At 68.9% G+C, this 57,671-nt stretch carries 48 protein-coding genes (2 of these 48 running past the window's edge); 22 read left to right on the forward strand and 26 right to left on the reverse strand.

Annotated elements, in window-relative coordinates; all coding sequences use genetic code 11:
- Together otsB and K1T34_RS49460 are read right to left on the reverse strand one after the other, a co-directional pair.
- A protein-coding gene (gene otsB / locus K1T34_RS49455) for a trehalose-phosphatase (protein WP_220241675.1) crosses the window boundary here: on the reverse strand, positions 1–2,390 show its 5' portion. 934 nt of this gene lie to the left of the window's left edge; the window shows 2,390 of its 3,324 coding nt (coding positions 1–2,390); it begins with the start codon at positions 2,388–2,390; its stop codon lies off the left edge, out of view.
- A gap of 2 nt (positions 2,391–2,392) precedes the next feature.
- On the reverse strand, positions 2,393–3,850 hold the full coding sequence (locus K1T34_RS49460) for a sugar porter family MFS transporter (RefSeq protein WP_255638148.1): 1,458 nt from the start codon (positions 3,848–3,850) through the stop codon (positions 2,393–2,395).
- Positions 3,851–4,312: 462 nt separating this feature from the next.
- Between K1T34_RS49460 and K1T34_RS49465 the strand changes: the two genes are divergently transcribed.
- Positions 4,313–4,765: an archease gene (locus tag K1T34_RS49465; RefSeq protein WP_220241676.1), complete on the forward strand. Its 453-nt coding sequence runs from the start codon at positions 4,313–4,315 to the stop codon at positions 4,763–4,765.
- A 131-nt stretch (positions 4,766–4,896) separates the two neighbouring features.
- Here the strand turns inward: K1T34_RS49465 and K1T34_RS49470 are convergent, their stop codons facing one another.
- From K1T34_RS49470 to fmdA, 3 genes are all read right to left on the reverse strand, one after another.
- Entirely contained in the window at positions 4,897–5,619 is a 723-nt protein-coding gene (locus K1T34_RS49470; protein WP_220241677.1) for a type 1 glutamine amidotransferase, read from the reverse strand.
- Positions 5,612–6,895: a MurT ligase domain-containing protein gene (locus K1T34_RS49475; protein WP_255638149.1), complete on the reverse strand. Its 1,284-nt coding sequence runs from the start codon at positions 6,893–6,895 to the stop codon at positions 5,612–5,614. Before K1T34_RS49475 ends, K1T34_RS49470 begins: the two co-directional genes overlap by 8 nt.
- A 596-nt stretch (positions 6,896–7,491) precedes the next feature.
- Complete coding sequence (fmdA, locus tag K1T34_RS49480) at positions 7,492–8,739, reverse strand: formamidase (protein WP_220241678.1); 1,248 nt, start codon at positions 8,737–8,739, stop codon at positions 7,492–7,494.
- A 532-nt stretch (positions 8,740–9,271) separates the two neighbouring features.
- Between fmdA and K1T34_RS49485 the strand changes: the two genes are divergently transcribed.
- The 3 genes from K1T34_RS49485 (at position 9,272) to K1T34_RS49495 (ending at position 12,379) form a co-directional block, all read left to right on the forward strand.
- Positions 9,272–9,448 (forward strand): hypothetical protein, encoded by a 177-nt coding sequence (locus tag K1T34_RS49485; RefSeq protein WP_220241679.1) that lies wholly within the window; start codon positions 9,272–9,274, stop codon positions 9,446–9,448.
- 172 nt (positions 9,449–9,620) lie between these two features.
- Complete coding sequence (locus K1T34_RS49490) at positions 9,621–11,108, forward strand: FAD-linked oxidase C-terminal domain-containing protein (RefSeq protein ID WP_220241680.1); 1,488 nt, start codon at positions 9,621–9,623, stop codon at positions 11,106–11,108.
- Positions 11,108–12,379, forward strand: a complete 1,272-nt coding sequence (locus K1T34_RS49495; protein WP_220241681.1) for an FAD-binding oxidoreductase — start codon at positions 11,108–11,110, stop codon at positions 12,377–12,379. Before K1T34_RS49490 ends, K1T34_RS49495 begins: the two co-directional genes overlap by 1 nt.
- On the opposite strand, the gene K1T34_RS54360 is transcribed toward K1T34_RS49495, so the two are convergent.
- Both K1T34_RS54360 and K1T34_RS54365 read right to left on the reverse strand, forming a co-directional pair.
- Positions 12,376–12,930, reverse strand: coding sequence for an IS5 family transposase (locus K1T34_RS54360; RefSeq protein ID WP_255637898.1), 555 nt, complete (start codon positions 12,928–12,930; stop codon positions 12,376–12,378). The genes K1T34_RS49495 and K1T34_RS54360 overlap by 4 nt on opposite strands.
- A complete protein-coding gene (locus K1T34_RS54365) occupies positions 12,878–13,285 on the reverse strand; it encodes a transposase (protein ID WP_255637899.1) in 408 nt (135 codons plus the stop codon). Before K1T34_RS54365 ends, K1T34_RS54360 begins: the two co-directional genes overlap by 53 nt.
- A 39-nt stretch (positions 13,286–13,324) precedes the next feature.
- On the opposite strand from K1T34_RS54365, the gene K1T34_RS49505 reads away from it, so the two are divergent.
- The 5 genes from K1T34_RS49505 (at position 13,325) to K1T34_RS49525 (ending at position 22,150) form a co-directional block, all read left to right on the forward strand.
- Positions 13,325–14,641, forward strand: a complete 1,317-nt coding sequence (locus K1T34_RS49505) for a (Fe-S)-binding protein (RefSeq protein WP_220241682.1) — start codon at positions 13,325–13,327, stop codon at positions 14,639–14,641.
- A 43-nt stretch (positions 14,642–14,684) separates the two neighbouring features.
- On the forward strand, positions 14,685–16,415 hold the full coding sequence (locus K1T34_RS49510) for an L-lactate permease (RefSeq protein ID WP_220241683.1): 1,731 nt from the start codon (positions 14,685–14,687) through the stop codon (positions 16,413–16,415).
- A 238-nt stretch (positions 16,416–16,653) separates the two neighbouring features.
- Positions 16,654–17,091 (forward strand): SRPBCC family protein, encoded by a 438-nt coding sequence (locus K1T34_RS49515; RefSeq protein WP_220241684.1) that lies wholly within the window; start codon positions 16,654–16,656, stop codon positions 17,089–17,091.
- A gap of 123 nt (positions 17,092–17,214) precedes the next feature.
- The gene (locus K1T34_RS49520) at positions 17,215–17,616 is read left to right on the forward strand and encodes a VOC family protein (protein WP_220241685.1); all 402 of its coding nucleotides are present in this window, start codon (positions 17,215–17,217) and stop codon (positions 17,614–17,616) included.
- A 1,138-nt stretch (positions 17,617–18,754) separates the two neighbouring features.
- Entirely contained in the window at positions 18,755–22,150 is a 3,396-nt protein-coding gene (locus K1T34_RS49525) for a glycosyl hydrolase (protein WP_220241686.1), read from the forward strand.
- Between the two features lie 189 nt (positions 22,151–22,339).
- On the opposite strand, the gene K1T34_RS49530 is transcribed toward K1T34_RS49525, so the two are convergent.
- Positions 22,340–23,179 carry an oxidoreductase gene (locus K1T34_RS49530; protein WP_220241687.1) on the reverse strand — a complete coding sequence of 280 codons (840 nt, stop codon included), beginning with the start codon at positions 23,177–23,179 and terminating at the stop codon, positions 22,340–22,342.
- A 100-nt stretch (positions 23,180–23,279) separates the two neighbouring features.
- Between K1T34_RS49530 and K1T34_RS49535 the strand changes: the two genes are divergently transcribed.
- The gene (locus K1T34_RS49535) at positions 23,280–24,182 is read left to right on the forward strand and encodes a LysR family transcriptional regulator (RefSeq protein WP_220241688.1); all 903 of its coding nucleotides are present in this window, start codon (positions 23,280–23,282) and stop codon (positions 24,180–24,182) included.
- 17 nt (positions 24,183–24,199) lie between these two features.
- Here the strand turns inward: K1T34_RS49535 and K1T34_RS49540 are convergent, their stop codons facing one another.
- Positions 24,200–25,099, reverse strand: a complete 900-nt coding sequence (locus K1T34_RS49540; protein WP_220241689.1) for a TIGR03619 family F420-dependent LLM class oxidoreductase — start codon at positions 25,097–25,099, stop codon at positions 24,200–24,202.
- Between the two features lie 148 nt (positions 25,100–25,247).
- Between K1T34_RS49540 and K1T34_RS49545 the strand changes: the two genes are divergently transcribed.
- Positions 25,248–25,640 (forward strand): MerR family transcriptional regulator, encoded by a 393-nt coding sequence (locus K1T34_RS49545; RefSeq protein ID WP_220241690.1) that lies wholly within the window; start codon positions 25,248–25,250, stop codon positions 25,638–25,640.
- A gap of 60 nt (positions 25,641–25,700) precedes the next feature.
- Here K1T34_RS49545 and K1T34_RS49550 read toward each other — a convergent pair whose 3' ends face one another.
- Entirely contained in the window at positions 25,701–26,123 is a 423-nt protein-coding gene (locus K1T34_RS49550; protein ID WP_220241691.1) for a PPOX class F420-dependent oxidoreductase, read from the reverse strand.
- Between the two features lie 335 nt (positions 26,124–26,458).
- Between K1T34_RS49550 and K1T34_RS49555 the strand changes: the two genes are divergently transcribed.
- Genes K1T34_RS49555 through K1T34_RS49570 form a run of 4 tightly spaced genes read left to right on the forward strand, consistent with a single transcriptional unit; the run spans position 26,459 to position 32,992 of the window.
- Positions 26,459–29,236 (forward strand): AAA family ATPase, encoded by a 2,778-nt coding sequence (locus K1T34_RS49555; protein WP_255638150.1) that lies wholly within the window; start codon positions 26,459–26,461, stop codon positions 29,234–29,236.
- Between the two features lie 42 nt (positions 29,237–29,278).
- On the forward strand, positions 29,279–29,815 hold the full coding sequence (locus K1T34_RS49560; RefSeq protein WP_220241693.1) for a (2Fe-2S)-binding protein: 537 nt from the start codon (positions 29,279–29,281) through the stop codon (positions 29,813–29,815).
- Positions 29,802–30,788 carry a xanthine dehydrogenase family protein subunit M gene (locus K1T34_RS49565; RefSeq protein WP_220241694.1) on the forward strand — a complete coding sequence of 329 codons (987 nt, stop codon included), beginning with the start codon at positions 29,802–29,804 and terminating at the stop codon, positions 30,786–30,788. The genes K1T34_RS49560 and K1T34_RS49565 overlap by 14 nt, the downstream gene beginning before the upstream one ends.
- The gene (locus K1T34_RS49570; RefSeq protein ID WP_220241695.1) at positions 30,785–32,992 is read left to right on the forward strand and encodes a xanthine dehydrogenase family protein molybdopterin-binding subunit; all 2,208 of its coding nucleotides are present in this window, start codon (positions 30,785–30,787) and stop codon (positions 32,990–32,992) included. Before K1T34_RS49565 ends, K1T34_RS49570 begins: the two co-directional genes overlap by 4 nt.
- A 283-nt stretch (positions 32,993–33,275) precedes the next feature.
- On the opposite strand, the gene K1T34_RS49575 is transcribed toward K1T34_RS49570, so the two are convergent.
- The gene (locus K1T34_RS49575; protein WP_220241696.1) at positions 33,276–34,469 is read right to left on the reverse strand and encodes a hypothetical protein; all 1,194 of its coding nucleotides are present in this window, start codon (positions 34,467–34,469) and stop codon (positions 33,276–33,278) included.
- Positions 34,470–34,891: 422 nt separating this feature from the next.
- Between K1T34_RS49575 and K1T34_RS49580 the strand changes: the two genes are divergently transcribed.
- On the forward strand, positions 34,892–35,833 hold the full coding sequence (locus tag K1T34_RS49580) for a GlxA family transcriptional regulator (protein WP_360586829.1): 942 nt from the start codon (positions 34,892–34,894) through the stop codon (positions 35,831–35,833).
- A 12-nt stretch (positions 35,834–35,845) separates the two neighbouring features.
- Here the strand turns inward: K1T34_RS49580 and K1T34_RS49585 are convergent, their stop codons facing one another.
- Positions 35,846–36,580, reverse strand: a complete 735-nt coding sequence (locus K1T34_RS49585) for a hypothetical protein (protein WP_220241698.1) — start codon at positions 36,578–36,580, stop codon at positions 35,846–35,848.
- Positions 36,581–36,708: 128 nt separating this feature from the next.
- Between K1T34_RS49585 and K1T34_RS49590 the strand changes: the two genes are divergently transcribed.
- The 6 genes from K1T34_RS49590 to K1T34_RS49615 all read left to right on the forward strand — a co-directional run bounded on the left by K1T34_RS49590 (position 36,709) and on the right by K1T34_RS49615 (position 41,440).
- Positions 36,709–36,879 (forward strand): hypothetical protein, encoded by a 171-nt coding sequence (locus tag K1T34_RS49590; RefSeq protein WP_220241699.1) that lies wholly within the window; start codon positions 36,709–36,711, stop codon positions 36,877–36,879.
- Positions 36,876–37,772: a M24 family metallopeptidase gene (locus K1T34_RS49595; protein ID WP_220241700.1), complete on the forward strand. Its 897-nt coding sequence runs from the start codon at positions 36,876–36,878 to the stop codon at positions 37,770–37,772. The genes K1T34_RS49590 and K1T34_RS49595 overlap by 4 nt, the downstream gene beginning before the upstream one ends.
- A 115-nt stretch (positions 37,773–37,887) precedes the next feature.
- Positions 37,888–39,003 carry an FAD-binding oxidoreductase gene (locus K1T34_RS49600; RefSeq protein ID WP_220247824.1) on the forward strand — a complete coding sequence of 372 codons (1,116 nt, stop codon included), beginning with the start codon at positions 37,888–37,890 and terminating at the stop codon, positions 39,001–39,003.
- A 175-nt stretch (positions 39,004–39,178) separates the two neighbouring features.
- Entirely contained in the window at positions 39,179–40,543 is a 1,365-nt protein-coding gene (locus K1T34_RS49605; RefSeq protein WP_220241701.1) for an FAD-dependent oxidoreductase, read from the forward strand.
- Positions 40,544–40,661: 118 nt separating this feature from the next.
- Positions 40,662–41,069, forward strand: coding sequence for a DUF190 domain-containing protein (locus K1T34_RS49610; protein ID WP_370643574.1), 408 nt, complete (start codon positions 40,662–40,664; stop codon positions 41,067–41,069).
- On the forward strand, positions 41,066–41,440 hold the full coding sequence (locus tag K1T34_RS49615; RefSeq protein WP_354868271.1) for a DUF190 domain-containing protein: 375 nt from the start codon (positions 41,066–41,068) through the stop codon (positions 41,438–41,440). Before K1T34_RS49610 ends, K1T34_RS49615 begins: the two co-directional genes overlap by 4 nt.
- A 41-nt stretch (positions 41,441–41,481) precedes the next feature.
- On the opposite strand, the gene K1T34_RS49620 is transcribed toward K1T34_RS49615, so the two are convergent.
- From K1T34_RS49620 to K1T34_RS49685, 14 genes are all read right to left on the reverse strand, one after another.
- A complete protein-coding gene (locus K1T34_RS49620; protein WP_220241702.1) occupies positions 41,482–42,243 on the reverse strand; it encodes an ABC transporter permease in 762 nt (253 codons plus the stop codon).
- Complete coding sequence (locus K1T34_RS49625; RefSeq protein WP_220241703.1) at positions 42,240–43,055, reverse strand: ABC transporter ATP-binding protein; 816 nt, start codon at positions 43,053–43,055, stop codon at positions 42,240–42,242. Before K1T34_RS49625 ends, K1T34_RS49620 begins: the two co-directional genes overlap by 4 nt.
- A gap of 147 nt (positions 43,056–43,202) precedes the next feature.
- On the reverse strand, positions 43,203–43,904 hold the full coding sequence (locus tag K1T34_RS49630) for a cation transporter (protein ID WP_370643575.1): 702 nt from the start codon (positions 43,902–43,904) through the stop codon (positions 43,203–43,205).
- On the reverse strand, positions 43,901–44,260 hold the full coding sequence (locus tag K1T34_RS49635; RefSeq protein ID WP_220241704.1) for a helix-turn-helix transcriptional regulator: 360 nt from the start codon (positions 44,258–44,260) through the stop codon (positions 43,901–43,903). The genes K1T34_RS49630 and K1T34_RS49635 overlap by 4 nt, the downstream gene beginning before the upstream one ends.
- A 66-nt stretch (positions 44,261–44,326) precedes the next feature.
- Positions 44,327–46,135, reverse strand: a complete 1,809-nt coding sequence (locus K1T34_RS49640; protein ID WP_220241705.1) for an APC family permease — start codon at positions 46,133–46,135, stop codon at positions 44,327–44,329.
- 149 nt (positions 46,136–46,284) lie between these two features.
- On the reverse strand, positions 46,285–47,700 hold the full coding sequence (locus K1T34_RS49645) for a PLP-dependent aminotransferase family protein (protein ID WP_220241706.1): 1,416 nt from the start codon (positions 47,698–47,700) through the stop codon (positions 46,285–46,287).
- Between the two features lie 27 nt (positions 47,701–47,727).
- Positions 47,728–48,888, reverse strand: a complete 1,161-nt coding sequence (locus tag K1T34_RS49650) for a mandelate racemase/muconate lactonizing enzyme family protein (protein WP_220241707.1) — start codon at positions 48,886–48,888, stop codon at positions 47,728–47,730.
- Positions 48,888–50,249, reverse strand: coding sequence for an MFS transporter (locus tag K1T34_RS49655; protein ID WP_220241708.1), 1,362 nt, complete (start codon positions 50,247–50,249; stop codon positions 48,888–48,890). Before K1T34_RS49655 ends, K1T34_RS49650 begins: the two co-directional genes overlap by 1 nt.
- 266 nt (positions 50,250–50,515) lie before the next feature.
- Positions 50,516–51,820, reverse strand: a complete 1,305-nt coding sequence (locus K1T34_RS49660) for an MFS transporter (RefSeq protein ID WP_220241709.1) — start codon at positions 51,818–51,820, stop codon at positions 50,516–50,518.
- Positions 51,821–51,880: 60 nt separating this feature from the next.
- Positions 51,881–52,858: a D-erythronate dehydrogenase gene (gene denD / locus K1T34_RS49665; protein WP_220241710.1), complete on the reverse strand. Its 978-nt coding sequence runs from the start codon at positions 52,856–52,858 to the stop codon at positions 51,881–51,883.
- Entirely contained in the window at positions 52,855–54,255 is a 1,401-nt protein-coding gene (locus tag K1T34_RS49670; RefSeq protein WP_220241711.1) for a four-carbon acid sugar kinase family protein, read from the reverse strand. The genes denD and K1T34_RS49670 overlap by 4 nt, the downstream gene beginning before the upstream one ends.
- Positions 54,252–55,427, reverse strand: a complete 1,176-nt coding sequence (locus tag K1T34_RS49675) for a DUF993 family protein (protein WP_255638152.1) — start codon at positions 55,425–55,427, stop codon at positions 54,252–54,254. The genes K1T34_RS49670 and K1T34_RS49675 overlap by 4 nt, the downstream gene beginning before the upstream one ends.
- A gap of 24 nt (positions 55,428–55,451) precedes the next feature.
- Complete coding sequence (locus K1T34_RS49680; protein ID WP_220241712.1) at positions 55,452–56,708, reverse strand: CaiB/BaiF CoA-transferase family protein; 1,257 nt, start codon at positions 56,706–56,708, stop codon at positions 55,452–55,454.
- A 5-nt stretch (positions 56,709–56,713) separates the two neighbouring features.
- Positions 56,714–57,671 carry the 3' portion of an acyl CoA:acetate/3-ketoacid CoA transferase gene (locus K1T34_RS49685; RefSeq protein ID WP_220241713.1) on the reverse strand. 659 nt of this gene lie beyond the right edge of the window, so 958 of the gene's 1,617 nt are visible here — the last part of the coding sequence; the start codon falls outside the window, past its right edge — the gene reads right to left on this strand; the stop codon is at positions 56,714–56,716.

A 57,671-nucleotide genomic window follows, 5' to 3' on the forward strand; every position in this document is an offset into this window, starting at 1 on the left:
GTGTAGGCGTTGTTGCGCAAACCGCCTTCTTCGCTGCCGGGATAGCGCTCGTGGAACTCGTCGGGTCCCATCACGCCGTGGATCTCGTAGCGGTCGCGCTCCGGGTCGTACCGGGCGATCGAGGCCCAGAACCGTGCGATCTCGAGCATCAGCTCGGCGCCGTAGTCGCGCAGGAACTCCCGGTCGTCGGTGGCCTGGTAGTACTGCCAGACGTTGTAGAAGATGGCCGCGTTGACGTGGCGCTGGTTGTGGCTCAGGTCGGGGTCCCACTGGCCGGAGAGCGGGTTGAGGTGGACGACCTGGGTCTCTTCGGTGCCGTCACTGCCGCTCTGCCACGGGAACATCGCGCCCTGGAAGCCCGCTTCCCGGGCAGCCGCGCGGGCCTCGGTGAGCCTGCGATAGCGGTAGAGGAGCAAGCCGCGGGTGATGCCGGGCAGCCGGAAGTTGAGGAACGGGTAGATGAAGAGCTCGTCCCAGAACACGTGCCCGCGGTAGGCCTCGCCGTTGAGCCCCCGGGCCGGGACACCCGCGTCGTGCCGTGCGGTGTGCCGGGAGCAGACCTGCAACACGTGCGCCACGTGGAACCGCAGCAGCAGTTCGACCCGTGGTTCCCGTGGGAGCTCGAGGTCGCACACCTCCCACAGCTCCTTCCACGCCGAAGCGTGCTCCACCAGTGCCCCGGCGAAGTCCGGGTAGCGCAGGACGCCCCGGCCCGCGGCCGCCAGCGTCTCGGTGATCGCGTTGTCGTGCGAGGTGAACAGCGACACCATCTTCTCCACCCGAACCGGCCGGCCTCGCGTCACGTCGAAGGTGATGACCTGCTGGATGTAGTCATCCATCTGATCCAGGGTGCGCTCCACCGGAAGCTGCTCACCGTCGAGGAAGACGCGGGTGCGGGCGGCCTCGGTGACATAGATGTCCGACTGTCGGGTCTGCACCTTCAGCGCGATGGTCTCGGGACCGAAAGTGCGCGGGGACACCGGGTCGAGGTGACGTCCCTCCAGCTCGCGGTAGCGGGCGACCATCTGATTGGTCACCCGGCCGTCCAGCCCGGAGATCACCTCGACGCGACCCGACCAGTTCTCGGGCGTCAGCGTCCACTCGATGCCGGCCTGGTGGCTGTGGGCCATGCTCACGAAGCGGCGGCTGCGCAGTGTCGTCTCCCGGCCGGCGCGGTCGCGGAAGCGCAGGACGCGCTGAACGGTCGCGAGCCGGATGTCGTAGGAGTGCTCGTAGGAGATCAGTTCGACGTTGCCGAGCCTGATCGCCTCCTCGCCCTCGATGCGCAGCTTGAGCACCAGCCAGTTCGGCAGGTTGACCAGGTCCTCGTTCTGCACCGGGCGTCCCCCGAGGATGGTGGTTTCCCGATTGAAGCCACCGTGCGCGTAGGTGCCCGGGTAGTGGACTTTGTCGGCGTCCTCCCACTCGGCCGCACCGCGGGTGCAGAAGTATCCGTTGCCCGTCGACGTCAGCGACTCCCGCAGACCCTCGACGCCGGGGTCGAAGTGGTCGTAGACGAGCACGCAATCGGACCCGGACTCCCCCTCGTCCGGGGCCTGGCCCTCGCCGACGGCCAGAGTGGACAGCAGCTGGGCCACTTCTTCCGGGGAGGAGAGGATGAAGTCGGCCGACGTGTTCCGATCGCCCACTTCGGGATCATCGGCCGTGCCGACGAAGATGCCGGCTCCCCCGCGACCGGCCAGTGCCCGGAACGCATCCTCGTCGGTGATGTCGTCGCCGAGGTAGATCGGGACCACGTCCGGCGAGTCCAGGTGCAGGTCGCGGAGCAGGTGGAGCACGGCCTTGCCCTTGTGCCAGTCGATCTTCGGCTGAAGCTCGTAGACCATCTTGCCGGGCGTCATCTTCAGCCGGTCCGGATGCTCGGCGAGGAGGGTCTCGACCACGGTGGCGATCCGTTGGCGCCGGTCCGGATCGACGCGTCGGTAGTGCACCGCGACCGAGGCCTTCTTCGGTTCGATCACCACGCCCGGGATCGAGCCGGTTTCGGTGCGCAGGCGATCGGTGACCTCACCGATGACGTCCTCGAACCCGCTCGCGGCATCGTGCTGGATCTCGCCCGCGGCCGGGCTCCAGATGTCGAAGCCGTGGCTGCCGGCGACCACCAGGTCGTCGATCCCCATCAACCGCTGCACGTCGAGCCGGTCACGCCCGCTGACCACACAAACCGGGCAGCGCATCGCCAGCGCCCGCACCGTGTCCCGCATGCGGTCGGAGATCAGGGCGTCCTCGGGGTGGTCCACGATCGGGGCCAGCACACCGTCGTAGTCGAGGAACACCGCCGGGCGCCGTCCGGCCAGCCGCTGCGCGAACCGATCACCGTCACGCAACGCGTGGGGAAGTTCTCGGACCGTCGACGTCGGCTCGGTCATCGTCAGGCCATCTCCTCCAGCTCACGCCCCTTCGTTTCCTTGACGTACTTGATCACGAAGAAGATCGACACGAAGGCGAAGAACGTGTAGACGCCGTAGGCAAGTCCCAGCCCGACATCCGACAGCGCGGGGAAGGTCGTGGAAATGGCGAAGTTGGCCAGCCACTGCGCCGCCGCGGCGACGGACAAGGCCATGGCGCGGATCTTGTTGCTGAACATCTCACCGAGCAGCACCCACACCACCGGGCCCCACGTCGCTCCGAAGAACACGACGTAGACGTTGGCGGCGATGAGCGCGATCGGCGCGGCCGAACCCAGGTCCGGCGTGCCGTTCACGATCGGCGCGGTGCCGAAGAGCAGGGCGAGGACGCCCAGACAGACGAACTGGCCGATCGAGCCGATCAGCAGCAGTGGCTTGCGGCCGATCCGGTCGACCAGTGCGATGGCGATGACCGTGGTGAGGATGTTGGTCACCGACGTGATCACGGTGATCGCCAGTGCGTTCTGCTCGCTGAACCCCACGGCCTGCCACAGCACCGAGGAGTAGTAGAAGATCACGTTGATGCCGGTGAACTGCTGGAAAACCGACAGTCCGATGCCGATCCAGACGATCGGCAGCAACCCCAGCCTCGGGCCACGGACGGTCACGAAGCCGGTGCGTTCGTTCTTTCCTTTGACCGTCCGGATGATCTCCGTGATCTTCGCGTCGACGTCTCCGCCGACGAACCGCCGCAGCACCTCTGCCGCTCTGGCCAGCTGCTCCTTCTGGACCAGGTGCCGCGGCGACTCCGGGATCGTCAAGGCCAGGAGGCCGTAGGCGAGGGCGGGAATCAGCAGCGACAGGAACATCCACCGCCAAGTCGCGAGGCCGAACCACAGAGGATCCGACGCCCCGCCCGATCCGGCGACCAGTGCGAAGTCCACGAGTAACGCCACGAAGATGCCGGACACGATGGCCAGCTGCTGCAGCGAGCCCAGCCTGCCGCGCAGGTGCGCCGGCGAGATCTCCGCGATGTAGGCGGGCGCGATCACGGATGCCGCGCCGACCCCGAGACCTCCGACGAGCCGCCAGAACGCGAGCTCCCAGATCGAGAACGAGAAGCCGCTGCCCAGCGCGCTGATGGCGAACGCGATCGCGGCGAGCCACATGACGCGGATCCGGCCGTAGCGGTCCGCGATCCCGCCCGCGAACCAGGCGCCGATCGCGCAGCCGATCAGCGCCGCGGCGACGGCGAACCCGAGGACGAAGGGCGACGCGTTGAAGGTTTCCCCGACAGCCTTGACGGCGCCGTTGATCACCGCGGTGTCGTAGCCGAAGAGGAAACCGCCGAGCGCCGCCGTCGCGGCGACGAGCACGGTGCGCCCGGTACTCGGGGTGGGATAGCTGATCCGATGGGCAGGATTGCCCTGCTGCCAAGAGGGTTCGCTCGACGGTGGCTGTTCGCCCGGTGTGGTCCCCACATGGACCTCCCCTGCGTGAGGGTCTCCGAGGCGGTCTGCGCTCGACGGCTCCCTCACACCTCCCTACAGGGTGTGTCCTAATTCACATTCCGTCAAGAGGGCGGTCGCCTGCGCAAATTTGCACACGAGCGCCGCATTATCCGGCTGCACCGTTTCCCGGCACACGGTCACGAACACGACCGGCCGACCGCAACTTTCCTACCGAGGAGAGGCCGGTGCTGTTGTTCGGCTGGAATACCCTGATTGGCGCCGGTATGGGAATTGACCTTGTCGGATTAGCCGCCGGAAAAGTCAAAGGAGCGGCCTTCCCGTCGCAAAGGGGTGCCCCTCTTCGGTCTGTGCCAGAGTCAGCCCCACCCATCGTCGTACTGCGGCGACCAGCCGGGGCCAGGGTTGGCCGGGGCCACGGTTCGCCTGGTCCGGGTGAAGCCGGACACGGGCACTCGCCCGGATGCTGCACTGGTGGGGAGGTTCGAGCGGAAACCGTTGCCGAAGCAGGACGCCCGCGGCACGTCACGCGTCGTGCACGCCGCTGACCTGCGTATCGAAGCGTGGGGACCGACGCGGGAAGCGTGTCTGACGGAAGCCGTCCGAGCGCTGGTGGAGAGTTTCGCCCGGACACGTCTGCACCGCGGGTCCGCGGCCTGGTCGTTCGAGGTCTGCGGCCCGACGGACGGTTCGGTGCTGGTCGCGTTGCTCGACAAGGTCATCCTCATGATGCGGACTCGGAGCCTGATCCCGGTCACCGCGGAAGGGATCGTCGTGGACGGCTCGACGGTGCGGCTGCGCTGCCAGATGACCGACCTCGGCGCCGTCATCCCGACCGGGGCGATTCCGAAGGCCGTGTCCCGGCGGGAGGTCCGGTGCGAGCGCACCGAACGCGGCTGGTGGTGCGCGGCCCGGATCGATGTCTGAGTCGCGGTGAAGTCAGGCGACTCCGTGCCTGCGCCCTGGAGATTTCACCCCGGTGCAACGCCGACGGTTCCGGCTACCGGCCGTGCTTCGTGCTGCGGTGGTCCGACGCGAGCGCCGGGTGTCCTGGGGTATCACCACCGTGGGCCGTGCATCGCTGCGCGCAATCGTTCTTCCCGCAAGGCCTCGACCTCCGGCAGGGCCAGCGGCGATGGCGGGGTGCCGAGCACCCATTCCAGTAGCCGGTCGGCCAGCGCGGGGTTGCGCGCCAGCACCGGGCCGTGGAGGTAGGTCGCCAGTACCCGGCCGGTTCCCGCGCCCTCTGTGCCATCCCCGTTGCCGACGCCGGCGCGTACCGAGCCGAGCGGACAGCTGCCGGGGCCGACGAGCGTGCGGCCGAGGTGGTTCTCGAAGCCGGTGAGGGGCTGTGCCGTCAGCTCGGGTCTGACGTCGACGACGATTTCCCCCACCGCGCGCCCCCGCCCGGGAGACGTCACTACGTCGAGCAGACCAAGCCCACGATGGGAGACGTTGTCGGGCGTCGTGAAGTTCATGCCGAGGACCTGAAGTCCGGCGCAGACGCCGAACACCACGGCACCTCGCGTGACCGCCCGCTGCAGTCCGGGATGCTCGTGCAGGTGCGCCGTCGCAAGAGCTTGAGCATCGTCTTCGCCGCCGCCCAGCAAGTACAGGTCGAGCGAGCACGGCACCGCCTCGCCGTGGCGGGTCTCCGTCACGCTCGCGGCGATGCCCCGCCACTGCAATCGCCGCCGCAGCACTTGGGCGTTGCCGCCGTCGCTGTAGGTGCCGAGGATGTCGGGCAGCAGCACCCCGATACGGACGGCTGACTCAGTCATCGCCGAGCTGCTGCCGGAGATCACGGAAAGCCGTGTAGTTCGCGACGAGCTCGACCGGGCCGGGCGGCAGCAGTGAGGCGACCGCCGCGAGCGGACGGGGGCAGAGCGTGTGCCGCACCTCGGCGTAAGTGAGGCGCACGGCCAGATCGGTCGCCCGTTCACCGGCGGCCACGACCTGCCGTCCACGCAGCTGCTCGAACCGCACGTCCCACAACCACGACATGTCCCGCCCGTCGGCCTCACCGCTGTTCACCGCGATCACGACCGGCGACCGGGAGTCGAGCAGCGGCAGTGTTTCCTCCCAGCAGGCCGGGTTCTTCGCCAGCATCACCCGCACACTGCGCCCGGACACCCAAGCCTGGCGGTAGCGGCCGGCGACGTCGGCGATCGGACGCAGTCGCGCGACGGCGACCTCCGGCGAGACACCGAGCCGAGCGGCGGTGGCCACCGCGATCGCGGCGTTCGCGGCGTTGGCGCGGCCCGGCAGGCGGAGGCCGAGCGTGATCTTCGAGCCCCCGATGGTTTCCACGGCATCACCGGTCAGAGTCCACAGCGGATCCGGCCGGGTAAGACCACACGCACAGTGCCAGCAGGTGTTGTGCCTGACCACGGCTCGGCCGCATCGGGCGCAGGCCACGGCGTCGGCGTGCCACCGCTGTCCCGCGCCGACCCACACGGGGTGAGCGGAGCCAAGGGCGGCCGAGGTGACCAGTGGGTCGTCGCAGTTGGCGACCACGGTCGTGTCCGGCAATGCCGCGGCGACCGCCCGCAACGCCCGTTCGGTCGTCCGAACCTCGCCGACCCGGTCCAGCTGGTCTCGGCTGAGGTTGAGCAGCACGAGGCAGGCCGGGTGCACCTGCGCGGCGACGGCGGGCACGTAGGTCTCGTCGACTTCGAGGACCGCCAGGGGGGCGCGATGTTTGTCCACCAGGGCGGCGACTACCCCGTCGGTCATGTTCGCGCCGTCGCTGTTCGTGGCGACCTGGCCCAGCGTCTCCAGGATCCGGCTGAGCATGAGCGCGGTGGTGGTCTTGCCGTTGGTGCCGGTCACCAGCACCACTGTCCGACCGCCGCCGATCCGGCTCAGCACGCGAGGATCCAGTGTGAGTGCGATCCGCCCGCCGATGACGCCGCCGTTGCCGAGACCCATTCCCCGCGAGATCGCCGCGCCGAGCCGCCCGGCCGCGACCGCCAGCCGCGTTCGCGCCGGGAGCCGGCGCGGCACGGGCGGCAGGACGGCTTGCTTGCCGACGACGCACGGTGAATCGGGGCTCACGCACAGCCTCCTTCGCGCTTGGTCGGGCAAATAACCGTCACCCCTCGTCGCCTGGCCGTGCGAGGGCGCTGAGAGCGCGGTGACGACGGCACGTCCGGTGCGAACCGGCGGCGCGTTCCGTTGGCCCATCCGGGACTGAGAGTACGTCGGACCGCATCAGTGCGCGCTCAAGAAAGGTCGACAGAACGCTGTCTCGTTATCCCTTTTTGTCCGTTTCGGCCACCGACTTGCCGCCGTCTGCCAACCCGCAATCGTCCTCAACGCAGTGAATCACCGGGACCGCAGCATTTTCAGACCTGCTCCAGCTGTACCCGGCCCAGACGCGGCGGGCAGATGTCGTGCCGCACCCGTAGATGTCCGGGCCACCGGCCGCATTCGTCGCCACGACGGCCGGCCTGAGCGAGCCGTGCTCAACGAACGCCGCAGGTCGCCCGTGATCGGTCGCGCGGAACCGGTTCGGACGGCGGACCACCGCAACAGACCTGGCTCGGCAGCACGGCCACAGGGAAACGCTCGGCTGGGAGTCCCAGCCGAGCGTTGCGCCACTGTCGGTCGACACCGAACGAAGTCCGGCCTCGCTGAAACCCCTCCGCAGGTCAGGACGCGACCGCGCACTGTCCGCGATCGGCCCTCACCGGGCCTTCGCTCGTCGGGCGCACGTCGAAATCGAAGATCTCCGTGGGCACGTAGAGCGTGCAACACGCGTTGGGGATGTCCACGATGCCGCTGATCCGGCCCTCGATGGGCGCCGAGCCGAGCAGCAGGTAGGCCTGTTCACCAGTGAATCCCCACTTCTTGAAGTACTCCACCGCGTTCAGGGCCGCATTGCGGTAGGCCATGGTGGCGTCGAGGTAGAGGTTCTCGTCGGTCTCCCGGTCCACCGAGATGCCCACGAACGACAGGAACTCGGAATACCGGGGTTCGACGTTTCCCGGCATGAACACCGGATTCGTGGTGATGCCGTACTTCTCCATGCCGCCTTTGATGAGGTCGACGTGGAAGTCGATGTACCCGCCCATCTCGATGGCGCCACAGAAGGTGATCTCGCCGTCGCCCTGGCTGAAGTGCAGATCTCCGCCGGAGAACTTGGCGTCGTCGACGTAGACCGGGTAGAAGACCCGCGATCCCCGGGTGAAGTTCTTGATGTCGTGGTTCCCACCGTTCTCCCGGGCCGGCACCGTGCGGGCGCCCTCGCTGGCGATGTGCTCCGCGGTCGACCTGTCGGCCGTTCCGGCGAGCGTCCCGTCGAGCAACGGCGGCAGGCCCAGCGGCGGTACGCGGTCGGGCTCGCGGGCGACCAGCGCCCGCTCCCTGCGGTTCCACCGCTGGAGCAGCTCGGCCGACGGCGCGGTGCCGAACAGGCCGGGGTGGGTGATTCCGGTGTACCGGATGCCCGGCAGGTGGCGCGAGGTGGCCTGCTGACCGTGGAAGTCCCAGATCGCCTTGTAGGCGTCGGGGAAGTAGTCGGTCAGGAACCCGCCGCCGTTGGCCTTGGCGAACACCCCGGTGTAGCCCCAGCCCTGCCCCGGCGCGTCGCCCGTCTCCTGCGGAACCGGGCCGAGGTCGAGGATGTCGACGACGAGCAGGTCACCGGGCTGGGCGCCCTCGACGCCGATGGGACCGCTGAGCATGTGGCAGCGCGACAGGTCGACGTCCCGCACGTCGTTGGCCGAGTCGTTGTTGCCGAGCTGGGCGTCGGTCCATTCCCGGCACTCCACGCGGAACTCCTGCCCGGGACGGACCATCGCGGCGACCGGTACATCCGGGTGCCACCGGTTGTGGCCCGGCACCGCCTGGTCGCGCATGGATTTCGTCTGGTCGACACTGAACACTACTTCTGGCATGCGAATTCTCCTCTGTTTGCGGGCCTTTGATCTGGCTCGCCCGCCGTTCTCGGGTCAGTACCTGTGAACCTCCTGGTCATATCGGCGACGTTCGACAGAAAAACCGACGCCTGAATTTACGAAAAAATTGAGTTCGTCGACGATGTGAAATTCTGAAAAAAGACCTTCGCTGTTCGGCGATCCGTACCCACGCCCCGAGGCAGGCATCGACGACTCCGGCCGGCGCTGATCGCCACTGCGGTTGCGGTCGCCACATCGACTGCTTGCGGGCTACTTTCCGTGACGGCCCGGGCGGACTCACGAGGACGTTCGGTCACTCCCGAGACCAGGACGGCACTGGCCCGACGCCGCATCTTGAACGGGATCGCGCTGTACGCAGCGTATTCGCAGGTCGCGCAGGGATGTCAAGGGCAACGAAAAACCACGCACCGGCTTGACTTAAGGTATATCGTTTCGTTATCTTGCCTCGTCCTGCACCGGCTGCCCCTTACGGGCGTCGAAGCAATGCTGATCAAGAAATCGGTGGAGCGTCGTGGAAGCGAAGTCCGACGACGACGGCTCGATGGAGTTCGTCGTCCTCACCGCGTGGGAATGCGCCAGCTGCGAGGTCGCCGGGCGGACTCCGCCGGGGAAGGCGGTCGAGTGCTGGAGTTGCGGCGGCTCGGTCGTGATCACCGCACGGCCCAGCATCCGGCGCTTGGCCGGGTAGCCGCACGCGGCCCCACCTGCGGTTTCCTCCGCGACCCAGGAGGCGCTGTCCGTCGCCCGAGGACCCGAGTTGACTGGCCTTCCGGACCGTCTTACGGTGCCGAAAGGCAGAGTTTACTTTCTGTAGCTCAAAGCCGTCCGGATCCACAGTCAAGCGGGCTGGGAGGGCGCGCATGACGACCTACGAGCCACGAGATGTGCGACCGCGGATCGCGGCGCTGACCGAGCGCCTGCGGGCGGCGCTGGGTCCTGATTCGGTCATCGACGATCACCAGCGGCTGCGTACCTACGAGTGCGACGGCCTCGCGCACTACAAGGTCACTCCCGCGCTCGCCGTGCTCGCTCGGGACAGTGCCGCCGTCGTGGAGACCGTGCGTGCCTGCGCCGAGGCCGAGGTGCCGTTCGTCGCGCGCGGATCCGGCACGGGCCTCTCCGGTGGTGCGCTGCCGCGCGCCGACGGGGTCCTCATCGTCACCTCGCGGATGCGGCACATCATCGAGATCGACCGGGAGAACCAGCGTGCGGTGGTCGAGCCAGGGGTGATCAACCTGGACGTTTCCCGGGCCGCCAAGCCCGAGGGCTACTACTACGCGCCGGATCCCTCGAGCCAGCAGGTGTGCTCGATCGGCGGCAACGTCGCGGAGAACTCGGGTGGCGCGCACTGCCTGAAGTACGGTTTCACCACCAACCACGTCACTGGCATCACCTTCGTGACCGCGGACGGCGAAGCCGTGCGGCTCGGCGGCAAGGCGCCGGATCCGACCGGGTACGACCTGCTCGGGGCCATCGTGGGTTCGGAAGGCACGCTCGGCATCGCCACCGAGGTGACGGTGCGGCTCACCCGGCTGCCGGAAGCGGTCCGCACGTTGCTCGCGGCCTTCCCGAGCACCGACGACGCCGGCGCGGCCGTTTCGGAGATCATCGGCGCCGGAGTCGTGCCCGCGGCGATCGAGATGATGGACGCGCTGGCGATCGAGGCGGCCGAAGCCGCCGTGCACTGTGACTACCCCGGTGGTGCGGGTGCGGTGCTGATCGTCGAGCTGGACGGACCGGCCGACGAGGTCGAGCGGCAGTTCGAGGAGGTCGAGCGGCACTGCCGCACGCACCGGGCCTTCGAGATCCGCATCGCGAAGGACGACGTGGAGCGCGCGTTGTTCTGGAAGGGGCGCAAGTCGGCGTTCGCCGCCGTCGGGAGGATCAGTCCCGACTACATCGTCCAGGACGGTGTCATCCCGCGCACCGCGTTGCCCGAGGTGCTGCACCGGATGACGGAGCTCTCGCGCAGCAGCGGCGTCCGGGTCGCCAACGTCTTCCACGCCGGGGACGGCAACCTGCACCCGCTGGTGCTGTTCGACGACGCGGTGCCCGGCGAAGCCGAGCGCGCCGAGGAGGTTTCGGGGGCGATCCTCGACCTCTGCATCGAGTACGGCGGATCGATCACCGGCGAGCACGGCGTCGGGTCGGACAAGGCGAAGTTCATGCCGCGGATGTTCACCGAGGCGGACCTCGACACGATGCAGTTGGTGCGCTGCGCCTTCGATCCGGCCGGACTGGCCAATCCCGGCAAGGTGTTCCCGACGCCGCGCTTGTGCGGTGAGGTGCCAGGCCGGCACAAGGGCGCGCATCCCTTGCAGGAAGCCGGAATCGCCGAGGTCTTCTGATGAGCGGGCCCGATCCGGCGGCGCTGGACGCGCTGTGCGCGGCGACCGCGAAGCACGCCCGGCCCGCGGCGGCGGGTGACGAGGTCGACGGCATCGCGCCGGCGTTGGTCGCGGCACCGGGCAGCACCGCGGAAGCGGCGGACGTCCTGCGGATCGCCGCTGACTACGGGCTCGCCGTCGTCGTCCGGGGCTCGGGGACGAAACTCGGCTGGGGGCAGCGGCCCGCGAAGGCCGACCTGATCGTGGACACCGGCCGCATGGACCGCGTCGTCGAGCACCGCTCCGGCGACCTTGTCGTTCACGTGGACGCGGGCCTCCGCCTCGCGACGCTGCAGGACCGCCTCTCCCCCGCGGGTCAGCGGCTGGCCGCGGATCCCGTGGTGCCGCCTGGCGCGGCCGACGCCGGAACGGTCGGCGGGCTCATCGCGACCGCCGCTTCCGGCCCGCTGCGCTTCTCCCACGGTGCGGTGCGCGACCTGCTCATCGGCATCACGGTCGTCCGAGCCGACGGTGTGGTGGCGAAGGCCGGCGGAAAGGTCGTGAAGAACGTCGCGGGTTACGACCTGGGCAAGCTGTTCGCCGGTTCCTGGGGAACGCTCGGCCTGGTCACCGAGGCGGTGTTCCGGCTGCACCCGCGACCGGCGCTGGCCCGCTGGGTCGTGGTGCCGGTGGACTCGACAGGCGTCGCGTACGAGCGTCTGCGGCGGGTGCTGCACGCCCAGCTCGTGCCGAACGCGGTCGAACTCGACCGGCCGGCCGGCGCGACGGGGACGCTCGCGGTGCTCGTCGAGGGCATTCCGCAGGGAGTCGCCGGCCGGGTCGAGAAGTTCCTCGAACTGCTCGGGGCCGGCGCCGAACCGCGCGAAGCCGCGCCGCAGTGGTGGGGCCGAGCCCCGTGGCAGCGAGGCGACGTGGCCCTGCGCCTCACGCACCGGATCACCGGCCTGCCGGCTTTGCTGAACGCGCTCGACGAGCAGGCGCGGCGTCACGGTGTACCGGTCTCGGCCCGTGGTTCGGCCGGCGTCGGTCTCCTGTACGCCGCGGTGCCGGGCGCCGTCGAGCCCGCCGTGATCGCCGAGCTGGTCCAGGTCTTGCGCGACCGGTCGGCCACCTGGGGTGGGGACGTCGTCGTGCTGGACGCTCCGCCTGCGGTCAAGGCGGCTCTCGACCCGTGGGGACCGGTGCGAGGAGTGAGCCTGATGCGCCGGGTGAAGGACCAGTTCGACCCCGAACACCGGCTCGCTCCCGGTCGCTTCGCCGGAGGGATCTAGGGCATGTCTGACAAAGCCTTGGTCCAGGTGATCACGGCATGGAGGACTACTGCGGAGCGGTAGACGATGGCCAACTTGTCGAAGCGGGTGGCCAGGCCGCGCCATTGTTTGAGCAGGTTGAAGCCGCGTTCGACGACGTTGCGGCCTTGGTAGTCGACCGGGTCGAACGCTGGTGGGCGGCCGCCTCGTGAACCCCGCCGTGCGCGGTGCCCGACCTGATCGGCAGGTTCGGGGATCACGGCGGTGATGCCGCGGGTGCGCAAGTGCCCGCGGATCGCTCGCGAGGAGTAGGCCTTGTCGCCCCGGACCCGGTCGGGACGGGTGCGCGCCCGGCCACGCCCCATTCGAGCGACGCGCAGATGTCGCATCAGGTGCGGAAACATCGGCGCGTCCCCGGCTTGGCCGGGCCCGACCAGAGCTACCAGCGGCCGCCCGTTGCCGTCGACGAGGTGGTGAACTTTGGTGCTCCAGCCTCCGCGGGAGCGGCCGATCGCGTGATCAGGCGGCTCGGCGAGCAGATCCGTGTAATTCGACCCAGCCCCCCGTGACACGCCTGACGTTGGTGGCGTGCTGATGCGCCCGCGCGATCGTGGAATCCACCGACACCGCCCAGTCGATCTGCCCGGCCGCGTCCGCGGCGGTGAGCAGCCGCTGCAGCACCATGTCCCACGTGCCGTCCCCCGCCATCCGGCGATGCCAGGTCCAGATCGTCTGCCACGAACCAAACACCTCGGGCACGTCCCGCCACGCGATCCCACACCGATATCGGTAGACGATCCCCTCCACCATCGCCCGCGCATCCGAAAACGGACGACCCCGCTTACCGGTCCGCGCCGGCAACAAGTCTTTGATCAACGCCCACTGCTCGTCTGACAGCAACTGAAACCGCGACACGACCGACAGCATCCCAGCTGCCACAGACGATGTTTGTCAGACACGCCCTAGATGTCCGAACCTGCCTTCGATGACCACCACCCGCCGTCGGCGGCGCTCGTCGGTGACTGCGTGCACTGCGGGTTCTGCCTGCCGACCTGCCCCACGTACACGTTGTGGGGCGAGGAGATGGACTCTCCACGCGGGCGGATCTACCTGATGGAAATGGGCCTCGGCGGCGAGCCGATGACACCGGAGATGGTGCAGCATTTCGACGCCTGCCTCGGCTGCATGGCCTGTGTGACCGCGTGTCCGTCCGGGGTGCAGTACGACAAGCTCATCGAAGCCACCCGTGCGCAGGTGGAGCGGCGTCACCACCGCCCCGCGCGCGACCGGCTGATGCGCCGCGCGATCTTCAGCGTCTTCCCGTACGCCAAGCGGTTGCACGCCTTGCGCGGTCCGCTGCGGGCCTATCAGGCCACCGGCCTCAGCCGCTGGTTGCGGCGCGGCCGCTTGCTGCGCAGGACTTTCCCGGCGCTGGCTGCGCTGGAGTCGCTGGCACCCGAGCTCGAGCCGTTCGAGCAGGTGCCGGAACAGTCTTCTGCCCAGGGTGCGAAGCGAGGCACCGTCGGCATGCTCCTGGGCTGCGTGCAGCGGGAGTTCTTCCCCGGCGTCAACGCGGCGACCGCCCGCGTGCTGACCGCGGAGGGCTTCGACGTGATCGCGCCCGCCGGGCAGGGGTGCTGCGGTGCGCTGAGTGTCCACAATGGCCGGGAGGAGGAGGCGCAGTCCTTCGCCCGCAAGCTGATCGACACCTTCGCGGCGGCGGGGGTCGAGCAGGTCGTGGTCAACGCCGCCGGCTGTGGTTCGGCGATGAAGGAGTACGCGGACCTCCTCGCCGACGACCCCGTCTACGCCGAGCGCGCGCGAGGATTCGCCGAGGGCGTCCGCGACATCACGGAATTCCTCGTGGAGCGGGGAACGGTGGCCACCCGCCACCCTCTGCCGGTCATGATCGCGTACCACGACGCCTGCCACCTCGGGCACGCGCAGGCGATCCGCACGCAGCCCCGCGCGCTCTTGCGGGACATCCCGGAGCTTCTGCTGCGGGAGATCGCCGAAGCCGAACTGTGCTGTGGTTCCGCGGGGATCTACAACATCCTGCAGCCCGAGGCCGCGGGGGAACTCGGGGACCGCAAGGCGCGCAACGTTCTCGCCACCGGCGCACCCCTGCTGGTGACGGCCAACCCGGGCTGCCTGATGCAGCTGGCCGCGTCCGCCGAGCGCCTCGGCGCGCAGCTGAAGGTCGCCCACACCGTCGAGGTCCTCGATGCCTCGATCCGTGGCCTGGCAGCGGACGCTGTCGGGAGGTCCCGCTCCGGGGCGTAAGCCGGCAAATCCCAGGTTGTCGTCCTCAACGATGAGGTGACACATGTACCAGCAGATTCTCGACCCCGTCGCGGGTTCGCTCGCTTGGTCGTCGCTCGTGGCGGCTGTCCCGCTCATCGTGCTGTTCGTCCTGCTCGGCATCCTCCGGATGACGGCGTGGCTCGCGGCACTGATCTCACTCGCGGTCGCGCTCGGGGTGGCGATCTTCGTCTACCCGATGCCGGCAGGCCCGGCGTTCCTGGCGGCGGCCGAAGGTGCCGCGTTCGGGTTCTTCCCCATCCTGTGGATCGTCATCAACGCGATCTGGATCTACAACATGACGGTCCACACCGGACACTTCGACGTGCTGCGCCGCTCGTTCTCGCGGGTCAGCGACGACCAGCGGATCCAGGGCGTGATCGTCGCGTTCTCGTTCGGTGCGCTGCTCGAAGCGTTGGCCGGGTTCGGCACCCCGGTCGCCATCACCAGCGTCATGCTGATCGCGCTGGGCTTCCGGCCGTTGAAGGCCGCGGTCGTCGCACTCGTCGCCAACACCGCACCCGTCGCCTTCGGCGCGCTCGCGGTGCCGATCACCACGCTGGCCACCGTCACCGGCCTGCCGCTGCACGACCTGTCCGCGATGGTCGGACGCCAGACCCCGCTGCTGGGGTTCGTCGTCCCGCTCGCGCTCGTGTTCATCATCGACGGCACCCGCGGGGTCCGCCAGACCTGGCCCGTGGCGCTCGTCTGCGGCGTGGTCTTCGCCGTCGCGCAGTTCGCGATCTCGAACTACGTGAGCGCACCGCTCACCGACATCGTCGCGTCGCTGCTGAGCGCCGGCGCAGTCGTGCTGTTCCTGCGGTTCTGGCGGCCGGTCGAGGGGTTCACCGAGACCGGCGGACCTGAGGTCACCCGCACCGGCGCGGGCGCGGACGGGCGCGCGGAGGCGGCGGCGACCTCGACCGCCACGATCGACCGGCAGGCGCCCCGGGCGGGCCGCGACGGTCCACCGAGCGGAAGCGGCGACGGTGACACCGAAGCCGGCCGCCGCGACAGCGGCGCCGAGGTGTTCCGCGCCTACTCGCCCTACCTGATCATCATCGTGGTGTTCGGGCTCGCGCAGATCCCGGCGATCCAGCACGCGCTCACCAGCGTCACGCGCACCTTCGCCTGGCCAGGCCTGCACATCACATCCGCGAGCGGGAAGGTGTCAACGCTGCCGATGTTCAAGTTCGACTGGCTCGCCGCGGCCGGCACGCTGCTCATCATCGCCGGGCTGCTCACCATTCCCGTGATCCGGATCCGGCCCGCGACCGCGCTGCACATCTACTTCGCCACGTATCGCCAGCTCGCTCCCGCAATCGTGACCGTGATGGCCGTGCTCGCGCTCGCCTACGTCATGAACGCGAGCGGGCAGACCACGACACTCGGCACCTGGATGGCCGGTGCCGGCGGGATCTTCGCGCTCATTTCGCCGATCCTGGGCTGGCTGGGCGTCGCCGTGACCGGCTCGGACACGTCGTCGAACTCGTTGTTCGGCGCGCTGCAGGTGGTTGCCGCACAGAAGGCCGAGCTGAGCGCCACCCTGCTCGCCGCCGCGAACTCGTCCGGCGGGGTGCTCGGCAAGATGATCAGCCCGCAGAACCTCGCCATCGCCGCGGCGGCGGTGGGTATGTCCGGGCGGGAGGGCGATCTCTTCCGCAGGGTGTTCCTCTGGAGCGTGCTCTTCCTCGCGGTGATGTGCGTGCTCGTCTACCTGCAGTCCACCGCTGTGCTCTCGTGGATGGTGCCCTGAACCTGATGACGCCGGGAGTGCTCGATCGGCACGGACGACAATCGCGTGAACCGTTCGACGGGGCACTCCTCCCGCTCAGTGGGCAGGTGCAGCCGGTCGTCACAAAGATCTTCTGCTGAGAATCCGTCGCGGTTAGCGTGAGCCAGGTTACTAGTTCCGAGTTCGTGCCGATGTCGCCGCTGCCGGCTGCCACGACGCGCCGGAACGAGAGCGTTCGACCGACAATTTGGGGGTTTCCATGCCGCGCCCGTACGCCAGCGGAGTCGTCGCCGCGCCTGTCGAAAAGGTCTGGGCCCAGGTCCGCGCATTCGGCGACGTGTCCGCCTTCCTGCCGGCAGTCGGCCACAGTGAGATCGCCGACGGCGTCGACGGGCAGGTCGGAGCCGTCCGGAGGCTGACCCTCGATGCGGGTGGTGACCCCTTCGACGAACGGCTGCTCGTCCTCGACGACCCTGGTCGCACGCTCACCTACGCGTTCACCGGGGCGAATCCGTTCGGCGTGCGCCGCTACGTTTCGACGGTCCGGGTCAGCCCGGTCACCGACACCGGCGAGTCCTTCGTCGAGTGGTGGGCGGAGTACGACGCCGACGCTGGTCAAGAGGAAGAGCTCGACCGCACCTTCGCCCAGGACGTGTACGGCAGCGGCATCGCCGGGCTACGGAAGCTGCTCGCCTGACCGGACGGGGCAGGTCGCGGGCGTAGACAGGTTCGCCCCGCTATCTCACCTCAGGTCGATGGCGGGCACGATCGCCGGCCCGGAGCCCCTTTTCGATACCGATCAAGGAACGGAGTCGCTCACATGGCTTTCCCCGGCCTGCAGCACGTCGCGATCACGGTTTCGGACCTCGAGCGCAGCACCGAGTGGTACAGCCGCCTGTTCGATGCCGAACCCGTACTCGACGAGGACGAAGAAGGCGGCGAGTTCCACCACACGGTCTTCGCCCTCGACGGCGGAATGCTCTTCGGTCTGCACACCCACCCTGGCCGTGAGTCGAAGGACCGCTTCGTCGAGACGCGCACCGGCCTCGACCACGTGGGCTTCGCACTCTCTGGCCTCGCGGAGCTCGAGCAGTGGCGCGATCGCCTCGACGAGCTCGCCATCACCCACGGTGGCATCAAGAAGGCGCATTACGGCTCGGGCGTCTCCTTCCGCGACCCCGACAACATCGCTCTCGAGTTCTTCATCGCACCGGGGACATGACCATCGATCCCTGCCGGCTCGTTCGTCCTGTCTCGCCGTAGTCGGAAACGCGGAATTGTCGGTCGCGACGCGCGCTGGATCGACCTGGCTGGGTACTTGCCGTTTGGCGCGGAGTCGACGGACGAGGTCACTGGTTCGATCGCAGTATCGCGCACCAGCTAAAATCGCAGGTCAGAAGCCCCGTCCCTCCTCGGAGGGTCGGGGCTTCAGCCGTCAGATGGCGATGATCCGGCGATGGCCCCAGCCGCGCCCGCCACTCCCCCGCCCCGGGCTCGTCAAGCTCGATCCCGTCGCACGCCGGCCGCCAGAACCAAATCCGGAAGTTCGACCGCTGGCAGGGATGTGCCTCCGGCGTCGACAAGACGAAGGGGCGCCGGCGGCTGTCCATCAGCTCCGCGCTCGAATGAAACCTTTCAACAGGGCGACCTAACCAGGGTTTCCCGGGGTTGTCAACGGCGGACAATTCCGAGTTCACGGTGGCCGGTGATTCCGTTCCGCGTGACGCGAACTCCACTTCCCGATTCCTGCGGGTGTCGCAGGCTCGCGGCGAAGAATCCCGCGCTTCCCCGCCGCATCCTGAACCGATTCCGCCATGCGAAGGCGATGTTTGACGCTTGACAACGATCACGGGGAAGCTGGAAACTGGAGTGGCTCGAGTTGAAACGTTTAAATGATTCGAACCCTCAACGGAGAGGCCAGAGTGCGCACAGCACCATCGCGGGTGTACCGCACCGGCCGGAAGGAGCGCCGGCTTGCTGTCGCGGACGCCTGGTCGCAGGCGCCGTTGCGTGACGGCATCGAGCCCGCCGGGCGACCCTCACCCGCATGTCACCGATGGACGATCGATGTCCGCGACCAGATTCGCGGGCACTGCGCAGCGCGGCTGGCGACGCACTGTCGGCACCGGATCCGCTCACGCCCGCTCTCGAGGCCATCACCATAGGGAAGAGCCCTCCGCCCGCCGGCGCGGCTACGCGCGCGGGTGACCAGGCCGTCGATGGTGGCGTGCCCATGCCCTGGTCAACGCGACCAGGTCCACCCCCATCGCCGGCAACTGCTTCCAGCCGTACCGCATCGCAACATTCCGAGATCCATTCACTGAAGCAAGATCCGTTCCCCGCCTGCCCCAGGAGGACTGATGGAAGACAGCAAGCCCGGCTTCGACCGGAGAGATTTCCTCAAGATCAGCGGTGGTGTCGGCATGGCGCTGGCGCTCTCCGGTGTGGTCGGTGCCGGCTCCGCCGCGGCTTCGTCGTCGTCGAGTGTCGCCGACAAGTTCATCAAGGCCCAGCACGCGCTGCTGGACGACCCGGAGGGCAAGTACCGGCCGGGCACGCGGTGGTGGCTGGCCGAAGGGCTGCACACCGACGCGACCATCAAGGCCGACATGAAGACCCTCCACGACATGGGCATCGGCTCGGTCGAGATCGTCTGCATGCCCGAGCCCAATGTGGACAGTGACCTGAGCGACACGGTCTTCGTCAGCAACACCACGGGAATGACCCCGCAGCAGATCTACAGCTGGGGCTCTGATGAGTGGAAGAACGACACGAAGCTCATCATCCAAGAGGCCAACAGGTACGGCATGGGCTTCTCCATGACCAGCGGCACCCACTGGGCGAACGCGAACCTGCCGATCGCGAACCTGAAGTTCGACGACGACGGCGCCGGCAAGGCACTGGGCTACGCCATCCAGACCACCACCGGCGGCACCGCGTTCAGCGGCACGCTGAAGCGCTCGGTGATGACGGTGGCCGGAACCGTGCGGCAGGACCTGATCTCCGTGGTCGCGGTCCAGCGAGCAGCTGGCAACACCGGCTCGGTCACCGCCGACGGCAGCATCTCCGGCACCATGAGCTACACCGACACGTCGGTCGTGCTGACCGGCAAAGTCACCCTCAACGGCACCCCGGTCACGCCGAGCACGATGAAGGACCTCACCGGCAAGGCTAGCTATTCCCTGAACTGGACGCCGGCGGCAGGCACGGGAACGTGGGACATCTACGCGTTCTGGATGCAAGCGACCGGCCAGGCGCCGACACCTTCGTCCACGACGAACGTGACCATCAACTACATCGACCCAGCCGGCATGCAGGACTTCATCAACTACTACCGCAACCACGTCTTCAACGACCGTGAGCTGAAGAATGCCATCGTCGACAACGGCCGCGGCGAGATGTACATGGACTCGCTGGAAATCTCGACCAGCAACTCCAACGGCGGCGAATTCTGGGGCTCCTCCCTCATGAGCGAGTTCCAGAAGCGCCGCGGGTACAGCCTCGAACCACACCTGCCGTACGTCATCAGGAAGGACGGCAGGGCGGGCTTGACCTCATTCCTGGTCGTCGGAGCCGACCAGGTCGCGGTGGACAAGGTTCGCAACGACTTCTTCGAGACGATCACCGACATGTACACCGACAATGTTCTCAAGCCGCTCCGGGCCTACCTGAACAACGACATGAACATGAAGCTGCGGGCCGAGATCTCCTACAACGTGGGTTATGAGATCACCACGCCGGCCCAAGGGGTGGACTATGTAGAGACCGAAAATCTTGATTTCGGGAACCAGGTGGATTCGCAGCGGACGCTGGCGGGCGCGGCCCACACTCACGGGTTGCGGTACTCCAGTGAGACCGGGGCGATCAGTGGCGAAAACTACACCTGGGGCCAGGACCGGTTCATGCAGATCATCAACACCCAGTTCGCCTCCGGCGTCAGCCACACCGTATTCCACGGCTACGCGAGCATTTCCGGCGCCGACTCCCACGACCCTTCGAACCCCTGGGACGGCACCTACTGGCCGGGCCACGAAGGCATGTACGCCCGGTACTCGGAGCGGTGGGGGCCGCGCCAGCCGGAGTCCACGCAGTACACCGACTACATGCCGATGATCGCCCGCACCCAGGCCGTGCTGCAACAGGGCAAGCCGCAAATGGACCTGGCGGTGGTGCGCACCGACTACGCCTTCAACAGCGACCACCCCCACCCCGACTTCATGCGGCACCGGAGGGCCAACTACTTCAAGGACCTCGAACTGCAGGACAACGGGTACACCTACGAATACTTCGCACCCGAGATCCTTGAGAACAAGAGCGTCAAGTACAGCAAGACCGACGGTCTGATTCCCGAAAACGTCGGCTACCAGGCCGTCGTCATCTACCAGGACTCGATCCGGCTGAAAAGCGCCCAGGCGATCTACGATCTGGCCCGGCAAGGTCTGCCTGTTGTCATCGTCAACGGTCTGGTCGAGACGTTGAGCGCGACCAGGAACTACTTGAACGCCAAGGCGGCGGTCCACACCCTCGGCAACGACGGTACCGACGCCGACCTGGCGAAGGTGATGGCCCGGCTGAAGAAGCTCGCGAACGTCAGGGAGGTCAACGCGAACGTCCCCCAGAGCGCGACCACCCCCGACCCGAACGCCGAGGACTACGAAGAGAAGTACTACTACGGCAAAACCGGGGTCTACGACGCCCTGAAGCGACTCGGAGTGCGGCCACGCGCCGAATACGCCAAGCCGAACCAGACCGTGCTCACGGCCATGCGCAGGACCAAGGACACGCTGTACCTGTGGGCCTACAACTACATGGAGAAGCGCGGTGACTACTTCAACAATCCGATCGATTCGGAGACCGTGACGACGACCATCAGCGTCGACGCGATCGGCAAGCCCTACCGCATCAACACCTGGTCGAGCCGCATTGAGGCACTCGCCCTGTACAACTCCTCCGGCGGACGCACCTCGTTCGACGTGACTCTCGCGCCCGGCGAGACCACGGTGATCGCCATAGACCTGAAAACCAAGGCCGCCGCGCCCCTGCGCAACACCAACGCCCCACAGGGCGTCGTGACCGCCGACGGCGTGGCCATCCTCGCCACCGACTCGGGCACCTACACCGCCAAGCTGGCCGACGGCTCCACCGTGACCAAGAAGATCTCCGTACCGGCCAACGTCAACCTGACGAACGCGCAGTGGAACCTGGTCCTCAACAGCTGGACGCCCGGGGACAAGGTGACCTTGACCGAGGCACGCCAGGGCTACACCACCAAAGAGGTGTACTTCACCACGAAGAAGTCCGACATCAACGTGGGCACGACCCAGCTCATCCCCTGGAAGGACATGACGTTCACGGCGCAGAATCCGGCGTCGGTATCCGGTGTCGGCACCTACAGCACCACGTTCCGCTTGCCCAGTTCGTGGAATGCCTCGAACGGTGCCTACCTGAACATCGGCTCCACGGGTGGCGCCCTGGCCCAAGTCTGGGTCAACGGCAAGAAGATCCCCGGCTACGACTTCATCGCCGGGCGCATCGACGTCAGCCCCGCCCTGAAGGCCGGCACCAACGCGATCAAGATCGAGGTATCGAGTTCGCTGCGCAACCAGATGAGGGCCTTGGGCTACCCCAACCTGCCCGCCGCCAACACCGTCGCCGGTGCCGTGGCGTCCTACGGCCTGCAAGGCAACGTCTCACTCGAGACCTTCACCATCGCAGTCGTCGAACACCCGGGTCACCCACACGAGGCCGGGCAGTGATCTTCCCGCCGCCCTGATCGCGACAACCACGGGGATGGTCCCGCCGTTCACCAACGGCGGGACCATCCCCGTACCGTCGACGTCGCACTCGACAAGTCTGCCGATCCCTCCGCGACCTCGAGCCGATTCACGCCGGCGGCCACACCGGGTTCACCGCATCAGGTGCAATCCGTCCACAATGTCCACGGGTCAGGAAATCGTGGTCGTCCGGCTGAGCGACTCCCACGTGGTGACGTCGGCCAGCAGTGCCTCGTTGTGCTGGCGCAGGCCGTCGATCGCGTCTTCACCGAGGAGGAAATGCAGCGGCGGGTTCTCGGACTCGAGGACCTTCACGATCGCCGCGGCGCCCTTGACCGGATCGTTCGGTTCCTGGCCCACGACGTTCTTGACCATCTGCCGCAGTGCGCCCGAGGTCGCGTGGTAGGCGGGGTTCTCGGGGGTCCACTGCAGACTGGTGCTGAACTGGGTGCGGAACATCCCCGGTTCCACCACCATGACCCGGATGCCGAGAGGGGTCAGTTCGAGCGACAGCGCCTCGCCCAGAGACTTGAGCGCGTGCTTGGTGGCGTTGTAGCCGCTCAGGCCCGGGAAGGTAATCAGGCCGCCGATGGAGCTCATGACCACGATCGTGCCGTTCCCCTGCTCGCGCATCACGGGGAGGACGGCCTGGGTCAGCTGCACAGCACCGAAGTAGTTGACGTCGAACATGCTGCGCAAGTACTCGACCGGGGTTTCCTCGACGGCACCGATCACGCTGACCCCGGCGTTGTTCACCAGCACGTCGATGCGGCCGAACACGGCCAGCGTCGCGTCGACCGCGGCGCGGATGGACGCCGGGTCCGTGACATCCATCGCCGCGGTGCTGACCCGGTCGCCTCCGACCTCCGCGAGGTCCGCGAGGGTCTCGGGGCGGCGCGCTGTCGCCATCACGCGGTCGCCGGCGGCCAGCGCGGCCCGCACGAGCTCGCGGCCGAAGCCGCTGGAGCAGCCGGAGATCAGCCAGACGCGGCCCGGTGTTTCGTTCGTCATTCCCATGCCTCTCACGTTCGTGTTTACCGAGGTCAATGGTCGTCTCGAGAGCTCGGTGCCGTCCAACACCGGTTACCTGTCGTGGTTGTAGGATTTTCCTGTGAGCCCTGATCTACGGCAGCTGAGGTACTTCGTCGCCGTCGCCGAGGAGTCCAGCTACACGCGGGCGGCCGAGCAGCTCCTGATCAGTCAGCAGTCGTTGTCGCAGCAGATCACCTTGCTGGAGCGCATGCTGGGCGCCAAGCTCTTCGACCGCGACACCCGTGGCACCAGTCTGACCGCGATCGGCGCGCTGTTCCTCCCCGAGGCCCGTGCGGTGCTCGCCCGGGCGGACGAAGCGTTCGATCTGGTGGCCCGGGCCACGCGCGGCGAAGTCGGCAGCCTGCGCCTCGCGTTCCTCGCGACCACGACGAACTACCTGCTGCCGCCGGTGGTGCGCGCGGTCCGGCAACGGCTGCCCGGGCTCCGGCTGACGACAGAGGAGACGACGATCGCCCCGCTGGTCGACGGGTTGCAAAAAGGACGCTACGACGTCGCGTTCACGCGACCGCCGCTCGTGGCCGGTCTGGAATCCCGGACACTCGTGGTCGAACCGGTGTGCGCCGTCCTGCCCGAAGATCACCCGCTCGCCGACCGCCCCGAACTGACGCTCTCCGAGCTGGCCGGCGAGCGCTGGGTCCTGACCCCGCGCAGCTCGTGGGAGCCGTGGCACCAGGCGTTCGACAGCTCCTTCCAGGCCGCCGGATTCACCCCTGACGTGGTCCACCGGGACGCCAGCGTGCAGGCGCTGCTCGGGTTCGTCGCGGCCGGAACCGGGATCACGCGGCTCGCCCAGTCGGCCAGCAGCCTGCGTCGCTCCGGTGTGGTGTTCGTGCCGATCACCGGAGAGTTCGTCTCCACCGAGATGGTCTGGCTGGCGGGCAACGACTCCGCCGCGCTGCACGCACTGCTCGACGTCGTCACCGACGTCGCCGCCTCGACCGACTTCGCCGAGGCCGGCTGACCCGCGGGCACCATCGGTCAGGCGGCGGCCCGTTCTCGGATCTCCACCGCCTTCTCGAGCATCTGCCCTGTGCTGGTGAACCAGTCCTGCAGGTTCAGGTCCACGATGAGCTCGTCCGCGCCGGCCTCTTCGGCCGTGTGGATGTCTTCCAGGATCTGATCGAGCGTGCCGACGAACGCCGATCGGTCGGATCCGGCCGGACGGTCGGTGAAGGTGACGTTCCCCACCACGACCAGCTCCATCCGGCTCGTGTCCCGGCCGTACCCGGCAGCCATTTCCCGGATGCGGTCCCAGTTCTCGCGCAATGCCGCGGCTCCGGCCGGCCCTGGTGTGGTGAGCAGCGGCAGCCAGCCGTCCGCACGTTTCGCGATGCGCTCCAGGGCCGTGGAACTGGAGCTGCGACCCAGATTGCTGGCACCGCCGGCGAGCATAACGGGGATTTTCGAAGCAGGCTTGGGCAGGACCGAGGCCTTGTCGATGACGACGCGCGGACTCCGGATGGTCACCGGGTCCGGGCCCCACACGGCATCGAAGACGTCCAACGTCTCGTCGAGGAACCGGCCGCGATCCGCTCGGGTGGCGCCCGTCGCCCGGAGCACGTCGCTGGACCAGCCGGCGCCCATGCCCGCGATGACGCGGCCGCCGCTGATCTGGTCGACCGTGGCCAACGCCTTCGCCAGCGGGACGGGGGTGTGGAGGGCCGCGATCAGAACGGCCGTACCGAGGCGCACCCGCTCGGTCACCACCGCCGCGGCCGTGAGAACCGCCAGGGGGTCGGCGGTCTGCCGCCCGCTTTCCGGCCACGGCACGTTCGGCGGCGCATACGGTTCGATGGGCGTCTCCGGGAACAGCAACTGTTCATAGGTCCACAAGCTCGCGTATCCGGCCGCTTCCGCCGTTCTGGCCGCTTCGACCACGTCGTGTTGCAGATCCACTCCCAGTCGCTGGGGCAGGCGAAGTCCGAGTTTCATTCGAAACCTCCAAGGTAGCGGTGGTTGTTGTGGCGATCCCTACCGCAAGTCTCAACACTCACATCAATGTGAAGGTCAAGGTAGTCTGGAGCACATGAGAATCGGAGAACTAGCGGAGCGCACCGGCGTATCCCGTCGGCTACTGCGCTACTACGAGGAGCAGGGACTGCTCGCGCCCAACCGCTCCCTCAACGGTTACCGTGAGTACGGCGAGCCGCACGTGGACGTCGTCCAGCAGATCAAGGGACTGCTCGATGCCGGCCTCCCGACCCGCATCATCCAGCAGCTCCTGCCGTGCCTGGACAAGCCGCGCACCATCTACGCGCCGTTCGTGACGCCCGAGATGATCGTCACACTTCAACACGAGCAAGCCCGGCTGTCCGAACGCATCGAATTCCTGACCCGCAACCGAGACGCCATCGCCGACTACCTCGGCACCGTTCTCACCGTCAGCGAACGCCGGGAACAGGACCACGTTCTGAACTGACGAGCGTCGGGAACAGAAGGCGCGACCTTGAAAAGTTTCCCGCTCGATCGACGGCTCATGTCAGGCGATGGCCGCATAGGCGCTCACGTGCTCGATGCGCATCCGCACGAGCAGCATGCCGGGAACACTGTTGCGTTCGCCGAACTCGCGCGCACGGTCCTCGCCCATGTATCGCGCCGCGATGCTGGTCGCCCAGGTGCGCAACTCTCCGGGGTCCTCGGAGATGTCCGTGTGTCCCCACAGGACAGCGTGGGAGTAGGGAGCCACCTCGTCGTCGACGCAGACCGCGGCCCGTCCGTCGCGGATGAGGTCGTGGGCTTTCACCGTCACGTTCTCCGTGGTGAACACGAGATCATCGCCGTCAAGGAGGAACCACACGGGTGCGATGTGCGGGGCACCGTCCGCGCGCACGGTGGCCACCTTGCCCGTGCGGGTGCCTTCCGCGATGAAGGCTTTCCACTCGTTCTCTTCCATTTCGGTCATGCCGGCCAGCATCCGTCCGCGCCGCGGCAGACGCAATGCTGCCACCGCGTTTCAATGGCCCTGACCTGCGAAAACGCGTGATGTGGAGCACTCGGCGCGAGTGGGCCGCTCACGGCTGACGTCGGGCGGAACGGCGGAGTCCACAATAGACTGTGGCAACGCGGATGCGGGAGTGGACACCCTGTCCTGCAAGCCACGCCGTTGATTCATCACCGGCAGTCAGCGTGCCGGCCCGGGCACCACAATTACCTCGGGGATCGTCCCACGCGAACCATCGCGCCATAAACTGGTCCTCCGCGGCAGCGCCACGTCGACGTGGGTCAGCCGCGGATCTGGTGGACGGAGGCGATCAGGTGCTGCTGGGCCGGCACCGAGAGTGCGCAACGCTCGACAGGCTCGTCGGAGCCGTCCGGGCGGGGCAGGGCCGTGCACTGCTGCTGGTCGGCGAACCCGGTGCGGGCAAGACCGCGCTGCTGCGGTACGCCGCCGCTCACGCCGCGGAGTGCCGGGTGTTGCGCACGGCCGGCGTCGAGGCCGAGATGGAACTGCCGTTCGCCGGGCTGCACCAGCTGTGCGTGCCCCTGCTGGACAAGCTGGACACGCTGCCGGCACCGCAGCGTCAGGCGCTGAGCACTGCCTTCGGCCTGACCGCGGGTTCGGCGCCGGACCGGCTCCTCGTCGGGCTGGCCGTGCTGGGCCTGCTGGCCGACGCCGGGGCCGAGCGTCCGCTGGTGTGCCTGATCGACGACTTGCAGTGGCTCGATCACGCTTCAACTCATGCGTTGGCGATCGCGGCGCGCAGGCTGTTCGCCGAATCCGTGGGCTTGATCTTCGCGACGCGAGAACAGATGCCGGCTGCCGTGTTGATCGGCGTCACCGAGCTGCCGGTCCTGGGTCTGCCCGCCGGGGATGCCCGGGCCCTGTTGCGGACGGCGCTGCCGGGGCCGGTGGACGAGCGCGTGGTGGAACAGATCGTCGCGGACGCCGGGGGAAATCCGCTGGCGTTGCTGGAGTTGCCGCGGAGCATGCCGCCCTCGGAACTCGCCGGCGGATTCGGCCTGCCGGCCGCCCGGGATTCGCCGGGCCGGATCGAGGCGAGTTTCCAGGAGCGGGTCATGCGATTGCCGGAAGCGTCCCGGTGGCTTCTGCTGGTCGCGGCGGCCGACCCGCTCGGCGACGCGGTGCTGGTGTGGAGTGCCGCCGAACGGCTGGGTGTGGGGGTCGACGCGGCAGCCCCCGCGGTGTCGGCGGGCCTCGTCGAATTCGGCGCGCGGGTGGGGTTCCGGCACCCGCTCGTGCGCTCGGCGGTATACGACGGTGCCACGGAGCAGCAGCGGCAGCGTGCCCACCGGGCGCTCGCGGAGTGCACGAACCCCGAGTCCGATCCGGACCGCAGGGCGTGGCACCGGGCCCGGGCCGTCGCCGGGCCGGACGAGGAGGTCGCGGCCGAGCTGACCCGGTCGGCGACCCGTGCGCAGGCCCGAGGCGGCCTTCCCGCCGCGGCGGCGTTCCTGGCTCGTGCCGTCGAGCTGACCCGCGACCCGGTGAGCCGGGCGGAGCGGGCGCTCACCGCCGCGCGGGCGGCGTTCGACGCGGGCGCGCCCGAGATGGCGCTCGGCCTGCTGTCGGTGGCACAGGCGGGCCGCTTCGACGACCTGCGCCACGCGAAGGTCAACCTGCTCAGAGCCGAGGTGGCGTTCGCGGTCAGCCGGGGTGCGGAGGCGCCCATGCTGCTGCTCAAGACCGCTCAGCAGCTGGAGTCGTTCGACACGCGCCTGGCCAGAGACACCTATTTGCAGGCCCTGTCGGCAGCGCGGTTCGCGCTCCACCTCGCGGTCGGCGGCAACGTCGTGGAGGTGGCGGAAGCGGCCCGGCGCGCGCCCGCCCCGCCGGGCCCGCCCACCCCGGCGGACCTGCTCCTCGACGGCCTGGCCGCTCGCGACACCGGTGAGCTCGCGGCCGGCAGCGAACTGTTGAAACGGGCCCTGCGGGCGTTCTGCGACGAGGCCGACGCCGGCGTGGACGAGCTGAGCTGGCTCTGGCTGGCCGGCACTACCGCACCCGACCTGTGGGACTACCGGAGCTGGGAGCGGCTCGCGACGCACCACGTTGAGCGGGCCCGTGCGGCCGGGGCGCTCACCACGTTGCCGCTGGCCGTGACCTCGCGGGTGGCGGTGCACGTGGTCCTGGGCGAGCTGGCCGAGGCCGCCGCGCTGGTCGGTGAGATCGACGTGCTGGCCGAGGCGATCGGCGTCGGCCTCGCGCCTTACGGAGCGGTCATGCTCGCCGCTTGGCAGGGCCGCGAGGAAGAGACTTCGGCGATGGTCGCCGCCACCCGCGGCGAGGTGCTGGCTCGCGGTGAGGGCGCCGGCGCGCAGATCTACGCGTGGGCGGAGGCGCTGCTGGGCAACAGCGTGGGCCGCTACGCCGACGCGGTGGCCGCAACCGACCTCGCGGGGCAGGAACAGCTGCTGGTCGGAGCCGGCCTGTGGATGTTGGCCGAACGCGTCGAAGCGACGGCCCGGAACGGGCAGCCGGATGAAGCCGCCCAGGCGTTCCGACGGCTTTCGGCGCACACCAGGGTCAGTGGCACCGAATGGGCACTCGGCATCGAGGCCCGCTGCCGGGCACTGGTCACCGAAGGCTCGGTCGCCGAGGACAACTACGTGGAGTCCGTCGAACGGCTCGGCCGGACGCGCGTGCGTGGCGAACTGGCCAGAGCCCACCTGCTGTACGGCGAGTGGCTGCGCCGCAACCGGCGGCGGCGGGCCGCGCGCGAGCAGCTGCGGACCGCACACCGCCTGTTCACGGAGATGGGGATGGCCGCGTTCGCGCGCCGGGCGGAGCGGGAGCTGCGTCCGGGCGGGGAACTGCCGCGCCGGCCCGCTGTCGAAGGAAGTTCCGAGCTCACCGCGCAAGAAGTGCAGATCGCCTGGCTGGTGCGGGAAGGACTGTCGAATGCCGAGATCGGGACACGGCTGTTCCTCAGTCCGCGCACGGTGGAATGGCACCTGGGCAAGGTCTTCGGCAAGCTCGGCGTCACGTCGCGCAAACAGCTGCGCACGTGGGCGAAGCCGGCCCACCCCGGGCCCGACCGAGGCCGACCGGGGTGACTCCCGGGTCCGGCGACGGCCGCCGCGGCCCACTCTGAACGGATGACCTCTACGCCCAAGCTGAGCACGGCGTCGCGGACTCTCGCCCCAGGCGCCACCGAGACCACCACGGCACTCGTCGTGAACGGAGAACCGAGGGTGGTGGTCGCCGACTCGCGCGTCACGCTGCTCGACGCTCTGCGTGACCGGCTGGACCTCACGGGCACGAAGAAGGGCTGTGACCAGGGCGCGTGTGGCGCGTGCACGGTGCTCGCCGACGGGCACCGGGTGCTTTCGTGCCTGACGCTCGTCGCCCAATGCGAAGGCCGTGAGGTGACCACCATCGAGGGGCTCTCCCGCGACGGGCGCGCGCACCCGATGCAGGATGCGTTCGTCCGGCACGACGCATTCCAGTGCGGCTACTGCACACCCGGCCAGATCATGTCGGCCGTGGCACTGCTGGCCGAAGGCCGCGCGAAGACCGACGAGGACATCCGCGAGTTCATGAGCGGGAACCTCTGCCGCTGCGCCGCATACCCCAACATCGTGGCCGCGATCCGGGAAGTGGCGGACATCGGAGGTACCGATGCGCGCGTTTGAGTACGTCCGGACGTCCGAGGTAGGCGACGCGCTGGCGGCATCGGAGCGCGCCGGCGCCGCCTACCTCGCCGGAGGCACCACCCAGGTCGACCTGATGAAAGACGGAGTCCTCGCACCCGATCGACTGGTCGACATCACCCGGCTGCCGCTGCGCGGGGTCCTCGGCACCGGGCACTCGCTGCACGTCGGCGCACTGACCACAATGGAGGAGCTGGCCGCGGATCCGCTCGTCACGCACCGGCTGCCCGTGGTGCGCGAGGCGCTCCTGCTCGGAGCCTCCGTGCAGCTGCGGAACATGGCCACGATCGGCGGCAACCTCCTGCAGCGCACGCGCTGCCGCTACTTCCGCGACCCGGCGGTCGCCGCCTGCAACAAGCGTGCGCCGGGCTCCGGCTGCGCCGCCGTCGCCGGACCCGCCCGGATGCACGCCATCCTCGGCGTCAGCGAGCGGTGCATCGCCCTGCACGCGTCCGACCTCGCCGTGGCCCTGGTGGCGCTGGACGCCGTGGTGCACCTTGAGAGCGCCCGGGGAACGCGGACCGTGCCGCTTACGGAGTTCTACCTGGAGGCGGGCACGACGCCGAGCTCCGAAACCGTGCTGGCACACGGTGAGCTGATCACGGAGGTCGAGATCCCGCTGTTGCCGGAGACCATGCGCTCGGGCTACCTGAAGGTCCGGGACCGGGTGTCGTACGAGTTCGCCCTGGTCTCGGTGGCGGCAGCTCTCGAGATCGAGGACGGAGTCGTGAGCAAGGCGAGGATCGGCCTCGGCGGCGTCGGTTCGAAGCCCTGGCGGGCCCTGGCGGCCGAGGAGGTGCTGCGAGGCGCGCCGGCGACCGAGGCGAGCTACCGCGAGGCCGCGGACGCCGCGGTCACCGGGGCGTGGACCGTGCCGGGCACCGCGTTCAAGGTCGAGCTGGCCGAGCGGGCTCTGGTCCGGCAGCTCCAGACGGTATCGGAGATGTCCCGATGACCACCTTCCAGGCGCTGCCGTTCATCGGCGCCGGGCTCAACCGGGTCGACGGACCCCGCAAAGTCAGCGGTCAGGCGCCCTACTCGTCGGACTTCAGCGCGCCCGGACAAGTGCACGCCGTCCTCGTACGGAGCACCATCGCGGCGGGCCGGATCACCGCGATCGACGCGGCCACCGCCGAAGCGGCACCCGGAGCGGTGAAGGTGTTCAGCCATCTGAACGCACCCTCGCTGGCGCGGGGGCCGATGACCCCACTGGGCTCGTCGCCGCCGGCTCCGCTGCAGGACGACCGCGTGCTGCACCACGGGCAGCACGTCGCGCTGGTCGTCGCGGAGACCCGCGAACAGGCCGATGCGGCCGCGGCCCTGGTGCGCGTCGAGTACGCGGCCGCCGAACCGGTCCTCGACCCGGAAGATCCTCGTGCGGTCATCGTCGACAACCCGTGGGGCCTGGACCGCGAGCGAGGTGACCTCGCGGCGGGTCTGGCCGCGGCGCACGTGACGGTCGAGGCCGAATACGCCACGTCGGACAACACCAACAACCCGCTGGGCCTGTTCGCCACGCTCGCCGAGTGGGAAGGCGATCGGCTCACGGTGCACGACTCGACGCAGTGGCCGTCGATGGTGCAGGAGACGCTCGCGGTGGTCTTCGGCCTGCCCGAGGAGTCGGTGCGGGTGCTCAGCCCGTTTGTCGGCGGCGGATTCGGTGCCGGTCTGCGGGCGTGGCCGCACGTGATCCTCGCCGCGATGGCGGCACGTGAACTGGGCCGGCCGGTGAAGCTCGTACTGACCCGGCCGCAGATGTTCACTTCGGTCGGCCACCGGCCCAAAGGCGTCCAGCGGGTGCGGCTCGGCGCGAGCGCCGACGGCCGTCTGCTGGCGCTGGAGCACCGCAGCCGCTCGCTGCTGGCCGTCGAGGACGACGACTACGAACCCTTCGCAGCGGGCTCGGCCGTGGCCTACGCCTGCCCGAACGTCCGCACGTGGGACCAGCAGGTGCGGGTGAACATCCCGGCGCCGGTGTCGATGCGGGCGCCGGCCGAGGCACAGGGGAACTTCGCGCTCGAATCCGCGATGGACGAACTGGCGCTGGCACTCCGCATGGACCCGGTGGACCTGCGGCTGCGCAACTACGCCGACACGCATCCCGCGCTGGGCCTGCCGTGGTCGGGCAAGGCATTGCGGGAGTGCTGCACCGTGGGCGCCGAGCGGTTCGGATGGTCCCGGCGCCCGGCCGAGCCGCGCACCCTGCGCGACGGGCACTGGCTGGTCGGCCAGGGCATGGCGGGCGTGAGCTACCCGTGGTACCAAGCGCCGTGCTCGGCACGAGCGACGGTGGCGGCCGACGGGCAGGCCACCGTCAGCAGCGCGGCCATCGACATCGGCACAGGTACCTACACGGTGATGACCCAGCTCTCGGCGGAGCTGCTCGGCTTACCACCGGAGCGAGTGCGTTTCGAGCTTGGCGACTCGGACCTGCCGAAGGCACCCCAGGCGGGCGGGTCCGGCCTCACCGGCGCGCTCGGCTCGGCCGTCCACGACGCATGTGCGCGGTTGCTCGGCGCGCTGCTCGACCTCGTGCGCGACGACGCCCGATCGCCATTGCGCGGCAGTGACCCCGCGGACGTGGTCGCCGCCGGCGGACGGCTCCGGCGGCGCGACGAGCCGGAGCGCGCCGAAACCTACACCGCCATCCTGGCCCGCCACGGACTGCCGGACCTCTCCGCCGAAGGGAGCAGCACCCCGGCCGATCCCCGTGACCTCGGCATGGCACCCGCGGGCGCGTTCGGAGCGCACTTCGCCGAGGTCCGGGTCGACGAGGACCTCGGCCTGGTCCGCGTGACGCGCGTGGTGTCGGTGATCGACGGTGGCCGCATTCTCAACGAGAAGACGTCCACCAGCCAGATCATCGGCGGCGTGATCGGCGGCATCGGCATGGCGCTGTTCGAGGACACGGTCACCGACCCGACCACCGGCCGCATCACGAACGCGACCTTCGGCGACTACCTCGTCCCCGTGCACGCGGACATCCCCGACATCGACGTCACCTTCGTCGGCGAGCCCGACCGCATGAACCCGATCGGGACCAAAGGGGTCGGCGAGGTCGGCTTGGTGGGCGTGGCTGCCGCGGTCGCCAACGCGGTGCACCACGCAACCGGGGTACGAGTGCGGTCCCTGCCGATCACCCTGGACGCACTGCTGTGACACAACGGGGGTGGGCCTCCCCTATCGGGATGCTCACCCTCGGCTCAGGCTGGGTGGATCGTGGAACCGGCCGGCCGTGGTGGGCATCGGCGACCAGCTTCACTGTCCTGCTCGACCGGCTGCTCAGCGGCCGGCGTACAGCGGTGCACCGTCACCCTGATTGAAGTACCGACCGAGCGATGCCACCGACTCGGCTCGGTCTGCGCCTCGAACGCACCGATCGAGGCGCAGACGACGCTCGCGCGTGTAGTCCTCGGCCCGACGGAGCCCGCGTTGGTTCCCCTCAGCGGACGAATCCGGGAAGCAACCCGAGCGCAGGGACCACCGCTGCCGTGCACACCGTCATGGACACGACGTTGCCCACGAAGGGGTGGAACGCGTCCGGGAGCCTTCGTGAGGTGTACGCGGCGAGGGGCGGAGCGAGGATCGCGCCCAGGACGGCGCCGCCCACGATGGTCGGGACGGTGGGGCCGTAGGTGAGCACTACGGCGGGTGCGACGGAGACCAGGGGGACAAAAGTCGGGTACCAGCCGTGTCGGGCCCACTGGCGGCGGTAGAGCAGGACGCCGAGCGTCGAGGTCAGGACCTGGGTGGTGAGCAGTGCCGGGAGCAGCGCGGTGCCGTGCGCCGGGGTCAGCGGGTTGAGCAGGTACGTGAGCAGCGTGCCGACGAGCAGGCCGGCCGAGCTGATTTCGTTGCCGTGGAACGGTGCTTCGGTGAAGTCGGCAAGTACGCGGCGGACGACCCACGCAGGTCCTTGGCGTGACGGATCGACCGGATCGGGTGCCGGTGTCGGCAGCTGTGGGAACCACGGCAGTATCCGGCACAGCGGGAACGCGAGCAGCGCACTGAGCCACATCCCACTGGCGGTGCCGATCGAGGTGGGCAGCCCCAGTGGGTAGCACACGAACTGGACCAGTCCGATCGCGATCGGCGTCGTCAGCATGACACCGAGGACCGCGCCGGTGAGGGCCACCCGCCAGCCCGGCCCGTAGATCAGCACGACCGCGGGCGGGATCGACACGAACGCGACGAACGTCGGCTGCCACGCGCCCGTGGCGGGGATCGTCCAGCCCCACGCGAGGTTCGACAGCAGCAGCCCGAGCAGCGCCGATCCGGTGAGCCACGGCCACAACCCGGTGCCGGCAGCGATCGGGAACCCGGCCCAGCGGCGCCGCCGGGTCGCCGCGACGTGGGCGATCCAGCCGCCGGCGAGCAGGCCGAGCCCGCCGAGATCGGTTTTGAACGACTGCGCCTCGGTCGTGTCGCCGAGGCACCAGCGCAGGAACGGGGGAATCCGGGCGTACGCCTGCTCCTGCCACACGTCGTAGCCGGGAAGCACGTGCGGCAGCGAGCTACCGGCCGCCGAGAGCAGGTGAGCGAGGCCGGCGGTCACGGCCACGAGCGCACCGCCGGCGAGCCAGCGGCCCAGCGCGCCGGGAGCGCGCCCGACGGGCGGTGCGGGGAGCGTGGTCATGTCGCCGGTGATCGGCGAACGGCCGAGAAACGTGGCACCGCTTTCCTTATCGACCCGGTTCGTTCCCCCACGCTGATCTGCCCGACCCGAAGTCGGCGTGAAACCGGATCAACCTGGTTTCGCGTGATTCCGGTGTCTGTCCTTCGCGTTGTCGTCGACGAGTTTCCTGCTGGTTCGACGAGGGGGTCGGCCGACCGAGCAGGAAGCGTTGCCCTACCACGACTTCCGGGCGGACTCTGTCAGTCTGCCGGCAGTGGTGAGCTGTGCTGCAGAGCGAAAACCGACCGGGTTCCCACAGATCCGGACATCGGTTCGGCATGGGGAGCCAGGGATGCAACGCTTCGGACAACCCGGCGCTTCGGCAACCGCGCGCCGGGTTCGACGATTGCGAGGTCAGGTCAGTGCCCAGCTCGAGGAACGTGGTGTTCGTCATCTTCGACGGGGTGAAAAGCCTGGACGTGGCCGGGCCGGCAGAGGTCTTCGCCGAAGCGAACCTCTTCGGGGCGGACTACTCGCTGTCCTATGTGTCACCTTCGGGTGAGGCCGTGGCCACCTCGACCGGGTCGACCATGCCCGTCGACGGTCCCGCCGCCAGCGTGGCGCGCGCGGACACCGTCGTGGTCTGCGGCGGCGATGTCCTTGTCGGCGCCCCCATCGATCCCGAGCTCGTGGCTGCCATCCGGGTGCTTCGCGAGCGGACCCGCCGGCTCGTCTCCATTTGCACGGGATCCTTCGCCCTGGCCACCGCGGGCGCGTTGTCCGGGCGTCGGGCAACCACACATTGGCGCCACGCGCAGCTTTTCGCTCGTGCGTTCCCGGACGTCGACGTCCTCCCGGATGCTCTCTTCGTCGAGGACCGAGGTGTGTTCACGTCGGCGGGGGTGTCCGCCGGGATCGACCTCGCCCTGGCCTTGGTCGAGGCCGACAACGGCCCTGACCTCGCGCGTGCCGTTGCTCGAAACCTTGTCGTTTTCATGCAACGCCCCGGTGGCCAGTCGCAGTTCTCTGCCCCTCTGGAGATCAAGCCCGCGCGGACGCCGACGCTGCGAGACGTCGTCGATCTCATTTCCGCGGACCCCGGCCTGGATCACAGCGCCGGCCGGCTCGCCGACCGGGTCGGGGTGAGCGCTCGGCACCTCATCCGGCTCTTCCAGGCGGAGTTCGACATGACGCCCGCGAGATATGTCGAGAAAGTCAGGCTTGATCACGCGAAGTCGCTGCTGGATTCAGGACACAACGTCGAAGAGGCGGCGGCGGGCGCGGGATTCGGGAGCCCGGAGACGATGCGCCGCACCTTTGTGGCTCGATTGGGGCTCTCGCCGAGTCAGTATCGCGACCGGTTCAAGAGCACGGGCAGGCCATAGAATTCGTGCCGGTCATCCGGTCGAGAAATTCAGTGCCAAGCGAAGTGCCTTGCCCAGTGGTTTCGGAACGAGCAGCGACATTCGACCGCCGGGTAGTTCTTCGGCGTTTCGGCGAGCCAGTGCCGAAAGAGTGCGGTGGATGTCGTGGGACGGGTACAGGACATAGGCTTGACCTATGGCCCCGGGCGGCAGCTGCCACCTGCGGATACCGGCAAGATCGGCCATGGCACCGGCTTGGACGTAGTAGCCGATCGGGTCCGTGGACCTGTCGAGGCCGGGTGTCGCGTGCGCGACCACGGCATCGGCGGCTTCGAGGGCTCTGCGGCGCGGCGCGCCGGCGCGGTCGAAAACCTCGAGAACGGTGTCCGCAGATCGCCGCGTGAAATCCTCTCCGGGCACGCTGACGAGCATTCCCGAGTCGTGCAGCAGTGCCGTTACGAAGAGAAGTTCCGCATCGACCTCGGTCTGGTCCGCCTGGGCCAACGCTGTGCCGAGCAGCCAGGTTCGGTAGCCGTGGAAGAGAAGCGTGGTGCCTTGTTTCTTGGCCATCTCGACAGCGGTGCTCGCGACTTCGGTGTCGGGAACGTCCGGAAAGAGGCTTTCCGTCGAGTGTGGCCGGTTCATCGGCCACGTGATGAAACCACCGATCGTCTCCAGGAGGAATTTTCGCATGCCGGCGCGGACGGACGAACGCTCGGCGCGAGTCAGTACGCCGTTCGTTTCGCAGACCCAGTCGTAACTGGCCATCGCTGACGACGAAGTAACTGAGGTCGATCCACTTGCTGCGTCGCCGCTTGCGCACACGAGGGCTCCAGTGAGACGGGGGATTCCTGCTTCCAGCTTTGGTGATCGGCAAAGTCCCGGCCAGGCGATGGGTGACCGGCATCCCACAAATTCGGACGCGACTGCGCCGGATCGGCAAGGTGGTCCGATTCTGTCCGGATCTGTGGGATTTTCGTCAGGTTCTGCTCTTCAGTGCCGTACCTGGCTCGCAGACGCTGGTGCTGATCAACATCGACGCCACCACCGGAGGCACCGGACCTTGACCCGCGAACTGTTTACCGAAGAAGAACTCGTTGCGTTCAAGGCGGCTCAACGTCTCGCCTTCGACGCGACGGTCGCGATCGAAGCCGAATTGCACGAAGGGATCACCGAGCAGCAGGCGGCCGGGAAGCTCGAGCGCTGGCTTCGTGCGCGTGGCGTTTCCCACTTCTTCCACTACGGCTTCGTCTGGTTCGGCGACCGTACTCGGTTCCTGGACTTTCCGCCGCTTCCCCGTCGGGTGCGAGACCTCTTCGAGGCCAAACCGGTTCGTGGCAGTGGACATTATCGGCCGAGCGGTCGCCGGTTGACTCAGGGCGATGCGGTCATTCTCGATATCGGCCCCATCTATCGGCGTGGAGCCGCCGATATCGGGTACTCTTGCACACTCGGCGAGCCGACGGAAGAATTCCACGAAACCCGAATGGCACTCGCCGCCTTTCGTCCGATGATTCTGGAGATGGTGCGCAATGGCGATGCCCAGGCCAGGATCGACAAAGCGGTGGACGAGTACACCCAAGATCACGGTTATGTGAACATCCACTCGATGTACCCCGGGTCCGCGATCGCGCACCGCGTCGGCCGAGTGCCCGGTCTGCGGTTGCCGACGTTCAATGTGAAGGGTTTCAGCCCGCAGACGGTCAGCTATCTGGCGGGCGACGTCGTCGGATCGGCTCTACGCCTGGACGTTCGCGCCGCGCCCTTCTGGAAACCGAAGTCCGACCGGCCGTGTGAGCCGGGTTTGTGGGCGTTCGAGCCGCACATCGGCCGCGGCGACGTCGGCGCGAAATGGGGCGAGGTTCTCGTGGTGACCGAGGACACCGCGTACTGGCTCGACGACGACCTGCCGCACGTTCGCTATTGGGCTGATCACGATGTTGTCCAGGACGCTTCCTGAGTGGTGACAGCGCCGCGCCGGCCTTGTCCGACCGGCCCGGTTTCCCGATATTCACAGTTCACCAGGAGAAATACCATGACCTTCGACGATTCTTCTTTGCCGCCGGTGCTGCCTGATGACGCCGCGTCCCTGGCTGGTGATCGACGCCGTCAGCCACACGGCCCGGGTCGGCGCCGGGGCGTTGTGGGCCGAGGTCGTTGCGGAAGCGGCGAAGGTCGGACTGGCCCCGCTCAACGGGTCGAATCCCACGGTGGGAGTCTCCGGTTACACCCTCGGCGGCGGCCTCAGCCCGACGCTGGGCCGCTCCCACGGCTACGCTGCCGACCACGTGCGCTCGCTCGAGGTGGTGACCGCGGACGGCGAACTGCGCCACGTCGACCCCGAGTCCGAACCCGAACTGTTCTGGGCGCTGCGCGGCGGAAAGGGCAACTTCGCCGTGGTGACCGCGTTGGAGTTCGACTTGTTCCCGGTGCCCCGCCTCTACGGCGGCGCCCTCTACTTCCCCGGTGAGCGGATGGCCGACGTGCTGCAGGCCTGGGCCGACTGGCACCCGGGCACACCGGAGACCATGGTCTCGTCGTTCGCCGTGCTGCGGCTGCCACCGCTGCCCGAACTGCCCGAGCCGCTGCGCGGGGCGTTCTCGGTGTCTCTGCGGTTCGCGTACAACGGCACGGCCGAGGACGGCGAGCGCATGGTGGCTCCATTGCGGACAGTGGCTCCGGCGATCCTCGACACCGTGCGGGACATGCCGTACAGCGAGGTCGCGTCGATCCACAACGAGCCGACCGAGCCGTTGCCCTACTACGAGAGGGGCATCATGCTGCGAGAGTTCCCCGCGGAGGCACAGGAAAAGCTCATCGAACTCGTCGGCCCGGAATCCGACACCACCATGTGGATCGCCGAACTGCGTGCGCTGGGCGGGGCGTGGGACCGCGAGCCGGCAGTGCCCAACGCCGTGGCAACCAGGGGCCTGCCATACAGCCTGCTGGGCGTCGAGGTCGGTCCGCTGTCGCAGGAAAACCAGCTCAAGAAGTCGGTCGCCGCACTGCTCGAGGGCATGCGGCCCTGGCAAAGCGACCGGCGGCTGGTCAACAACCTCGCCCCCGAAGAGGCTTTCGACGCTGCCGCGATCTACGGACCGGAGCGCTACGAACGCCTCGCGGCCGTCAAGTCGACGTATGACCCGGGCAACATGTTCCGGGTAAACCACAACGTGGTGCCGGCGGACTGAACAGGCGTGCTGCGTGAGCACCTGTGCCCCTTGAGGTGACGGTCACTTCGTCCGGGCTGTCGCGCCCGACACACTCGGGCCCACTCTGCGGATGTCGTCCTATATTCAAATGTACGTACATTTGAGTGGGTCCCCGAGGGGAACCCCGACGCACAGCGCAGCCAGGAGGAGAGCAATGTCCACCGTGGACTCCACGCACTTCGATCTCGTCGTGATCGGATTCGGCAGAGGGGGCAAAACACTGGCCGCCGCGATGGGGCGGCGCGGCAAGCGTGTCGCCGTGATCGAGCGGTCGGCGCAGATGTACGGCGGTACCTGCCCCAACGTCGGGTGCGTGCCCACCAAGTCGCTGATCCACCACGCCGAAACCGGTACCGGCCACGGCGAAGCCGTCGGAAAGACGCGGAACCTGACCACGAGGCTGCGCGGCATCAACTTCTCCACCCTCGACTCGATCGACTCCGTCACGGTCCTCACCGGACGGGCCGCGTTCGTCGACCCCAAAACGGTGGAGGTCAGCGCCGGCGACGAACGCCTGACCGTGACCGGCGACACCATCATCATCAACACCGGGGCCGAGCCCGTCCTGCCCGCCATCCCCGGGTTCGCCGACAGCAACCGCGTTCACACGAGCACCGACCTCATCGGGCGAGACAACCTCCCGCGCAGGTTGGCCGTGCTCGGCGGTGGGCACGTGGGCATCGAGTTCGCGTCGATGTTCGCGCAGTTCGGCAGCGAGGTGACGGTGCTCGACCAGGCGCCGCGCATCCTGGGCCGCGAGGACGACGCCGTCGCGGCGGCCGCGGAACAGGTGCTGGCCGACACCCGAGTCCGGTTCGTTCTCGGCGCTCAGGTCACCCGGTTGTCCGAGACGGCCGAGGGCGCCCGACTCGACTATCGCCAGGGTGAAGACGGCAGCACAATCGTCGTCGACGCCGTGCTGGTCGCGGCCGGCCGCAAGCCCGCCACGGAAGGCCTGCGCTTGGACCTCGCGGGTGTGGCGACCACGGCCGGCGGTGCGGTCGAAGTGGACGATCGGCTGCGCACCAGCCAGCCCCACATCTTCGCGGTCGGCGACGTCAAGGGCGGACCGCAGTTCACCTACGTCTCCCTCGACGACAGCAGGATCGTCGCCGACCAGCTCGCCGGCCTCGGCACCCGATCCACTGCCGACCGCGTGCACATCCCCTACACGCTCTTCCTGACGCCCCCCTTGGCACGAGTGGGACTCACCGAACGGGAGGCGCGCGAGCAGGGGTACGCGGTGAAGGTGGCGGAAAAAGCGGTCGCGGACATCGTGGCGATGCCCAAAGCGAAGATCCTCGGAGAAACCCGGGGGCTGATGAAATTCGTGATCGACGCGAAGACGGACCAGATCCTCGGCGCCGCCTTGCTGAGCGTCGACGCGCAGGAGCTGATCAACCTGGTCACGCTGGCCATGCGGCACGGGGTGACCGCCGCGGATCTGCGCGACGGGATCTACACACACCCGTCGTCGACTGAAGCCTTCAACGAAGTGCTGGCCGCTACGCGGAGCTGACGCGGGCCCCTTCATCTTCTGCCCCGGTACTTGACCCATCGGACCAGCGGGGATGTACTGGTAGCGGCGATGGATCCCGCCGGGGCCACACGGCCCGAACCGCCGGATGCGACGGCTGATGGCTTCCTGGACGATGCGTGCTGCAGCGGACCGGGAGGACGTCATGACGACAACCAATCACTTTCTGCGATTGTCGATCTTCCTTGGCGATGGGGACACCTGGCACCACCGGCCACTGGACGTCGAGATCGTGTTCCGCGCGCGCCGGGCGGGCTTGGCCGGGGCGAGCGTGTTTCGCGGGATCGCCGGTTACGGCGCGAACTTGCGCATCCACACGCAACGTCGGCTGCCGCTCGGCGCAGACCTGCCGTTGCTGATCGTCATCGTCGACTCGCCCGAGAAGATCCGGGAGTTCCTGCCACAGCTGGATGACCTCGAGCTCACCGCGCCGGTGGTGATCGACGAGCTCGAGTCCCATCCCTTCACGGTCCAGCGGTGGCCACCCACTCGAGAGGGAGTGCGATGACGATGCAGCTCACGGGAACCGCGTTGCGCATGACGATCCTCATCGGCGAAGACGACCTCTGGCAGCACACACCGCTGCACCGCGAGATCCTCGACCGCGCACGCAAGGCCGGCCTCGCCGGGGCCACGGTGCTGCGCGGCTGCGAAGGGTACGGCCTGCACCGCATGATCCACACGACACGGCTACTGAGCATGGCCGATCACATGCCCATCCTCGTCCTGCTCATCGACCGGCCGGACAAGATCCGGGCGTTCCTGCCCCAACTGCGGGAGGTGATCAGCAACGGCACCGTCCTCCTCGACGAGGTCGACGTCATGACGATGGGGTGGTCCACGCTGGGCCCGGCGACCGGATCGCTCACCGAACACTGACGACCGCGCCCGTCCCACTCCGGAAAGCGTGCCCTCGTCGGCTAGGAGATCTTGCGGCGGTAGGTCAAGACAGCGAAGAAGTAAGCCACGACAAGGATGCCGACGCACCAGGCCAGCGCGATCCAGATGCCGCTGCCGACCGGTTGCCCGGTGAACAGGTCGCGGATGGCGTTGACGATCGACGTGACCGGCTGGTGCTCGGCGAAGGCCCGCACCGGGCCGGGCATGGTGTCGGTGGGCACGAAGGCCGAGCTGATGAACGGCAGGAAGATGAGCGGGTAGGCGAACGCGCTCGCGCCGTCCGCGGATTTCGCGGAGAGGCCGGGGATCACGGCGATCCAGGTCAACGCCAAGGTGAACAGGATCAGCATGCCGGCGATCGCGAGCCACGACAGCACGCCCGCTCCCGAACGGAAGCCCATGACGAGGGCGACGAGCACAACGACCACGACCGAGATCAGGTTGGCGACCAGCGAGGTCAGCACGTGCGCCCACAACACGGACGAGCGGGCGATCGGCATGGACTGGAAGCGTTCGAAGATGCCGCTCTTCATGTCCAGGAAGAGCCGGAACGCGGTGTAGGAGATGCCCGACGCGATCGTGATGAGCAGAATGCCGGGCAGCAGGTAGTTCACGTACGAACCCGACCCGGCCTTGATCGCGCCGCCGAACACGTAGACGAACAGCAGCAGGAAGGCGATCGGCATGATCGTGGTCGTGATGATGGTGTCCACGCTGCGCGTGATGTGGCGCAGCGACCGTCCCAGCAGGACAGTGGTGTCGCCTAGGAAGTGTTTGGTCACCGTCGTTCCTCACTGATCCGGGCCGACGCCGCGACGTCCGCGGTGCCGTTGTGACCGACGATCGCGAAGAAGACGTCCTCGAGGGTCGGCTGCTTTTCGACGTATTCGACCTTGGCGGGCGGGAGCAGCTGCTTCAGCTCGGTGAGCGTGCCGTTTACGATGATCCGGCCCTCGTGCAGGATCGCGATCCGGTCGGCGAGTTGTTCGGCTTCGTCCAGGTACTGCGTGGTGAGCAGCACGGTCGTCCCGTGCTCGGCGAGAGTCTTGATGGCCTGCCACACGTCGATGCGGGCCTGCGGGTCGAGCCCGGTCGTCGGCTCGTCGAGGAAGATGACCTCCGGATTCCCGATGAGGCTCATCGCGATGTCGAGACGGCGGCGCATGCCACCCGAATACGTCGACACCTTCCGCGGTGCCGCGTCGGTCAGCGAGAACCGCCGGAGCAGGTCGTCGGCGATCCCACCCGGGTTCTTGAGGTGCCGCAACCGGGCGACCAGAACGAGGTTCTCGCGCCCGCTGAGGATCTCGTCGACGGCCGCGAACTGCCCGGTGAGGCTGATGGAGTCCCGCACGTTCGCCGCCTGCGTGGCGACGTCGAAGCCGTTGACGCCGGCGGTCCCCGCGTCCGCCTTGAGCAACGTGGAGAGGATCTTCACGATCGTGGTCTTGCCCGCCCCGTTGGAGCCGAGCAGGGCGAAGATGCTGCCGCGCGTCACGTCGAAGTCGACTCCGCGCAGCACCTCCAGGCTCTTGTAGGACTTCTTCAGGCCCTGCACGCGAATCGCGGGCCTGTGCACCTGATCGACTGTCATCGCGGTGTCCGTTCTGTCAGATCCACGGTGGGATAAGGATTTCGTGGCGGTAGCGGCCACGATCCCCCGCGGGACTGACATCCGGCTGACACGACTCTGACACTGATGAAGCCCAGCGCTCACCGGCCGGCGGGCCGGTGTCCGGGTTCAGCAGCAGTGTTCGCCGCGCCAGGCTTCGCGGCCTTCCTTGACCGCGACCGCGGCGATGACGAGGGCGACGACGGGGTCGGCCCAGGACCAGCCGAACAACGAGTTGAGCAGCAGCCCGACCAGCAGGACGCCGGACAGGTAGGTGCACAGCAGGGTCTGTTTGGAGTCGGCCACGGCGCTGGCGGAACCGAGTTCGCGGCCGGCGCGGCGCTGGGCGTAGGACAGGAACGGCATCACCAGCAGCGACACCGCCGCCAGCACGATGCCCACCGTCGAGTGCTCCGCCGGCTCCGCGCCGAACAGGCCGCGGATCGACTCGACGCTCACGTAGGCGGCCAGCGCGAAGAACGACAGCGCGATCACCTTCAAGGCGGTGCGCTCGCGGGCTTCCGGATCGCGGCCGGAGAACTGCCACGCCACCGCCGCGGCAGAGGCGACCTCGATGACCGAGTCCAGTCCGAACCCGATCAGGGCCGTCGAGGAAGCGAGCGACCCCGCGGAGATCGCCACCACGGCCTCGACGACGTTGTAGGAGATCGTGGCACCGACCAGCAGCCGCACCCGGCGGGACAGCACAGCGCGGCGCTCGGTGGGAACCGCGGTCGTCGGCTGGGGTGCCGGCGCGCAGCAGCCGTCCATGCAGCCGTCCGTTTCGGGCGTGGCCAGTGGCAGGTTCAGGCGCTCGTGGGCTTCGCTCATCGGGCCGCCTTCACGCTCGCGGACGACGCCGTGGGCGCGACCTCGTTCAGGCACGCCTCGTCGGTGTCCACCGCCAGTACCAGGTGCACCAGCTCGCTCAACGCTTTCGCCAGGTGCGCGTCCGCCAGCTCGTACCGCACCTGGCGCCCCTCGTAGGTCGCGACCACGAGGCCACAGCCGCGCAGGCACGCGAGATGGTTCGACACGTTCGAACGGCTCAGGCCCAGCTGCTCGGCCAGCTGCCCGGGATACCGAACCCCGTCCAGCAGCGTCACCAGGATTCGGCACCGCGTCGGGTCGGCCAGCGCCTTGCCCAACCGGGCCAGCGCCGCGCCCCGCGTTTCGCACGTCAGCATGCGCCGAACAGTACAGCGATCACTGATATAACAGCAAGGGCTGAACAGTTCCGTGGATGCCGGCGCTCAGTGCTCGGCGCCGAGGCGGAACCGCATCCGGCAGACCACCACGTCGGTGTGCCGCCGGAGTGCCCGCGCGAGCACGGCCCCGCGCCGGTTCTGCAGGATCCGCTGCCACGGGCGCGCGGGCTCGACCTCGGCGATCAGGACGAACACGTGGCCGCCGCCGTGCGAACGCAGGTGCTCGACAAGCGGCGCACCCAGGCGGCGGCGCTCGTCGTGGACCTGGACGAGCGCCACCCCCGGATGCCAGCGCTCCCACTCCTCGACGAACGCGCTCGCCGCGCCCTCGTCTTCCGGATGGACGACGTGCACGGCTTCGACGCGCTCACCCAGGGACAGGGCCGCGGCGAGCGCGTCACGGGTCAGCCGCGACACCGTGTGTACCGGAACGACGACGAGCGACCGGTCGGGCCGGGGCGGCGCCGGGGTCCGGCCCAGTTCGAGGCGCTCGCCGATCCGGCGGTAGCTGCGGTTGACCCATTCCATCGCGGCCACCAGCAACGGCAGCGCGACGACGATCAGCCAGCCGCCTTCCCCGAACTTCGTCGCGGCCACCACGATCGCGGCGACGCCGGTGAGCAGTGCCCCGAACCCGTTGAGCGCGGCTTTTCCGCGCCACCCCCGCGGACGCTCGCCCAGCCAGTGCCGCACCATGCCGGTCTGCGACAGGGTGAAGCCGACGAACACCCCGATCGCGAAGAGCGGCACCAGCGTGTTCATGTCGCCGTCCGCGACGATCAGCAGGAGCGCCGAGGTGATCGCCAGGAAACCGACGCCGTAGCGGTACACCCGCCGTTCGGCGCGCAGCGCGAACACGTGGGGCAGGTTGTTGTGTTTCGCCAGCAGCTGGGCCAGCACCGGCAGGCCGCCGAACGACGTGTTGGCCGCGAGCGCGAGCAGCACCACCGTGGAGAACTGCACCACGTAGTAGCCGAACCCGTCGCCGAGGGAAGCGGTGGTCACCTGCGAAAGCACGGTGACGCCGTCGACCGGGCGGATCGAGAACTTCCCGATCAACACGGCGATGCCGATCAGCATCACCCCGAGCAGCCCGCCCAGCGCGACCTCGGCCCGCTGCGCCCGGCGCACGCGCGGTTTCCGGAACGACGGGACCGCGTTCGCGATCGCCTCGACACCGGTCAGTGCGGCACAGCCGTTGGCGAAAGCCTTGAGCAGCAGGAGGATTCCCACCGTCTGCAGGCTCGCGGCGTGCCCGGGAGCCACGATGGCCGCCGCCGGCTCCGTGCGGATCAGCCCGACCACCACGACCGTCAGGATCGCCCCGACGAAGACGGCCGTCGGCGCGATGAACACCCGCGCGCTCTCGGCGATGCCGCGCAGGTTCACCACCGTCACCACGGCCAGCGCCGCGAGGCACAGCCACAACGTGTAAGGCAGCAGCACGGGAAACGCCGACGTCAAGGCCGCGACCCCCGCCGCGACCGACACCGCGACGTTCAGCACGTAGTCCACGATCAGCGACGCCGCGGCCACCAGCGACGCCCGCCGGCCGAGGTGAGCGCGGCTGACCCCGTAGGCCCCGCCGCCGTCCGGGAACGCGGCGATCACCTGCCGATACGACAGCGTCAGCACGCCCAGCAACCCAGCGATCGCGAACGTGACCGGCAAGGTGAACCCCAGCCCGCTCCCACCCGCCACGGCGAGCACGATCACGATGGCTTCCGGCCCGTACGCCACCGACGCCACCGCGTCCAGCGACAACGCGGCCAGCCCCCCGACCACGGAAAGCCGGTGCCGATCACCGCGGCCGGTGGACGCGCCGGCCTCGCGGCGCGCAACAGTAGTGGTCACGAGGCACAGGATGAGGTTCAGACCATCGGGATTTCCCGGCGTTGACGATTTCTTGATGACGGCCGGGAAAATCCGCCCCTGCACGGTGAGGAGGAGCCGCTCCGGACCGGACACCAAGAACGCCGTCGGACCCGTTGGGGCACAACGGTTCAGCGCTGCGCCGGGAGGATCCGGTCAAGTGCCCGCAGCGCCGGCTCGAGGTGCTCCTCGGAGTACCAGAGCGGCAGGCTCAGGTAGGTGCCCAGACCACCGAACGGCGAGAAGTGCTCGAACCCGGTCAGCGCGCGGACACCGCCGGATCTGAGTGCGTTCCCGATCGCCCCCGCGTCCGCGCCGGTGTCCACCCACAGGCCGGTTCCGCCCGAGGGCTCCGTCCACCGCCAGTCCGGCCGGACGCGCATCAGGACGCGCCGCGCGATCTCGTAGCCGCCGCGCAGGTCGGCGGTCCGCAAGGCCCGCAGTTCGGGGAGCCGCTGCAGCAGATCGACGGCGACGAGCTGGTCGAGCACCGACGACGTGAGGTCGATCGACCGTTTCAGCTCCGTCAGCCGCTCGATGACGGGGACACTCCCCCGGATCCAGCCGACTCGCAGACCACCCCACGTCAGCTTCGACAGCGTGCTGACGGTGAGGTGCTGGTCCGGCGGCAGCAGGGCGGCGAGCCCGGGTCGGCGTTCGTCGGCGAACAGCAGCTCGGCCGAAGAGGCGTCCTCGACGCAGAAGGTGTGGTGGACGTCCAGGATCCGGGCGAACGTGCGCAGCGACCGCGCGTCCATCGTGAGCCCCGTGGGGTCGTGCACGACCGGCTGGCAGTAGACGAGCCGTGGTCGCCGGCGTCTGACGAGCTGTTCGAGCAGGTCGAGCCGCAGCGCCGAGCCGGCGAACGGGACCGGCAGCAGCCGGGTCCCCGCCCGCCGCAGCACGTCGAGCGTCCGGCGGCTCGTGGGGTCCTCGACCACGACCTCGTCGACGGGCCCGATCAGCAGCTGCGCCACGAGCCAGGTGGCCTGCTGGGCGCCGCCGGTGATGAGGATGTTCTCCCGCGTCGTCGGTGTGCCGAGGTTCGCGTAGTACGCGGCGACCGCGTCGCGCAGCTCCGGAAGACCGGCCGGGAAGAACCCGCCGGCCGCGACGTGGCCCATGAGCCGGCGCCGGTCGATGCCCGCGATCGCGTCGGCCACGGTCGGCAGCCCCGGCAGCGCTCCGCGGGCGATGTCGTAGGACGCCAGTGCGTCCGGGCCGAGGACCGGCGCGGCGCCCTGGTCGGCACCGATCGCGCCGAAGCCCTTCCGGCGCACCCGGCACCCGGAGCGCTGGAAAGACTCGACGACATCGGCGGCCACCAGTGCTTCATAGGCCTCGGTGACCGTGCTGCGGGAGACGCCGAGCGCCTCGGCCAGCTTGCGCTGCGAGGGCAGCAGCGCCCCGTCGGCCAGGTGGCTGTCGGTGATCAGCTGGCTGATCCCCAGGGCGAGCGCGCGCGCCAAACCACGGTCGTTGCTCGGCCAGTCGCCGAGCATCCGCGCGAGCCGCGCGGGCTCGACCCGCCCTTCCGACGGTGGCATCCGGTCCTCCTCCCGGCCCGACGGTACCTACTGGTCGATCACGGACCCGTCGATGCTCAGGCGCGCCTTGACCGGCCGTGGCACGTACGGCACGCGCTCGGTCACGTCCGGACGCAGTTTCACCCCGATCCCCGGGCTCGCGTCGACCAGGAGGAACCCACGGCCGTCGTACTCGGGCTGGCCCGTCACGATCTCGCCGCCGTCCGGCCGGTCGGCCAGCAGCGAATGCCAGGTGCGGCCCGGGTACTCGAGCAGTGCGAAGTTGGGGATCGCCGCCGCGATCTGCAGCGACGCGGCCGTGAGCACGGGGCTGAGCGGGTTGTGCGGCACGACGCCGATGTGTTGCGCTTCGGCGAGCGCGGCGATCTTCTTCGCTCCGGTGATGCCGCCGACCATGCCGACGTTCGGCCGCACGAACTGCACCGCCGAACGGCGCAGGAGCATGGCGAACTCCCAGATCGAGGTGAGCCGCTCCCCCGTCGCGATCGGCACGTCGACCCGGCTCGCGACGTACTCCATCTCGTCGAAGTTGTCCGGCGTCACCGGGTCTTCGAGGAACTGCGGGCGGAACTCGGCGATGCCCAGTCCGAGCTGCACCGCCTCGGCCGGGGTGAGGCGCCGGTGGATCTCGATGCACAGGTCGACGTCGTCACCGACGGCGTCGCGGTAGGCGCCGACGGCCTCGATCGCGTGGCCGATCTTCGCCGCGTGGGTCTCGAAGTACGGCACGGAGCGGTCTTCGTCGAGGAACGGCGTCAGGTGCCCGACGGCCGTGAACCCCTGCTCCTTGGCCGCCTTCACGCCGGCGACGAGCTCTTGGCGGGTCGTACCGACCACGTGCTGGTACACCCGCGCGCGCTCACGGACGGGGCCGCCGAGCAGCGCGTGGACCGAGGCGTCGCGGTACTGGCCGGCCAGGTCCCACAGGGCGATGTCGATCGCGCTGAGCGCACCCATGATGTCGGCGCCGCGGAAGTGGAAGGCGCGGTAGAGGTACTGCCAGTGGTGCTCGATCCGCAGCGGGTCCTCGCCGAGCAGGTACTCGCCGAACTTCACCACCGCGGCGGCGGCGGACTCGTGGAAGCCCCACGCCCCCGACTCGCCGAGCCCGACGAGGCCTTCGTCGGTGTGGACCTGGACGAAGAGGTAGCGGTCGACCAGGATCGGCTCGACCTTCGTGATCTTCATCAGGCGGCACCGTCTTTCGCGTAGGCCGGCGCGGCAGTCGCGTCGGGATCGTTCGCACCCGCGACCACGGGCTTGGACAGGGAGATGCAGACGAAGCTGATCGCGCCGAGCACGACCATCAGCAACGCCACGGGCCAGTAGGAACCACCCGCCAGATTCACCAGGCTCAGCCCGGCCACGCGGATCAGGCCACCGACCGCCGATACCGACTCACGGGCCAGGGACACGCCGCTCACCCGGATCCGCGGCTCGAACATCTCGGTCAGGTAGGCCGCCTGCCCGGCGTTGTTCAGCTCCTTCCCGACCGACGTGCCGAGGATGAGCGCGAGCCAGATGACCACGGGCTGCCCGGTGTCGACGAGCCAGTAGAACGGGAACGCGAGCACCATCGCGAACGCGGCCGCGGTCAGGTAGACCCGTTTGGTGCCCAGCCGGTCCGTGAGGTGGCCGAACAGCGCCACCGACCCGATGCCGAGGGCGGACGCGATGAGCAGGCCGGTCAGCACCGTCTGCTGCGCGACGCCGACTTGCTTGACCGCGTAGACCGTGACGAAAACCGTGTAGAGGTAGCCGAGCGGCGGGTCCATCAGCCGCGCGCCGGCGGCGAGGAGCACCTGCTTCGGTGCCGTGCGCAACAGTTCCGCCATCGGGACGCGGGGCTGCTCGCCGGTGCCCTTGACCCGCTGGAACTCGGGCGTTTCCTGCACCCGCAGCCGCAGGAACAGACCGACCGCCACGGGCACGATCCCGACCAGGAACGGGATTCGCCAGCCCCACGAGAGCAGCTGGTTCTCAGGCAGGGTGCCGATCACCGCGAAGGCGGCCGTCGAGAGCAACATCCCGATCTCGGCGCCGACCTGCGCGGTCGACGCGAACAGGCCCCGTTTCCCGGGAGGCGCGTACTCGGCACTCATCACCACCGCGCCGCCGAACTCGGCGCCCGCGCCGAAGCCCTGGCACAGCCGCAGGAACACGAGCAGGATCGGCGCCCAGACGCCAATACTGCCGTAGGTCGGCAACGCGCCGATCAACGTCGTCGCGATGCCCATCAGCACGAGGGTGGTGATCATCACGGCCTTGCGGCCGTGGCGGTCGCCGAGGTTGCCCAGCACCACACCGCCGAGCGGCCGCGCCACGAACCCGACGGCGAAGGTGGCCACCGACGCGATCGTGCCGACCTCCGAACCGAGGTCCGGGAAGAACAGCTTGTTCAGCACCAACGCCGACGCGAGCCCGTAGAGAGCGTAGTCGTACCACTCGAGAGCGCTGCCGATGATGCTGGCGGCCACGACTCGACGCCGCATCGGCGACTTCCCGCCGTCGACCGGGTCCGGCTCAGCCGGTGTTCGTCGCGCATCCATTCATGTCATCCTCTCCATTAAGGACTGATGCGGGCACGACGGATCCACGATCTCGCGCCGGCGCGTCCGTCCGACCAGGACAGCTCGCTTCTCCGTCGGCTCGTGCAACGGTGCGTCAGGCCACGGGAGGGATGCCAGGCCAGTGCGGGTCAACTGGCCTGCTGCGTCAGCGCGGTCCTCGGTCTCGACAGGAAAGGCCAAAACTGACACGGGTGGCCGCGGCCGCTTCGACAGCGGTCGCGGCCACCCGTGGTTCGGCGGCGTCCTCAGGCGGCGACGGTGGGTTGCGCCAGGGGGCGCCGTTTCCGCATCGCCGCCACCGCGATCAGCCCGACGAGCGACGTGGTGAGGACGAAGTAGTACGGCGAGCGCAGGTCGTCGGTCGCGCTGACCAGCCAGGTGCCGATGTAGGGCGCGGTGCCGCCGGCGATGACCACGGAGATGTTCGTGGCCAGCGCGGTGCCGGTGTAGCGGACCTCGTCGGGGAACAGTTGCGGTGTCACGGTGTAGGAGGCGACCTGGAGGAACGCCATGTTGACCATGATGAGCACGTAGCCGAGCGCGGCGAGCCCCAGGTTGCCGACGTCCATGAGCAGGAAGCCGGGATAGGTGATCACGGCGTAGCCCACGAGCCCGATCACGGCGACCTTGAGCGGACCGATGCGGTCGGCGAGCCGCCCCGCGAACGGCATGAGACCGACCGCCACGAGGGTGACCGCCGCGGTGATCCAGTACACCGGCGATTTCGCGTAGTGCAGGTTGGTGACCAGGTAGATGGAGATGAACGTGGAGCCGATGTACGCCGCGCCCTGCACGCCGATGCCGAGCGCAGTCGCCTTGACCAGTGCCCCGGGGTAGTCACGCAGGGCGGATGTCAAGGGGAAGCCGTGGCGGGCGGTCGTGACGTCGCGGTCGATGTCGGGCAGCATGCGCCGCGCGAGGTAGCACACGACGGTGAGCGGCAGGCCGATGAGGAACGGGATCCGCCAGCCCCAGGAGCTCAGCTGGTCAGCGGCCAGCACTCCGGACACGATGCCGACCGCGGCCGAGGCGATCGCGAAGCCGGCGTTGGTGCCCATCGGGGTGAACGCGCCGTAGCGGGCCTTCTTGCCCGGTGGCGCGGCCTCCGAGATCACGGTCGCGGCACCGCCGACCTCGCCGCCGGCGAAGAAGCCCTGCGCCAGCCGCACGACCAGCAGGAGGACCGGTGCGAGGACACCGACCATGGCGTAGGTCGGCAGCACGCCGATGGCGGTGTTGGCGAGCCCGATGCCGACGACGGTGACGAGCAGCGCCCGCTTGCGCCCGAACCGGTCGCCGACCCAGCCGAACACGATCCCGCCGATCGGGCGGATCACGTACGACAGGGCGAACACGGCCAGGACCGCCAGCAGGGACGCCACGGGGTCTTTGCCGGGGAAGAACAAGGGCGCGATGATCGCCGAGACGTAGCCGTAGAGGGCGTAGTCGTAGTACTCGATGAGCGTGCCGATACCGCCGGCCAAGCCGACGCGGCGAACCTCTTTCGCGGTGCGGAGGGACACTTCTGGCTCCAGGTCGCGGATGGTCATGCCCGGCCTCCGTCGCAAAGGGACGGTGGCTTCGTTGCCGTTGTCATCTGGTGCGCTTCCTTACTTCAAGCCGTCGACGTAGGCGCGGACGATGTCGTCGAAGGAAAGTTCCGCTGCCAGGCCTAGCTTGTCCGCGCGGGGGGTGTGGAACCGGGCCGGCCAGTTGCGCACGATGGCGCCGACGCCCACGTCGTCCGTCCAGTCGATGAGGTCGCTGGTACCGGCACCCGCCACGCGGTCGAGGGCGAACGCCATCTCCTGCGGGGTGGTCGTGAGCGCCGGCAGGTTCATCGCTGTCGGGCTTCCCCACGTTGCGTCGCCGACTTCGGCCGCACGCAGCAGCCCCTCCAGAGTCTTGCGCGGGGAGGACAACGCGATCGGCGTGTCGGACGGCACCGGACAAGCGGCGCGCTCTCCGGCCAGCGGCTCGCGGATGATGCCGGACAGGAAGCTCGACGCTGCCGCATTGGGCTTTCCCGGCCGGACCGACACGGTCATCAGCCGAACCGACCGGCCGCGCACGAATCCCTTGCGGGTGTAGTCGGCCACGAGCTGTTCGCCGATGAACTTCTGGATGCCGTAGCTGGACTGCGGCCGCGGCAAGGTGTCGTCGTCGACGGCGCCGATCGGGCCGATCGCCGGATCACTGCCGAACACCGCCAGCGAGCTGGAGAACACCACCACCGGTGGCACGGCCAGCGCGCGCGCGTACTCCAGCAGCGTGCGAGCGCCGTCGAGATTGGTGCGCATGCCGAGGTCGAAATCGGCCTCCGCCGCGCCACTGACCACACCGGCCAAGTGGAAGATCGCGTCCACTGGACCGAGATCGTCGAGTGCTGTCGCGAGATCGCCGACGACCGAGCGCACCCGCTCGTCGGCGATGAGGTCGGCGGGCGGGGTGACCAAGTCGACGAGCACGAGCTGACCGATCTCTTCGGGTGCCGCGCCGCCGAAGCCGATCGGGGCTTCGAGCAGACGACGGGCGAGCAGCGCGCCGAGGAATCCGGCGCCACCGGTGATGACGATGCGCGTGCTCATGCTTTCTCCAGTCGGTCGATGACGTCGGCCAGTGACGTTTCGCCGCCGACGTTCCCCGCGAACACGATGTAGGGCAGCCCCCGCGCCGGACCCGACGCCGGCTCCCACAGAGAAACGATGCCCGGCAGCAGCGAGCCCCGGATCCACGCCCGGTCGATCCCGAGAGACTCCGTGGCCACGTCGGACGAGGTGATGCCGCCCTTCGCGACCACATAGGACGGACGCCGCGCCGCGACGGTCTCCCCCGCGACCCGGGTCAGCGCGGCGCTGACCCGCCGCGCGATCTCCAGGCTGTGCGCTTCGTCCCGGCCCTTGACGAGGGTTCGCGAGGTTCGCAGGACGACAAGTGAGTCCGTCAGCGCCGTCGTGGCCGCGGTGACAGCGTCGCGCAGGTGCTGTTCCGAACGTCGGTCGTCGAGGATCGTCGGCACGTCGAGCTCGACGGTGGTGAAGCGGCGCCGGACGGCGAGGTGCTCGAGCTGCCGGCTCGTGAGTCCTACGTGGGACCCCACGACGACGAGGCCGTGCGCGTCGCCCTCGACCAGCCGCGCGAGCGTCCCGTCGTCGATCGGCGGCTGCGCGTCCTGCCCGACCCGCGCTCGCACGAACGACGGGCCGACGCGGTAGAGGAACGTTTTTCCGTCCTGTTCCGCCGCGAGGATCGCGAGCACACTCGCGCGGAGGTCGTCGTCCTCGTCGGCGTCGAGCACGACTACCCGGCCGTCGCGGACGTCGTTCAGCCGGGCGCGCAACGTGCCGTCCGTGCCGGTGCGGATCACGTCCAGCGTCAGCTCGGCGACTTCGCCCCGCGGGATGCGGCCCGCGCTCTTCTCTTCCACCCACTCGGAGAGCTTCGACGAGCGATAGCCGAAGGACGCGTCGCGGGCGAACTCGCTCTCGGCCACCGGCACGAGACCGCCGGCACCGCGCAGCCAGTGCGTGCCCTCGATCGTGACGCGCCCGGCGTCCACATAGGCCGGTGCCAGCAGGACCCCGTCGACCGCCGCACCATGGCGCGACACCACGTCGCCCAGGACGTCGGTCTCCAGCGGGAAATGGCCACGCAGCGTCGAATCGCTGCGGCTGGCGAACGCGAGCCGGACGTTCTCCTGTTCCGCCGCGACGAGACAGGCCTCGGCGACCTCACGGTCACGGGCGGCGGCGTCCTCGGGCGAAAGGCTCCGAGTGTTGGTCAGCACGTAGAACCCCGCCGTGCCCTGCCGCAGGGCCCAGCGGATGTCCTCGACCGTCCAGCGGGTGAGCACGGGCAGTTCACGCACGGTCTGCGTGCCGGTGGGGTCGTCGTCGAGCACCGCGACCTGGCGGGCACCGGCGAGCGCGCGCCGCACCTGCTCGACCGGGACACCACGGACCGGCGGCAGCGTCCCCGGGGTCACTCGATCCCCTCGGTGGCCAGCAGCAGGCGCATGCGGTGGGCGGCCAGCTCGGGGTCGGGGAAGAGACCGAGCTCGTCGGTGAGCACGAACAGGTCGGTCAGGTGCTGCAGCGACCGCATGCCTTCGCGGCCGCTGACCATGCGGAAGTGGTCCTGGTGGCCCGAGAGCCAGGCGACGAACACCGTGCCGACCTTGTACCGGTCGGCCGGGGCCTCGAACATCTTGACCGCGAGCGGGATCGAGCGGTTCATCGTCTCGGTGAAGCCGGCTTCGTCGCCGGCGTCGAGCGCCGCGAATCCGGCCGCCGCGATGGGCGCGATCGGGTCGAGCACCCCGAGCAATCCGTGGCTGTGGTGCTCGCCGTCACCCAGCAGCAGGTCGGTGTAGCCGTAGTCGTCGCCGGTGAACACCTTCACGCCGGCGGGCAGGCGGCGGCGGAACTCCTGCTCCAGCTCGTGGTCGAGCAGGCTGAACTTGATGCCTTCGAGCTTCTCGACGTTGTCGCGGGCCAGCTGGACGACCACGTCCATGGCCGAGAGCACGTCGGTGTGACCCCAGTACCCGGCCAGGCTCGGGTCGAACCCGGTGCCGAGCCAGTGCACGATGGCGGGGTTGTCCGTCTTCGACAGCACGTCGCGGTACACCGAGAGGTAGTCGTCCGAGGTCTTCGCGACGGACACCAGGGCGTGGCTCGCGCGCAGGACCGCGGCACTCCCCTGCGCCTGCACGAACTCGAGCTGTTCGGTGTAGGCGTCGACGATCTCCGCGAGCTCGGGCCGGGCCGAGGTGAGCTGGTCGGTGCCGGCCCCGGCGACCACGGCGGCCCCTGCTTCCCGGGCGGCGGCGACTCCGAGGCGGATGAGCTCCTGGGCCTGGGACCAGTCCAGGCCGCCGGGCCCGCGCTCGGAGGTGTCCATGGCCTCGGCGATGCCGACACCGTAGGAGAACAGGTGCTGCCGGAAGGCGATGGTCGCTTCCCAGTCGACCGGCGGCCGGTGCCCCGGCTGGTAGTCGGCGCGCGCGTCGGCGACCACGTGGGCGGCCGCGAGCACGGTGCGCGAGGCGAACGGCGCCGGGTGGCGCGGATAGTCGACGGCTTCGTGCATCACGTGCCGGGTGGTGCCGCCGTCCAGGGTGGGCACGACGAGCGACGTCGAATTCAGGGTGGTCACTGCGGGGAATCTCCTTGCTGGGGGTCAGGACCAGGCGGCTGTGCCGCCGGTGCGTTCGCGGTCGGCTTCGGAGCCGATCACGCCCGTGGCCTTGAGGTGCGCGATTTGTTCGGGGGTGAGGCCCGCGGCGGTGAGGACGTCGTCGTTGTGCTGCCCGATCTTCGGCGGGACGTGGCGCAGCCGCGCCGGGGTCTCCGAGAGCGCGACGGGCATGCCGACCCACTTGACCGGCCCCACTCCGTCCACATCGGACTCGATGACGAGGCCGTTGTGGCGCACCTGCGGATCCTCGAACACGGCGTCGTACTCGTGGACCGGCGCGACGAGCACGTCCTCGGCTTCGAAGCGGGCCATGATCTCGGCGCGCGGGAACTTCCGGATCGCCTCGGCGAGCAGCCGGTGGGTCTCCTCGGTGTGCTCGCGCAGGCCTTCGATGGTCTGGAACCGCGGGTCGTCCACGTGTTCTTGCGCGAGCCCGCCGGCCCGGGCCGAGCGTTTCCACTGCTCGTCGACGTAGAACTCGCCGATGAGCGTGAACCACAGGCCGTCGGCGGCCTCGTAGTAGCCGTAGAGCGCGGTGTTGTGGGCGTGGGCGATGCCGGCGGACGGCCGGTCGAACCGCTGCCCGGTGTTGAGGTAGGTCGTGCCTTCCTGCAAATGGCTGGTGATCGCCGCGTTGAGCAGGTTCGAGTCGACGACCTGGCCGCGGCCGGTCTTCGCCCGGGCGGCGAGCGCGATCATCATGCCCTGCGCGAACTGCATGGACGCCAGGTAGTCGACCATGAACGTGCCCACCGGCACCGGGCCGGTCGCCTGGCTTCCGGTCAGCGCCATCAGGCCACTGATCGACTGGGCGGCCAGATCCTGGCCGCGGCGGTGCACGTACGGCCCGGACAGCCCGTACCCCGAGGCATAGGCGACGATGATCCGCGGGTTGAGCTTCGACAGCTCGTCCCAGCCGAAGCCGAGCCGGTCCATCACGCCGGGCCGGAAGTTGCTCGCGACGATGTCGGCGTCCTTCGCGAGCCGGTGGACGAGAGCTTTGCCCTCCGGCGACTTCACGTCGACGCTGATGCTCTTCTTGTTGCGGTTGGTCGCCGACCAGTGCGGGCTGAACCCGTTCGCCAGGAACGGCGGCTGGAACCGGCCGATCTCGCCGGCGTCGATCCGCTCGACCTTGATCACCTCGGCCCCGAAGTCGGCCAGCACCTGCGTGGCCGACGGGCCTTGCTCGAGCTGGGTGAAATCGAGGATGCGGACACCTTCGAACGCATCGGTCATGAGAACTACGGCCTTTCTGTGGTCTTGTCACGCCGCGGGCGCGGTTTCAGCCCGGCCGGCTCGGGCCGGAAGAAGCGGGAATCCATCAAGCTGGGTTCCGACCGCATCAGGGGCACGAAGCCCATCTGGTCGAGTACGTCGCGCCGCAGGTCGACGCCGGGGGCGATCTCGACGAGTTCCACCCCCTCGGCCGACAACCGGAACACCGCGCGTTCGGTCACGTACAGCACCTGCTGTCCTTGCGCGTGGGCGCGTTCGGCGCTGAAGCAGATGTGGGAAACCTCGTCGACGAACTTCGGGTAGCGGCCGTCCTTCGCGATGACGAGCCGGCCGGCGGTGACGCCGACGTCGAGCCCTCCGCCACGCAGGGTCCCGCAGAACACGACCGTGCGGGCCTTCTGGCTGATGTCGATGAATCCGCCCGGACCGATCGGTTTGCCGCCGGCCGTGGCGACGTTGACGTTGCCGTGCCGGTCGATCTCGGCGTAGGCGAGCCCGGCGAAGTCGAGCGCGCCGCCGTCGTAGAGGTCGAACTGGCTCGGCATGTCCACAATCGCCGACGGGTTGATCGCGGTACCGGAGTCGAGCCCGACACCGGGCAAGCCGCCGAAGACACCTTGCTCCACGGTGAGGGTGAAGCGGTCGAGGAACCCTTCTTCCAACGCGACGTAGCTGATGCCGTTGGCCATGCCGACGCCCAGGTTGGCGAGGTCGCCCTCGTGCAGCTCGATCGCCGCCCGGCGCGCGACGACCTTGCGCTCGTCGAACGGCAGCGGCTCGACCTCCGTCGGCCGGTTGGGCAGCGTGCCGGTACGGCGTGGGTCGGCGACCGTGATCGGCGTCTGGTTGGGGTAGTCGGTGAGCACGACGTGGTCGACCAGCGGTCCGGGGATCCGGACCCGGTTCGCCGGGATTTCGCCCCGGTCCACGAGCCGCTTGACCTCGACGAGCACCAGTCCCCCA

It is taken from the genome of Amycolatopsis sp. DSM 110486 (assembly GCF_019468465.1).
GTDB lineage: Bacteria > Actinomycetota > Actinomycetes > Mycobacteriales > Pseudonocardiaceae > Amycolatopsis.

Coding starts and splice junctions, on each gene's coding strand:
- K1T34_RS49520 (WP_220241685.1), top strand. CDS start 17,215: ATGGCTTTCCCCGGCCTGCAGCACGTCGCGATCACGGTTTCGGACCTC.
- K1T34_RS49545 (WP_220241690.1), top strand. CDS start 25,248: ATGAGAATCGGAGAACTAGCGGAGCGCACCGGCGTATCCCGTCGGCTA.
- K1T34_RS49655 (WP_220241708.1), bottom strand. CDS start 50,249: ATGGATGCGCGACGAACACCGGCTGAGCCGGACCCGGTCGACGGCGGG.
- K1T34_RS49575 (WP_220241696.1), bottom strand. CDS start 34,469: ATGACCACGCTCCCCGCACCGCCCGTCGGGCGCGCTCCCGGCGCGCTG.
- K1T34_RS49680 (WP_220241712.1), bottom strand. CDS start 56,708: ATGACCGATGCGTTCGAAGGTGTCCGCATCCTCGATTTCACCCAGCTC.
- K1T34_RS49605 (WP_220241701.1), top strand. CDS start 39,179: ATGTCCACCGTGGACTCCACGCACTTCGATCTCGTCGTGATCGGATTC.
- K1T34_RS49660 (WP_220241709.1), bottom strand. CDS start 51,820: ATGACCATCCGCGACCTGGAGCCAGAAGTGTCCCTCCGCACCGCGAAA.
- K1T34_RS49615 (WP_354868271.1), top strand. CDS start 41,066: ATGACGATGCAGCTCACGGGAACCGCGTTGCGCATGACGATCCTCATC.
- K1T34_RS49495 (WP_220241681.1), top strand. CDS start 11,108: ATGAGCGGGCCCGATCCGGCGGCGCTGGACGCGCTGTGCGCGGCGACC.
- K1T34_RS49600 (WP_220247824.1), top strand. CDS start 37,888: ATGACGCCGCGTCCCTGGCTGGTGATCGACGCCGTCAGCCACACGGCC.
- K1T34_RS49530 (WP_220241687.1), bottom strand. CDS start 23,179: ATGACGAACGAAACACCGGGCCGCGTCTGGCTGATCTCCGGCTGCTCC.
- K1T34_RS49510 (WP_220241683.1), top strand. CDS start 14,685: ATGTACCAGCAGATTCTCGACCCCGTCGCGGGTTCGCTCGCTTGGTCG.
- K1T34_RS49515 (WP_220241684.1), top strand. CDS start 16,654: ATGCCGCGCCCGTACGCCAGCGGAGTCGTCGCCGCGCCTGTCGAAAAG.
- K1T34_RS49470 (WP_220241677.1), bottom strand. CDS start 5,619: ATGACTGAGTCAGCCGTCCGTATCGGGGTGCTGCTGCCCGACATCCTC.
- K1T34_RS49645 (WP_220241706.1), bottom strand. CDS start 47,700: ATGCCACCGTCGGAAGGGCGGGTCGAGCCCGCGCGGCTCGCGCGGATG.
- K1T34_RS49525 (WP_220241686.1), top strand. CDS start 18,755: ATGGAAGACAGCAAGCCCGGCTTCGACCGGAGAGATTTCCTCAAGATC.
- K1T34_RS49650 (WP_220241707.1), bottom strand. CDS start 48,888: ATGAAGATCACGAAGGTCGAGCCGATCCTGGTCGACCGCTACCTCTTC.
- K1T34_RS49585 (WP_220241698.1), bottom strand. CDS start 36,580: ATGGCCAGTTACGACTGGGTCTGCGAAACGAACGGCGTACTGACTCGC.
- K1T34_RS49610 (WP_370643574.1), top strand. CDS start 40,662: ATGGCTTCCTGGACGATGCGTGCTGCAGCGGACCGGGAGGACGTCATG.
- K1T34_RS49625 (WP_220241703.1), bottom strand. CDS start 43,055: ATGACAGTCGATCAGGTGCACAGGCCCGCGATTCGCGTGCAGGGCCTG.
- K1T34_RS49630 (WP_370643575.1), bottom strand. CDS start 43,904: ATGAGCGAAGCCCACGAGCGCCTGAACCTGCCACTGGCCACGCCCGAA.
- K1T34_RS49570 (WP_220241695.1), top strand. CDS start 30,785: ATGACCACCTTCCAGGCGCTGCCGTTCATCGGCGCCGGGCTCAACCGG.
- fmdA (WP_220241678.1), bottom strand. CDS start 8,739: ATGCCAGAAGTAGTGTTCAGTGTCGACCAGACGAAATCCATGCGCGAC.
- K1T34_RS49565 (WP_220241694.1), top strand. CDS start 29,802: ATGCGCGCGTTTGAGTACGTCCGGACGTCCGAGGTAGGCGACGCGCTG.
- K1T34_RS54365 (WP_255637899.1), bottom strand. CDS start 13,285: ATGCTGTCGGTCGTGTCGCGGTTTCAGTTGCTGTCAGACGAGCAGTGG.
- K1T34_RS49635 (WP_220241704.1), bottom strand. CDS start 44,260: ATGCTGACGTGCGAAACGCGGGGCGCGGCGCTGGCCCGGTTGGGCAAG.
- K1T34_RS49550 (WP_220241691.1), bottom strand. CDS start 26,123: ATGACCGAAATGGAAGAGAACGAGTGGAAAGCCTTCATCGCGGAAGGC.
- K1T34_RS49490 (WP_220241680.1), top strand. CDS start 9,621: ATGACGACCTACGAGCCACGAGATGTGCGACCGCGGATCGCGGCGCTG.
- K1T34_RS49505 (WP_220241682.1), top strand. CDS start 13,325: ATGTCCGAACCTGCCTTCGATGACCACCACCCGCCGTCGGCGGCGCTC.
- denD (WP_220241710.1), bottom strand. CDS start 52,858: ATGAGCACGCGCATCGTCATCACCGGTGGCGCCGGATTCCTCGGCGCG.
- K1T34_RS49560 (WP_220241693.1), top strand. CDS start 29,279: ATGACCTCTACGCCCAAGCTGAGCACGGCGTCGCGGACTCTCGCCCCA.